Below are 57,671 nucleotides of genomic sequence, written 5' to 3' on the forward strand. Positions count from 1 at the left end.
TAACCTGCGTGAGTATGAGGCTGGCTGGGACAAGTACAAGATTGAGTATACACCTACGCTTGTTTATTACGAAAAAGGCGTGGAAAAGGAACGTATGGTAGGTGGATTGAAGGAAAGTCCTTCAGACAACGGATACACACTCGACGATTTCAAAGCCTTCTTTGAGAAATATAAAAAGAACGTGACCTCTTAGACAAATGTCCTCACACCTGACAATGATAAAGCAGCCCGATCTCTATAAAACGGATCGGGCTGCTCGTTTATTATGCGCTACAACATCAAGGCGCATCCTTCGTTTCCACTGTAGCTGAGCGTAAGCTCCCAGCGGCCTGTCTTCGCCTAATCGAAGCTTCCAGCGCCTGCTGACGCTGCTCATGCTTTTCCCCACGCCGAGGACCTCTCTGCTGAGGGATGTTGACTGGAACGGACGATGATGCCTTCTCCACGGCCTGACGCAGTCCGGGCTCGACAATTTCAATCGTCAAATCCCGATAAACCGGCGGTTGACGTTGAAGCTCTTCCGAACCTTCCATAACAGCTTCAGCAAGCTGCCGAGCGCAAGCGCGCGCCTCATCTATCAGCTTCGCCATATTAATGCCCAGCGCGTGCGAAGCAGCATGCTCCAGCCTATGTACCGCACTGTCCAGCATCATGTATCCACCACGATAGTTACCATTGCGAAAATGATACAGTCCTACAGCAATTTGCAGTAAACCTTTATATACAGGGTCTCGGTCCAGCTTAAGCCACAGCTCTTCCAGTACCTCATGACATTCAAAGTAATCCCGATCCCGATTGAAGTATACCAAATAAGTTACGTACAACGGTTCATAGGAAGGGTTCACCATTTAAAACTCATCCCTGTCTTCTTCCTTAGTTGAAGCTTCCAGCATCTCCTTGACCTCATCATGCAGCTGCTTGATTCCTTCCATGTCGTGCCGCTCCCACAGTTCATTAAATCTGCGCTGCGCCTCAATCGTTTCACTAATTTTATGGTAGAAATAAAGACGGTGCATGCCTGTTAGGACTTTGGATACGATATTGGCTTCATCCTCGAACTTCTTCTGCGCTTCCAATATTTCAAGACGGATGGAAGACATTTCATTATCCAACACAAAGGCTGCCTCAGCCGCCTTTTTCAACCGGGCCCGCATATCATCCGGCAAGCTCTCACGATACTTATAGCTAAGAGAATGCTCTATGGTTGCCCAAAAATTCATAGCCAACGTACGGATTTGAATTTCGGCCAGCACAATTTTCAACCCCACTGCTGTCTGAACCGGGTACTCCACAATCATATGAAAGCTGCGATAGCCGCTATCTTTATAATTGGTGATATAGTCCTTTTCATACAATACCGTCAAATCCTTACGTCTTCGAATATATTCGGCTACCCGCCGAATATCCTCTACGAATTGACACATGATACGAATGCCGGCAATATCCTCGATCCCCGTCTCCAGCTGATCAGGTGAAACCTGCAATCTCTTCGCCTTATCGAGGATGCTGGATATTTTTTTTACCCGTCCAGTTACGAATTCGATAGGAGCGTATTCCTCGCGCTTTTTCAGCTCCGCACGCATTGTTTTGAACTTGACCTTAAGTTCCTCCACCGCCTGATCGTATGGCAGCAAAAATGTTCCCCAGTCTCTTCCGTCCATCCCCGTACCTCCTGTCTCTTCCGACAACACTTTTTTATCTATGAGCTGCACCAACAGCCTCAGTAATGTGTCTAAAGCCGTCCTTTCGAAGCAGCTCACGCAGACCGGCATGTATAGCCCGGTTTACTTCCGGCCCTTCGTAAATCAATGCTGTATAAATTTCAATCAGGCTAGCGCCTGCTTTAATTTTGTCATAGGCATCACGACTGGTAAAAATACCGCCTGATCCAATAATAGGCAGCTTCCCTTCCGTCTGGCGGTATACCCGTCCAATGACCTCTGTGGAACGGTCACGTAGCGGCTTACCACTCAATCCTCCGGTTTCACTTGCATTTCGATGCGTCAGACCCGTCCTGGATATCGTCGTGTTCGTCGCAATAATGCCATCCACTCCGCTGGCTGCAATCGCATCCGTCATATATTCCAATTCCTCGTCCGATACATCCGGTGCAATTTTGACCAGTACAGACTTGGCTTTACCATACTTTGTCGCCTGAACTCCCATCTCTGCCCGAACCGCTTCCAGTAACGACTTCAGTTCACTGCCATGCTGGAGTTTTCGTAAATCCGGGGTATTGGGCGAACTAATGTTTACTACAAAGAAGTCCGCATACGGATACAGTGCGGAAATACACTTTTCATAGTCCTTATGGGCATCCTCATTTGGCGTGACTTTATTTTTACCGATATTAACAGCAATCGGCACAGGTCGATGTTTAAGGGTAGCCAAACGCTGGGCCATGCTCTCAGCACCCAGATTGTTAAAGCCCATCCGATTGACTAATGCCTCATCGGGAGGCAGTCGAAACAACCGGGGCTGATCATTGCCGGGCTGTCCGACAGGTGTCACCGTGCCTACTTCCATAAAACCAAAACCGATGGAAGAAAAACCGACAACCGCTTCAGCATTTTTATCCAGTCCCGCAGCCAGTCCAATCGGGTTGGGAAAATGAATACCAAACAGATCAACGGCAAGATCTTCCGTTTCCTTGACTCCATACATCCCTCGCAACGTCGCTGCTCCACCGGGAAGTGAGCCCGCATGCTTTAAGCCGTCAATGACTACATGATGGGCCCTCTCTGGACTCATTTTGAAAAAAACAGGTTTCGCAATCCTTCGATACAACACGATTCATCCACTCCGTTCTATGCCCTTGCACAATCCTAAAAAAACATCTCTACAAAATAGTTTAGCTTTTTCCATACCAAAAAGAAAGTAATTTGCGAGGTCCAATATCAGAACAATTCAGTTGTCATGGAGATGTCATTGAAAATGTATAATCAAACCATTTACAATGGACATAGTAAGACAGGATCTTAGCCCGCAAGAAAAGAGGGATTGCTGATATGAAGACCAAGCGCAAACCGCCCAGTCTGCAAAAGAAAAAGGATGAGGTGAACAAGAAAGCGATTGTTTGGACCGCCGTCAGCTTTGTTCTACTCATCATTGTGATTGTTCTGGTCATTGTTTTAGCACAAGCAGGAACTCGTTAAACAACAAGTAGCAGTGGCATCAAAATGTTAATTTAGCCAGTGATAGGTTTTGTGGGGATTCGTCTGGTCGTGCTGCGGCTCACTCGTAAATCGGGAACCAGGTACAAGCACTTGATCAGGCAGTCCCCCGTTACCAATAACCACCTCCGTACCTGAAGGTACGAGTGCAAACAATTCCTCCACGTCTTCCTTCCCCATGCGGACACAACCCAGCGACTCATTTTTGCCGATACTGTCTGGTTCGTTCGTACCATGGATAGCATAATTTGTTGCAGACAGTTGCATACCACGACTGCCAAACTCACCGTTGGATTTGCCGTTCGGATTTACGACTTTATCGGTAATCACAAATTTCCCTTCCGGTGTTCTTTCTCCGCCCAAACCGATGGGATAATTGCGAATAAGTATATTGCCGCTCACCAATGCTAGCCTGTGTTTGGATTTGTCTACCACAATTCGTAGCGGTTGCCCCAGAAAAGGCCGTCCGTGCAATGACGATGCCAGCAGTAGACTGCTTTCAGCCGCTGAGCCAGCGTTCTGATCTCCTGCCTTCCCTGTTCCCTGTGCTGGAGAAGCAAGTAAATTGCGCATAGGTGTAAAAGCCTTCTTCATCCCGTCTGTCGTACCGTACATCGTGTTATTGGGAAAATCTCGGGTCAGTTCCTCAAGACTCTGGGGAAGACGTTGATGCTGCGAGCGATAAGCACGCATGGCGCTATTCAGCACAGCCAGCTCTTCCTGTCCGGCAGCCCATTTTAGACCTTTTATGCGGAGATTCTCACTGTCCGACGGCTTGCAAGCACATGCAGCGGCGTCGTAAGACTGAATAGCTAATCCGCCGTTTCCCTTGTTCTGTACACTAAGTAACGGCTTCATGCCTTCTCTCCAGATCAGCCATGCCCCACTCTGCTCCATGCCCAGCACTGTGGTCTTGGACGGCATTTGACTCGTCTTTGCCAACATATCCGTAAGCGCTGTTCCAGCCCCACTTCCTTGCCTGGCTTGAGCTGTAAACACATCACCAGCATAAGTCTCACCGTTTTGTGCCCTCTTCTTTGGATCTGCAGTAGCCACTTTCGCAACTTCGACATGATCAATCGCTGCATGCTCAGTTCCGGATGGAACGGATGCGCTCTCAGGTGAAGTGCTCGGTGAATTGGCTGAAGGGACCCAGATGAGCAGAAGTACCATTAAGGCAGTTAAAAGATGACGTGTTCGAGCGGTTCTCCGCTCCTTCTCCTTGGACATCTGAACCAGTTTATCCTGATATTCCATCCATACGTCTGCCGGAATCTGTTTATGCTCAAAGGCTTCGAACACTTCTCCTGCACGATTGAAGCAATAATTTGCTTTGCCCTCCTGACCGTTGCTTTCATACTCCTTACCGAGTAAATACCAGGCCATTTTATTATCAGGGTGCTTTTTGACATACGATTTAAGATGAGGCGAATGGTCCATCGGATCCTCCTGATCGTGTAATCTTGCATGCTTACTATTATGTATATCGGTCACAATGGGCCTGATGGACAGCACATAAAAAAAACAGCACCGTCAGCATGCTTTCACCGTTATACGGTGAAGGGTACTGTCGGTGCTATGCCTGTCCAAAAAACTTACACTTAACCTTCTTTATTGAACGGTTCGTCTGCAACTTTGATGGAATCTGTAGGGCAACCGTCACAAGCATCCTGCATATCATCAAACAGGTCTTCTGAGATCGCCTTGATGCCTTGGTTTGCATCCCCTTCAAAGATCACTTCAGCCAAACCTTCATCATCATAATCATAGATGTCTGGTGCTGTAGCGCCGCAGGCTCCGCAAGCAATGCATGTATCTTTTTCTACCCAAGTGTATTTAGCCATAACTTTTCTCTTCCTCCTATACAATCGAACAAACCAGCTTTTGCATTCTATTCACATATTAATACAAACCCAAAATTATTACAAATTATTTTCCTTTATCCTTCATGCAAAAAACGCTTATAACGTGTGTTACTGATACTGACCATCATTCTCCCCTAAGTTCACTCTGGAGTAGGTAGATTGTCTTTTTGCAGCGAAGTTCCGCGCAGCTTGGAATTACGAAGAAGTACTGAAGGATCATCTCCCAGCATCCCCGCAGTCAAAATTGCATTTTCACCAAACTTATCCCGCAGCGCATCCATCGTTTTCAGTAAACTTTCTTTTTTAGGCTGGTCTTGGTATTCAAATAGATCTAATTGAACTGCCGCTTCCTCCTTTGGAATGAGCTGTTGCAGCGTAATCCCCAACAAACGCACTGGCTTATCCTCTCCCCAATGGCGACGATACAATGCACAAGCTTCCTTATATATGTCTTCTGCACTTTCCGTAGGCGTACTCCTGACTTGAGAACGCGTAAAGGTCTTCATATCCGGGGTCCGAATCGTCAGTTGGATACCTCCTGCCAGCATCCCTTGTCGTCGAAGCCGCCGAGCTACCTGATCACTAATGTTAAGCAGTACCCTTTGGGCTTCTTCCAACTTTACTACATCCATAGGCAGAGTGGTTGTGTGACCGATGGATTTGTTCGGCTCCCGTTCAGTGCTGACTTGAGAATGGTTAATTCCGTTTGCCGCCAATTTTAACCAAGAACCAGTTACCCCAAATATGCTAACCAGCATGTGTTCATCTGCCTTAGCCAGTTGACCAATGGTGCGAATGTTCATTTGTAGAAGCTTATCTGCTGTTTTGCGGCCCACACCAAACAATTGCCCACATGGAAGGTTCCACAAAATGTTGGGTACATCACGCAAACGTAGAACAGATATCCCGCGTGGCTTTTTCAGATCAGAGGCCATTTTGGCTAGCAGTTTGTTGGGTGCTACCCCAATTGAGCAAGGCAAGCCTAGCTCTTCTTCTACTCTACGCTGAATCTCCTCGGCAATATCCAAAGGTGTTCCAAACTGCTTGGAACCGGAAATATCTAGATAACACTCATCAATTGAAGTTGCTTCCAGCATAGGCGTATACGAGTAAGCAATACTCATAAATGCTTTGGAATAACGACGGTATAAATGAAAATCAGGCTGTATTACGATGAGCTGCGGACAAATTCGTCGAGCCTGCTGAACAACCATCCCTGTTGAAATGCCCAATCGTCGTGCTTCATAAGAGCAAGTTACAATTACACCTTTGCGCAGCTCACTGCTGCCTGCCACTGCGGTAGGCAATCCTTTATATTTTTCCGGCTCCTCCGCTGCATGAACGGAACAATAAAATGCGTTCATATCCACATGCAGAATAACTCGTCCACCAACCGGATAATAAGCACTGACATCTTTCATGCTCAACCCTTCTTTTTAACTGTAAATTCACTTGTTAGCCCAAGAATATGTCCTTTGATTTTATACTTAAAGTACCCTTGCATACTATTTCTATTTTACATAAAAAATATAGGTTTTGCGTTCAAAAATGATAATTATATATTACATTTGAAGTCATTAGTTGTTATAATCGACTATCATACGAACACGACAAACTAACGCTTTCCTGTTTTTAAGCGTTAAACAATTAAATTAATTTGCTTAAAAAAGCAGAGCATTACCAATCTGAGCAATCCGCGAAGGAGGAGTCCCTCATGTCCACCGCTATTTCTATCTTTGACACAACGCTGCGAGATGGCACTCAAGGAGAAGGAATTAGCTTGTCTGCTGATGACAAATTGAAAATCGCCAAAAAACTCGATGATCTCGGTGTTCACTATATTGAAGGCGGGATTCCCGGGAGCAACAGCAAGGATATTGAATTTTTCAAACGGGTACAAGAACTAGGCCTTCAGGCAAAGATTGTCGCCTTCGGCAGCACGCGCCGCAAAGATAGCATCGCAGCGCAGGATGTCAATCTGCAACGGATTCTGGAATCCGGCGCTCAGGCCGCTACTCTGGTCGGTAAATCATGGGATTTTCATGTGCACACTGCTTTACAGACAACACTGGAGGAAAATCTGTCTATGATTTACGACTCCATCGCCTTTTTAAAGCAAGGGGGCATGGAAGTTATTTTTGATGCCGAGCATTTTTTTGACGGATATAAAAACAACCCCGAGTATGCACTCGCCGTTATGAAAAAAGCTGAGGAAGCAGGCGCGGATTGGCTCGTGATGTGTGATACCAACGGCGGTACCCTTCCGCATGAAATACATGAAATTGTCACTACACTGCAAAGCCAGCTAACGAAGTCACAGTTGGGCATTCATACACACAATGATTGCGAATTAGCAGTAGCCAACTCACTCAGTGCAATTCAAGCAGGCGCAAGACAGGTCCAAGGTACCATCAACGGCTACGGTGAACGGTGCGGTAATGCCAACCTATGCTCTGTCATTCCGAACTTGCAGCTTAAGCTGGGCTACGACTGTCTAGATCCCGAGAAGCTAAAACAACTCCACAATACAGCTCGCTTTGTGAGTGAAGTCGCCAACGTCAATCTGTCTGTCAACCAGCCTTATGTTGGCAATGCTGCTTTTGCCCATAAGGGGGGCATTCACGTGTCAGCTATTCTGCGCGACTCACGAACTTATGAGCACATCGCTCCTGAACTTGTGGGGAACAAGCAGCGGGTCTTGGTCTCCGAACTGGCCGGACAAAGCAACGTTGTATCCAAGGCGCAAGAACTGGGCATCACCCTTGATCCGTCCAGTGATGAGGCACGTGGCGTCATTAGTCGTATCAAGGAACTTGAGCATCAGGGCTATCAGTTTGAAGGCGCGGATGCTTCGCTGGAATTGCTTATTCGTGAAGCCGGCGGTGAAGTGAAGGAAATGTTCTCATTTGAATCCTTTAAGGTGCTGGTGGAAAAAACAGCGGGGCGATCGGTCGTCTCCGAGGCATTCTTAAAGCTGAATGTTGCAGGGACAAGTGTCTATACCGCAGCTGAAGGAAATGGTCCTGTCAACGCACTTGATAATGCACTCCGCAAGGCTCTTTCTCAGTATTTCCCAGCCTTGCGAGACATGCATTTGGCTGACTACAAGGTGCGTGTGCTCGACGAAAAAGACGCCACTGCCGCCAAGGTACGCGTGCTCATTGAGTCCAAAAACTACGAGGACGTCTGGAGTAACGTAGGCGTATCCGAAAATGTTATTGAAGCTAGCTGGGAAGCTCTCTTGGACAGCTTCCGTTACGCATTGCTGGAAGCGCCAACTCCAAAAAATGAACAAACAGAGCTTACTCATCACGGATTAGTTAACCACTAATCAACTACTACAATGAGACAATAAGGTGACATTGGAGGTCTATATCAGCCCCCAAAGTCACCTTATTTTTTTGAAAGTGCTTCTATTTTACACTCCAACTCTCGTTCACTGAGCATGCCGATTATAATTTCTCGTACCCGTCCATGGTCATCAATCGTTACATGAGTCGGAAAAGCCACTCCTCCAAATTGTTCAAACAACGCTCCTTGTTCATCCAGTAATATGGGAAATCGGAGGGCTAAAGAACGGGAAAACTTCTGCACATCCTCCAATCGATCATAGCGAGTTACATTGATGCCATACACATCTACATCATGTTTGTATTTACTATACAATTCATTCAGCATGGGGGCTTCTAATCGGCACGGATCGCACCATGAAGCCCAAAAACTAATGATCATCGCTTTATTCCGCGGAGCCCCTACATCGTAGGACTTGCCGTTTAACCCCTTTAAAATCATAGAAGGAAGCTGTTGCCCAGGTTTGATTCTTTTTATTACCTCTGCTGCTGCTGATTCAGCCCCTACATTCTTCTCAACATCAAGCTCTTTCTCACCTTTATATTTTTCTTCCAGTGGTGCATTTTCCACAGGCAGGCTTGCTGAATAAACTGTGTTTGCAATAATCCCCCATGAAGACCCAACCATAACCAGCACAATTATCGCTCTGATGAAAAGAAATCTTTTCACAGTCTTATCACCTGTCTTTCATCTAAATGATCTTCATCCTTCCCATAGGATGCCCCTACGATTCCCACCTCTAACCTTCTAAATCTGAACAGGACACAAAAAAAACAGCAAACCCACGAAAATCGCGAACTTGCCGTTATGATGTGGTGTCAGATACTATACCTTGTACTGAATCAGGCATGACTCAAATGCGCGTAGACATCTGCCAAATTGGTCACATTACGCTTCAGCATTTCCTGAACATACGCCACCCAAAGCTTAGCCGTCATCTTCGCATCCTCTAACGCATGATGCCGCCCTTCAATCGGAATGGATTGATAGGCCAGCAATTCATCCAAACTATAGGTTTGATGTTGCTGTGGCTCCAGCCATTTGGCGAGCATCATTGTGTCTAGTACACGGTGAGTTAACTGAACTTTAGATGTTTTCCATAACGCAGCATTTAAAAAGGCCTTATCATGAGCGCTAGCATGCGCTACAAGCACCCGCCCACCTACAAAGGACATAAAGTCATGTAGTCCATTCATAAGCGGCGGAGCTCCATCCGTCATTTCCCGGGTAATCCCAGTTAGCCGAGTAATCTGTTCAGGAATCTCGGTCCGCGGATTGACAAGCGTATAAAACTGCTCTTTTTCCATAATCACATCCCCGACTACCCGAATCGCTCCGAACGATAAAATCTCATCTCCATGCTGTGCCGAAAATCCCGTTGTCTCCAGATCAAAAACTACCGTCTCCAAACGCTCCAGTGGGGTACGCAATACTTCAGAACGCCGTTGTTCCCGCGTTAAGGACCGAATAAACGCCATCTGCTGAGCCGTAGGAGCCCCCATTACAGATGCGATTGCCGACGGCACTCCTCCTCTGCGGAGGGCACTCCAGAAGCCACCTCCCTGCGCTGGTTCCTTCATGACCTTCTCCCTTCCATAAATCGCAACTGCCTTTGCAACGCACGATGCAGCCGTCGTACTGTTGAAAGAGCCTCGCGCAGCTCATGCCAGCCTTTACCTTGCTTCAACGGCTTGACAGCCAGATAGCCATTACTGATCAGCAACCCGTCCTTCTCCCTCGCCGGAGTAGCCATTCGAAGCTGAAGTGCGATCCGAAAGGCTCGCTCGCAAGCATCGAGTAAAGGCAACGGTGCCGCTTCAAGTGATGCGAGACGCCTGAGTCTTTTTAGGGTGGAAGTTTCCTCTACACCATGTTGCAATGCCAAAAAACGGACGGCGTTCACCAATGGAATGTATAACCCGTATTTCACATCAAAATCGCCTGCATGCTCACCGAACCGCTCGGTAACGATCTGACCTAAAATATTAAGTGTCGCTTTATGCCTTACCGTGTTCCTAAGTACCGCTGAAGGTAGGTCGGGTTGTTTACGGAACAACTTATAAAAGCTTTGCTTCCATTCCACAGACAATTGCTCGTCGCCTGCGATATGTCTCATGTCAGACGAGATAATGAGATATCGAATCGGCTCCCAGGCAAAATCTTCCGACCATTTTGATAGCTGTTCTTGCCATCCAGTCAATGTATGGCGCCACAATGGCTCTGAGCACATCACTTTCCCCTCGCATTTGGGATATCCCAAATGCTCTAGCATTGCAGAGAGTCTGCGACCAAACTCGCTAAAATACAATTCTTTATCAGCAGACACAAGGTCACTGATAATCATACCGTTATCCTGGTCACTCCACAGCGTCGATTCCGAGCGCCCCATGCTACCGAAGGCTATAAATGCGTAAGGGACGGGAGGAGGGCCGAAGCCATCCTCAACCATCCCTTTTTCGCACATTTGTACCGCTCTGGCCGCGATGCGGTCATGCATTTCATTCGCCGTTCGTAACCAGTCTGATAACGGAGCGGAGGCTTGGGAAGCCAGCAGCCATTTCTGGGAATCGACCCTGGCCTGCCTTAACGAGTCAGGTGTGTCTGCATGATCAATCGCTTCGGCGGAACTCATCCAAGGGGCCATATTTTGCAGTTCCATACTTCCATCTCCTCCGCTCATCCATACTGGCTCTTTATATTTTACATATTAGCTGACAACTCCAGAACGCTTTTCAGCTTCGGTAACTAACTTCATTTGCTCTGGATAGCCGTACGTACCGTGTTCACTGATATCGAGTCCCATCGTTTCTTCCTCTTCCGTAACGCGAATACCCATAATTGCTTTCATCGCACCCAGAATAATGAAGGAAATGACGAATACGAATGCCAAAGTACCAATCAGTCCAAGCAGCTGTACTCCTAATTGTGTAAAACCACCACCATAGAACAGACCCGCTTGACCTACACCTGTTATTTTTGCAAGCTCAGGAGTAGCGAAAAACCCTGTGGATACCGCGCCCCACATCCCCGCAACACCATGTACGGAGAAAGCATATACCGGGTCATCTACTCTCGCACGCTCAAACCATTGCGCTGTGAAGAAAGTGACGATCCCTGCAACTGCGCCAATAACCAATGCCGCCCAAGGTGCTACAAAGGCACAAGAACCCGTAATGGCAACCAAGGCTGCCAGCACACCGTTTAGCATAGCAGGAATATCTGCTTTTCCGTATACCATCCAAGATACGAGCAAAGCGAAAACTCCGCCTGCCGCAGCAGCAATATTTGTAGTCAGGGCTACATATCCAAAGAATCCGTCATTCATAGCAGAAACAGCACTACCTGGGTTAAATCCAAACCAGCCAAACCAGAGAATAATAACACCCAGGATAGAGTACACCTGATTATGACCAGGGATAATGTTCGGCTTGCCATCTTTATTAAACTTGCCCAGACGCGGTTTGAGCAGCAGCGTAGCGACGAGTGCCGCCGTAGCACCTGTCAGATGGACCACTGTTGAACCAGCGTAATCTTGCATTCCCAACTTGCCAAGCCAGCCGCCGCCCCATACCCAGTGAGCTACAACTGGATAGATCACGATGGAGAACAAAATACCGAAAATAATGTATACACTTAATTTTGCACGCTCTGCCATCCCTCCGCATGCGATCGAAAGCGAAACCGCAGCAAAAGCAAAGTGAAACAAAAACATAATCGTAATCGGAACATCCAAACCTGAAAGAGTATCAAACGATGCAGCAGCATCTGTCCCACTCATGAAGAAACCCGTCAGTCCCATAAATCCGTTACCGCCGTCATTGCCAAAACCGAATCCAAATCCGAGGGCCCAGAAGGACAAAGCCGCAACACCCGTCGTGAGAATCGTTTTACCAGCGACATGACCCGCGTTCTTCATTCGTGTCGAGCCTGCCTCTAGCAATGCAAATCCCGCTTGCATGAAAAATACAAGTATAAATGCCAAGAACGTAAATGCCGTGTTTAGCCCAGCTTGAAGTTGAATATTTGTCGGCCCGTCAGCAGCGAACGCACCTACCGGAAAAGCTAGAACCGTCAGCATGGCCAATAATACAACTAACCACTTTTTTCTCATGGAGACCACTCCTCGAATGTTAAGTTTCTTTACATTTCGTGAAATTCTTATTGTCATTATAATCAGAATACATGAAAGTTGACAAGATTTTTTTTATTATGTTAAAAAAATGAGCTTACAAACCTGACATGTCACATTTACTAACCATAAAGGTAGCTTGTTTGAGCCCGACAAAAGCATAACGTTTGACTGTATGGTTGAGGATCATGTAAAATATCCTTTATAAACACTCGGTTTAAAATGCTAATATTGAAGGTTGAACGAAGAGCGCGAGGTGAAGACAGATGGGGATATGAAGCTATATCGAATTGGCGAGCTAGCCAAAGCGGCTGGTGTCAGCGAACGAACGATTGATTATTACACTAAACTCGGTTTGATCACACCTGAAGAACGATCATTGAAAAATTATCGCCTTTATAATGGTGAAACGTTAAACAGGCTTGAACGTATTAACCAAATGAAACAAGAGAAGTATAGCCTTGAGGAAATCAGACAGACTCTGATTAAATGGAACTCGGTTGCAGGAGAAGAGCACGTCACTGACAAACTAACGAGTCTAGAAATGCATATGCAGCGTCTAGAACGTGAAGTCAATGAACTACAGCCTCTTCTCGGACAGCTCAAGCCCGTCCAAGCTCGCAAGCTGCTTACTGGTCTGTTGCCACAAAGCGCTGCTTGTATTGAGGCTTTGAAGTATCTGTTGGAGCATAGTTCTATGATGTAGATACCCAGGCTAGTAGTATGAACAATAATGGAGGGTTGCTTTATGATGGGTATGTATATATTGATTATTCTTGCGTTCGGATTATCCTTATGGGCGCAATTTCGTGTAAAAGGTACGTTTAACAAATGGTCTGATGTCCCCAATGAAAATGGGCTGACTGGTTACGATGCAGCTCGGCACATGCTGGATCGTAATGGCTTACATGATGTACCTATTGAGCCAGTACCCGGCGCGCTATCTGACCATTATGATCCGATACAACGAGTGGTGCGCTTGTCCGAGCCTGTTTATTATGAAAAATCCATTTCTGCGGTTGCTGTGGCTTGCCATGAAGTCGGTCATGCCATCCAACATAAAGAGCATTATCCTATGCTGGCACTTCGCCACCGGATCTTTCCAATCGTAAACTTTGCTTCCGGGATTGCACCGTTTCTGCTGATTGCTGGTTTCTTATTTAGCTTTACGAACCTGATCGGTTTGGGTATTATCTTCTTCTCGGCTACTGTTGCTTTTCAATTAATCACATTGCCAGTTGAGTTTAATGCTTCTAATCGCGCACGGGAAATTATGGTTTCTGAAGGATTTATCCTTAATGATGAAGAACGTGGTGTAGCCAAAGTTTTGAATGCTGCTGCATTGACGTATGTGGCCGCAGCTCTCGTTTCCTTGCTGGAACTGATCCGCCTAATTGGCATCTTTAATAGCCGGGATTAATCACTTGTATTGCAAAAAAAGGTTGTTCCTCCACCAGGGACTGACCCCCGTTTGTGAGACAGGGATCAAAACACCTTCCAAGTTTAAGCAGCCAGTTGTCGGAAATGAACCGGCGACTGGTTGTTTAGTTTTGTTTGAATGCGAATTGAGTTATAGTAAAGGATGTACTCTCGAACGGTCTGCTCGACGATTGCCGTCGTCGTACAGGTTAAACCTTCGAGGTAGAACGTTTCAGACTTTAGTGTGGAATGAAACGATTCGATGGGGGCATTATCAGCAGGCGTTCCCTTACGGGACATGCTCATGGTAATGCCTTTTCCTTTTACCGCTTCCTGGTAGGCCAAGGATGTGTAGACGCTGCCTTGATCGCTATGAAGTATTGCACCTGGTAGAGATGGCAACTGACCAAGGGTATCGAGCACAAATGCGGTGTCCTGCTTGTCAGCTATACTGTATGCCACAATCTCTCCGTTAAACAAGTCTAAAATACTCGACAGATACAACATTCTTCCTCCAAATGGCAAATACGTAATGTCCGTTACAAGTTTTTGCATAGGCGTATCTGCTTCAAACTGTCGCTTTAGTAGATGCTCCGCGATATGAATGGGTTGCCCAGTAGGTTTCCGTTTCTTCGCTTTGACACGACATTGCAGCCCTTCACGCTGCATAATCCGTTGCACGCGTTTGTGGTTTACCGTATACTCCCTCCGAAGCAAGGCGGTGATTTTCCGGTATCCATAACGATATTTATGCTGGATACAGAGTTCACGGATTTTCTCTACCAAGTGATCCTCAAGTTTGCTCGCATACTCCGCCTTCCAGCGATAGTACGTGGCGCGAGAGATTCCTATCCATGCACAAGCTTGCTTCACACTCACTTCCCCTCGGATCGACTCTATCCACTCCATTACGATCTTTGACGATACCTCCTCTCCAGTACCCTGTACTTTTTTAGCAACTCTAGTTGTTGTCTCAAAAACCTGTTCTCAGCCTGGACCTTCTCCAATTCCGAAGTGTATTCGGGCCCTTTGCCGTAGCTGTATTGTTTACCTACAGGCTGCTCTAAACGGTTCTGCTCGCCATTACGGTACCATCTCATCCAAGTTTCCACTTGTGTCTTGTTTCGTATGTTTAATTGCTCCATGATTTCTTTGACCGGTATACCAGCCATTCTCATTTCAATCGCCTTCATTTTAACCTCTAATGGATAACTGACTCTTGTTGCCAACGAAAAAACACCTCCAAGGTTGTCTCCATATCTTACGACATGGTTGCATTCTCTTGAAGGTGTTTTGATTTGTCTCACGTTAAGGGGTCAGTCCCACCAAGACGGTTGAGGAACAACCTTTTTTATTGATCTTAAACCAATACACTATACTTAATTGTCTCAATCTGCTTTTGCCGTTTTGTTCGAAGTAGCAGCGTTACCATGAAGGCCAAAATATTGCAATAAAAAACTTCGGAACGATTTAGCAACCAATGGAAGTTTGTCATCTCTACGATGAATCAAGCCAATCGTTCGCGTCACCTCTGGGTCAACAATCGATACCCTTGCAGGTTGAAGCGGGTTAGTCTGAAACAGCGCCATTTCAGGCAGAAGACTAACCCCCATACCCGCAGCTACTAAACCGCGAATCGTATCTGTCTCTTCACCTTCAAAAGCAATATCCGGCGTAAATCCAGCCTCCAGGCAGGCCTGCCAGACAATCGGACGTAACGAATATCCATCCCTGAACAAGATGAATTTTTCACCTTTAAGCTGGCTTAATGTGATGTGTTCAGCTGAAGCCAAAGGGTGATTAGGTGGGAGAACCGCAAATAACTCCTCGGTTAACACCACATCCCCCTCGACATGGTCATGTCGATCTGGAAAAGGAGATACAAAAGCCAAATCCACCTCACCCGCTAACACATCACGAATTAAACTTGGGTACATTCCTTGTTTAAATCTGAATTTAACATTGGGATACCGCTTACGGAATTCAGCCACCACTGTAGGAATAAGATGAATCCCCAAACTGTGCGGAAAACCGATACGGATTTCGCCCCCCTCAGGGTCCAAAAACTCATGCACTTCCAAAACAGCCCGCTCCAGATCTTTTATGATCGTTTCCACCCGTTTGCAAAATAGCTGTCCCACTGGCGTAAGTTGCAGATTGCGACCCTTTTGCATAAAAAGATTAACTCCCAGCTCCTCTTCAAGCTGGTGAATTTGCCGACTTACCGCAGATTGCGCCACATGCAACTCCTCAGCTGCCTGAGTGACATGTTCTTTTTGCGCTACTTTCATGAAGTATTGCAACTGTCGTAATTCCACTCCGATATTCGCTCCAATCTGTTTTTCAACATACGAAAGAAGATGTTCATCGAACATCATCCTCTTTCTTACCCAGATAACTTACGATAAAGCTGTCTTTAGTGACGTTTGCGTTGACCAGTCAATCTAATCAATAATCCATACATGAAGAACCCACTGAGCAAGCCCCCAAAGTGAGCGGTCCAGTTAATGTTCGCTACAGCAAAAGAAAACAGAATACCAAACCCAAGCAGCGTGTACAGCGTTTTGCGCGAAGCATCATCCATCAAGGAACGTTGGAACAAGGCAACGTACAGAAACGCCCCATAGATCCCATAAATCGCTCCTGAGGCTCCTACAGAGACTGTCGTTTCTGCCACCATGTTGTAATGCGCAATGGACAGTATGTTCCCTACAACACCCGTGACCAGATACAACAACACATATCTTAAGGACCCGAGCAAACGCTCCAGCGGAGGAGCGAATACAAGTATTGCAAAGGAATTAAACAAAAGATGATCAAACCCTGCATGTAAAAACATAGCTGACACATACCGCCACAGCTGGTCAGTGAATGGCGCCTCATTAATCAAAGCCCCATACCGGATCAGCGTCAAACTATTTTCTGATCCACCTTGCACGGTCAGTACAATAAACATCACAATATTGATAAGCAAAATCAGACAGGTTACCGGGTAAAACCGCAAATAACTTTTCCAGTTCTCATAACGTAAAAAAATCAAGGCAATCCTTCCTTCATGGGGTGTCTCCACCTTATTCAAATTGGACAATGTCTTTTATAAAAGATTATAATAGATTTCGGCAACGATAACCAATGCCAAAAACCAAAGGAGGCTATTACATATGGCACAAGAACGTACAGGAGTTGCTACTTTTAAAGGCAATCCTTTGACTCTCATAGGTCCTGAACTGAAAATTGGAGATCAGGCGCCTGATTTCAAATTACAGAAAGACTTATTGGAAGCAGCTACGCTTCAAGACTTTGCAGGTAAAGTCAAACTGATTAGCGTTGTCCCTTCTCTAGATACAGGCGTGTGTGACGCACAGACTCGACGTTTCAACCAGGAAGCAGATTCCTTGGGGGACCAAGTTGTGGTCCTGACGGTTAGCGTGGATCTGCCTTTCGCCCAAGCTCGTTGGTGCGGTGCGGCTGGTATCGATCGCGTATTGACACTGTCCGACTATAAGGATCATTCCTTTGGTGAAGCTTATGGTGTATTCATTAAGGAATTCCATTTGGATCATAGAGCTATTTTTGTCATTGATCAAAATGACAAAATCGCTTACGTAGAATACTTGAGCGAGATGGCCGAGCATCCTGACTATGACCAGGCGATCGCAGCCGTAAAAAAACTCGTCTAAATCAAGATCGAATATTAAAAAAGCGAGTGAAGGATGGCCTTCCTCGCTTTTTTGATGTTTGTCTACCACATCACTACTCCCATACAACCTGCTATTACTGTACAACCTTATAAGCGGACAGCTTCTTGTCGATCATAGCGAACAGTTGCAAAATAATGCGGTAATTCGCACCCAAGTCTCCTAACGATCCGCGTGAAGCAGAATAAATATCCACCGCACTTCGAACTGGCGAGACAGATAAAATTGAAACGGTAATGTCGACGGTTCTGCCGAACGCCGTTCGCTTCTCCAACGTAATCTCACCTACGGATGATACCTCATGGAGTACCTTGTAGCCAGGAATCTTTTTCATGATAGATGATACTTCTTCCCAAGCCTTGTCTCTCGATAAGTTATAATAGCGTGTCTTCATTTGGGGGTCCTTGACCCGGTCGCTTGTACCTTCTTGGCTGCGCACAATCCCTACCAGAGTCCTCTTCAACGACAAGACATTTCCTCCTTCACGATAATCGCTACCTAATCATACGACACATCGGCTTCCTCTGCTGCAAGCGCTTTATAAAATACGATAAACAACCGAAAATGAGTCCGATCATGCCTTTGGTATGCGACCTTAGTACCTCATGTCTTAGTTTAACATTGTTGCATACAAAAAACACCCTGTTTCTGCATAAGCAGTACCAGAGTGTGTTCATTACATTATGGAGTACCCGCCGATGCCGTCCGACCAAAGCGTCTTCTGAACCTGCTTTAGCAGGTGGGTGACCGCAGAATAAACTTTTGAAGTCCCCTTGTCAGCAATTGACAGGGCTTTTCAGCTATTCATTCGTATAGATCTCCCTAGACATTGTCATTGGTTCAAAACAACAAATGACCGTAACGTGCATCGCAGGATGTGACCTTATTATAGCGCTTCTCACTCAAAAAGTAAATGCTAGGAGAAATATGTTTTATTTTTAGAGGTTATCACTTTTTTTGTCTTCCATGCTTGCCTTTTCCTCGTCTTTCTGTTTCATCTTCTCCATTTGATCCTGCATTTTGAGGAAGGTTCCGTAAAAATTAAAAAAAGCGAACCAGGCAACTACACTGCCGATGAAAAATAAGAAAAGCACGGGATATTTAACTCCAATGTATATAACAACGGCGCTGCCGAGCATGGTGGAAAATACACGGAATGGTCGAATCAGCGTCAATAAAACTGCATTCTTAATAATTTGTCCGGTAGACATATGATAGTGAACTACCATCGAAAAGAAGTTAAACATAGACACAAGCAAAATAATAATGAGGATCAGCATGATGACGCCCACGATTTGCAAGTTGCTGAGCTGTGTCATATATACAGTGTAATCCACATACATAACGACAAACAATAGCGTGTAAAAGATACCCCCAATCAGACTCTGCTTATAGTTCTCTTTATATCCTTTAAAGAAGGTACGAAACACGCCTGTATCGGTATCGCCCATCACCCATTTGCGAACCACTGCGAACAAAGCCGATGTTGCTGGAAATAAAGTAAGCGGTGCCAAAATCGCCATCGCCCAGTTCATTTGTAACGATTCATTCGCCAGATTCTGATTCATAACAAGTAATTTCAGTATGAGGCAGAATACAAAAGGCGATGAACATAACACCCACAACAAATTGCTAGCCGCCAGCCGGGTAATCCACTCGGTTAGGCGGTAAATCCCCCCATAGCTCCTTTAAATTCCAATGTTAGTCTCTCCCTCCGCAAGCCTTGGCAGTTCCAAGACTTATGTTGCTATGCCTGTTAATTCCGGCTCTTGACTATATCATACCGTATTTCAGCCCAAAAGCGCCAGTGAAATCCATACGTGGTCCATTAAAGCTGATCCCATAAATTTCATACATACTGATCAAAAAAAGCCGAAGCTAACATTAGCTTCGACTTTTTATTCATTTATTTCTTATTATTCAGAAGAGGAATCTTCACGTCTTGCAGGACGGCGAGTTTCGCCATTGCTGCTCGGGCGTGGTTTGCGATCTCCACTATAGCGGCTTCCGGAATCACGGTTGTAGCCACCGCCTTCTTTGCCACGGTTGTAACCACCGTAGCCACCTTTACTGCCGCTACCGCCACGGTTGGAATTATACCCACCGTTGCTGCGTCCACTATAGTTGGAAGGCTTGCGTCCGCCAGAACGCACGTCAGGTTTACGACGTTTTGCACGGATCGGATCTTCTGGAGTCAACTCAATAGATGCCTCTCTCTTCTCACCAGTCATCAGCTTCAGAGCTGCGGAGAGGAGTTGAACAGAGTCATATTGCTCCAGCATTTGAATAGCCAAACCTTTGTACTCGTTCAGCTCGCCTTTTTCTACAACTTCTAGAAGACGTTCTGCTATGATACGTTGTTTGCCTTCCAGAGCTTCTGCCAACGTTGGAAGAGGCTTACGTGGAATGCGGTGACGAGTTACACGTTCAATGAAGTGCAAATGGTCAATTTCACGAGGCGTTACGAATGACCAAGCTTCCCCTTCTTTACCTGCACGTCCAGTACGTCCGATACGGTGAACATAGCTCTCCGGATCTTGCGGGAGGTCAAAGTTCACAACGTGAGTTACGCCGGAAACGTCCAAACCACGGGCAGCAACGTCAGTCGCTACGAGCACGTCAATACTTCCGTCACGGAATTTACGCATAACAGCATCACGCTGATTTTGAGACAAGTCACCATGCAAACCATCTGCGGAATAACCACGTTTTTGCAGAGCTTCAGCCAGCTCGTCTACCCGGCGCTTAGTGCGACCGAATACGATAGCAAGTTCTGGGGATTCCATATCGATCAAACGGCTTAATGCTTCGAATTTTTGACGCTCAGGAACTTCAATATAGGCCTGATCAATCAGCGGAGCGCTAACTTGTTTAGGAATAACGGATACATGCTCAGGATCTTTAAGGAATTGCTCAGCCAATCTTTTAATGTTAGGAGGCATTGTAGCCGAGAACAGCATCGTTTGACGCTCGTCCGGAACCTGCTTCAGAATGGACTGAATATCTTCCATGAAGCCCATATCCAGCATTTCATCTGCTTCATCCAAAACAACGGTGTTTACGTCTTCTAGCTTAATGGTTTTACGATTAATGTGATCGAGCAAACGTCCTGGTGTACCAATAATAATTTGAGGTTTCTTTTTCAAAGCGCGAATCTGGCGTACGATATCTTGTCCACCATAGATCGGCAAAGTGCGAAGACCTTTAAAGCGGGAGAGTTTTTCGATTTCTTCAGCCACTTGAATAGCAAGCTCACGTGTTGGAGCCATAATCAGGGCTCTGATTTTTTCATCGTTTTTAGAAATTTTATTGATCATCGGAATACCAAACGCAGCAGTTTTACCAGTACCTGTTTGGGCTTGACCAATCATGTCTTTCCCTTGCAATGCAATCGGGATGGATTTGGATTGAATAGGTGTTGCTTCTTCGAACCCCAGCTCCGTAATCGCCTGAATTACCTTCGGTTCAAGATCAAATTCTGCAAATGTCGTCAAATTTATTCAAACTCCTTCATAATGGTGGATGTGGTGGACAATCCACAATGTTGTCTGTATTCTTAAGTAGCGATATTATTGTATAAGTTTTCCCCAATACAGTGATAGTTTATTTAACTCTATAACTGCATCTTTTTGTAATGAATTCGGGGAACCCTATCCGATACATCTTAAACGAATTTACCCTTTTTAAAACAGTTTAAATTTTAAGTGTTTCTCTGGACATAGGTCCCTACTCAAGAATATCCACATCGCATTATAGCACAGAACAATTCATGAATACCAGTAAGTTGCTTTCTGTATAATTAAAATGAGGTGAAAAAAAGTTGTTAAAAAAAGTGTTAAACTGCTTAACTGTTATTCTTGGAGCCGCTGCCATAGCATGCGGTTTTAATCTGTTTCTCGTCCCACATCACTTGCTGAGCGGGGGAGTAGCCGGACTTTCCATGCTAATTGGCTATTTCACAAAATTCGATATCAGCACCATGTATTTTATCATCAATATCCCGATGCTTATTGCAGGCTGGTTTATTTTAGGCAAACGTTTTATTAGTCTGAGCATTCTGTCGGTTATCGTTACCACGTGGATTTTGGCTTGGGTACCTGTACATTCTGTTGTGTCTGATCCCCTGCTGGCCTCTGTCTTTGGAGGGGTCATGGTAGGCATTGGAGCGGGAATTTCTTTTCGGGTAGGAGGGTCTACAGGCGGTTTTGACATTATCGGTTCTATCGTTACCACTTATCGGGACTTCCCCGTCGGAACTGTACTTGTGGGCATGAATGGACTAGTCATTCTGGCAGCAGGATATTTGAACGATGACTGGAATATTGCACTCGCTTCCATGTTATCCATTTTTGTGACTGGTAAAGTGTTGGATCAAATCTATGTAAGTCATACGAAGATCACCGTTTACATCATTACAGAGCACACTGACAAGCTACTCAGCCGAATGTTAACAACGCCACGAGGTGTCAGCAAAATAAAAATTGAAGGTGCATTTTCACATACTGAAAAGGACATGCTGATGACTGTTACGACACGCTACGAGCTTGTTGAATTAAAACGTATCATTAAGGAAGTAGACCCTTCTGCTTTTGTCAATATTGTGGAAACGGTTGGAGTAATGGGTTCATTTCGCCGAAGATAAGCACAAACCCAAGTGTCAAAATGAAGCTTTTGTGGTACACTATATGTGCGCTGTTCCCATAGTATATAAAGACCAGCTTTACCTGCTATTTCACAGGCACTTTGCTTTTCCGAATCGTATTGAATGATTCTTTTGGAATGATTCCGAGCAGGAAAGGGTGATTTTTGTGGAAATGGAAACGGTAAAACTGTCCGACATTGTCTTAAGATGGTACCCGGAAATGCTCCCTTCTCTCAAAAAGAATGAGCTAAACTCGATGATTGTGCTTCGAGACGGGTTGTCCATACTCAAGCCAACGGATGCGCTTGAAATTATTCAGTACAGTATTTGTGAGCACCAAGACAATAACTATCTTCAATAAATCTTTTTTGCCAAATGCCGCTTCTTCCGGTTGTATCCACAACCGTGAAGAGAGCGGCATTATTTATGCCTATTTACGGATTCATCGAGCGATAGTTAGGTTAATCATGTAAGACTATGCCTGATGATGCCAGTATTGGTTACAAGCGTGTTGTTTTTTCTATCCATAACTTTACGTATAATCAGGTAAGCGCCATACATAAGGGAGAGAGTTAGGAAATGAATATGATTTGGGCAATTATGCTATTCGCAATGGGAATAGGCGGAAATGGGGACTCGTCAGCCAACGCTCCAAATGTAAAAGATACGGTGGCAACGACAATCAGCAGCGCCATGATCCAGGCACAACACAGTAATTTAAAGGTAGATGCCTCCAATCCGCCGGTTAAAATTGACCCACAGCCGACCACGCCAGCGATTAAAGGCATCTATGTCACAGCCTATAGCGCAGGCGGTTCACGTATGACCCAGCTACTCGAATTGCTGGACAAGACAGAGCTCAATTCCATGGTTATCGATATTAAGGACGATGCAGGTTACATCACGTATCCAACGACCAACCCCGAGCTTCTGAAATTGGGCAAGCCACAAAAATTCATTAAGGATATTTTCGGCTTGATGGACCGTTTGAAAAAACATAATGTTTATCCGATTGCTCGTATTGTTGTATTTAAAGATACGGTACTGGCCAACAAAAATCCTGAGATGTCCTTCCGCAATGCTGACGGCTCTGTTTGGAAAAACGGCAAAGGAGATGGGTTCGTCAATCCCTATAATAAAGAAGTATGGGATTATAATATCGCCATTGCCAAGGAAGCAGCAAAACTCGGTTTTAAGGAAATCCAATTTGACTATGTACGTTTCCCTGAGGGCTTTGAAAAAAGAGCAGACAAACTGAAATATACCAAATCAGACCAATCCCGCTCGGATACGGTCGCTGAATTCGTACAATATGCCCGCAAAGAACTTGCTCCACTAGGTGTGAGGGTATCGGTAGATATTTTCGGATATGCCGCATCCGTTCCTGCTGCCGAGGGAATCGGACAGGATTTCACTAAAATCTCTGAAAATGTGGATGTCATTTCACCGATGGTTTATCCAAGTCACTACACAACAGGCTGGTTCGGTGTAAAGGACCCCGATAAAAACCCCTACCAAACGATCAAAGGCTCCATGGCCGATACACACAAAAAACTCAATCCTACAGGCAAGCTAAAGCCAATTATTCGCCCTTGGATTCAGGATTTTACCGCAAGTTGGTTAGGAAGCGGACATTATGCCAAATATGGGAAAACACAAGTCGAGGACCAAATTCGCGCGCTTAAGGACATGAAGGTGGACGAATATTTACTCTGGAATGCCACTAACCGTTATACAAGCGGAGTAACTTATAAATAATTATTTCTCTGGACTTCTTTTTGTATAAGAATTTTAGAACTTATATCAAATATATCGAAGACTGCCCCGTTGTTTGACGAACGGATGCAGTCTTTTTTATTGCTGTTCAATTGTTGTAGTATCCCTTACAATAAAATTTACATGTTATGATATATACAAATAATAAACCCAAGTAAATGAGGAAAACAAAAATGCAATTGACTCTAACAATGGGTCAGAAATGGAAGCAGCTTTTTTACATTTTGCTTCCTATTCTGATTACCCAGCTTGCACTATCTGCCATGACTTTTTTTGATACTAATATGTCGGGGCACTTTTCCCCTGCTGATCTGGCTGGAGTAGCTATCGGAGTAAGCCTGTGGGTTCCTGTACAAACAGGCCTTAATGGGATACTTATGGCTATTACCCCTATTGTATCGCAATTGCTAGGAGCACAGCGTAAAGATAAGGTCTCCTACTATGTCATTCAGGCTCTTTGGCTATCTCTCGCCCTATCCATCGTCGTCTTGATAGCCGGGATCATTTTGGTAAAGCCTATATTAAACAGTATGAATCTGGAATTGAGAGTTCATAATGTGGCTCTGTACTACCTTTGTGCGATGGCCTTCGGTGTTGTTCCTCTATTTGCCTATACCGTGCTTCGCAGCTTTATGGATGCATTGGGACAAACCCGTTTTACGATGTTAATCACACTCATGTCATTGCCCATCAATGTTTTATTGAACTATCTACTTATTTATGGTAACTGGGGTTTTCCACGTTTGGGGGGTGTAGGCTCCGGGGTAGCAACAGCTACTACCTACTGGATTATTATGCTGGTCGCTGGTATTACTGCTCATCGGGGAAAAATATTTGCCGAATACCGAATCTTTAGCAAAATATACGGGATTGCGGCTAGTGCTCTGAAAGAGCTTATCAAGATCGGGGTACCTATTGGATTTGCTATATTTTTTGAGACTGCCGTCTTTTCAGCTGTCACGCTCTTCATGAGCAGCTATAACACGGCTACCATAGCCGCTCATCAGGCTGCCATGAACTTTGCATCTACGCTGTATATGATTCCACTCAGTATTTGCATGGCACTTACGATTCTGGTCGGCTATGAAACAGGAGCTGCCCGTCCACGAGATGCCAAAACTTATAGTGTAATGGGCATTAGCAGCGCAGTAGGTCTATCATTGATTACAGCTATTGTACTGCTCATCTGGGGTGAACAGGTCGCTCGGCTTTACTCTACCGACCTGCAGGTCATTCAATTAGCCCAGCATTTTTTAATCTATGCGATTTTCTTTCAGATCTCTGATGCTGTCGCTACACCAACACAAGGTGCACTACGTGGGTATAAAGATGTCAATCCGGCGTTTTTACTCACCTTCCTGTCCTATTGGGTTATTGGGCTTCCTGTAGGGTATATACTCGCACGCTGGACCACATGGGGGCCTTACGGCTATTGGATTGGCTTGATAACAGGCCTGGCCGTAGGTGCTATTTTACTTCTCTGGCGTTTGGTAAGAGTGCAGCATCGTTTTGCACAACAAAAACAACACGCAGAGACTAATTAGTCTTTGCGTGTCTCGATGACATATGCTGTACCAGCAGTTATTCGTTTTTTCTCTACGATAGCCACTTCCTTTAGCTCGGGGGGATATAAAAAGTGCCTCTCCACATGTTGATCCATTTCCTCAAATGCCTGTTCTTCATTCTCAGCAGCAAGAATGACGGTCAGAGCTCCTTCCGAGCTGTCCACTTCCATTTTGAATAAATACATGTATGATTACCTCCTGGCCCTATTCAATGCTAAAAAAATAGCGGATGACTCAGGTCATCCGCATAATTTTAATTTTTCCCCATGTCAGAACCGATCTACTAAAGGTAAAGGTTCTTATTATTGGGACAAACGCAGAGCCAACTCATAAAGCTCCATGTTGAAATCTTTTTTGGTATTTACAACCTTGTCAATATCTGTAGCTACCAGCTTACCATCGATCGTTCCGCAAGCTTTGTCAGATACACCCTCAATCAATTGACGAACAGCAAAGTCACCCAAACGGCTTGCGAGGTTACGGTCAAACGCAGTTGGTGTACCTCCACGTTGAATGTGTCCAAGCACTGTAACACGAGGCTCATAATCCGGACAATTTTCTTGGATTACTTTTGCTACTGTTTCGCCTTTGCCTACACCCTCAGCAACGATAATGATACTGTGGCGTTTACCATGTTTGAAGTTTTGTTTCATCCGATCGGATACTTCATTCAGATCAAATTCCACCTCAGGTACCAAGATCGTTTCTGCACCGGAAGCCAGACCTGCATGGAGAGCAATATCGCCACAATGACGTCCCATAACTTCCACAATGGAAGAACGTTCATGGGAAGACATCGTATCACGCAGCTTGTTGATTGCGTCCACTACAATACTAACCGCCGTATCAAAACCAATAGTGTAGTCTGTGAAGGAAATATCATTGTCAATCGTTCCTGGAAGACACATGGTTTTAATGCCTTGCTTGGTCAGCTTGTTAGCTCCTTGGTAAGAACCGTCGCCACCAATTACGACTACGCCGTCAATTCCACGATTACGCAAAATTTCAGCGCCACGTTTCTGGCCTTCTTCAGTCGTAAATTCCAGGCATCTTGCAGATTGAAGTACAGTACCCCCACGTTGGATAATATCTCCGACGCTTCTCAGGTCCATTGGAAAAATATCGTCGTTCAAAAGACCTTGATATCCGCGTTGGATCCCGAATACTTCGAGTCCGAAATACAATCCGCTACGCACAACGGCGCGAACTGCCGCGTTCATCCCTTGTGAATCTCCACCACTTGTTAATACTGCAATTTTCTTAACTGCTGTCATGATTTATGACCTCCTCAAAATAATCATATAAGCCTTCTTATCCATCGACTGTTTAATAAGAAAAACAAACGCATGAGCGGACTATTTTTCATTAAACGTCTCGAAACAGCGCGAACATCCTGCTGCTCACTAACTTTAGGGTCGGATAAATATAAAGCCAGCAATCCCTCGATAATCATCCGGTGAAAGGAGCTGGCAGGGACATCTGCAATATCAGCCCGCGCCCGATTCACAACGTAGGCGATCCGGTCCAGCATCATGTCGGCATCTTCATAATAATTGCAAAAGTTAAGATCTCCGCCCTTCCGGTCTTCGTCTTGATCGATTAGATAATCCAGCAAAATATGAAGACTGCACACATGTGGAAAATACGATGCATGTATTGAGGCAGCCCCCGCATCTGTGAGATGCCGGTCGCTGGCAGCAAGAAACAGCATAAAGACCCCCAGGGTTGAGCCAGTAGCCGCAGCAAACTCGTTCCAGCGCAGCTCGGGTGTACGGTCCTTATGAATCGACCACCAGTCCAAAAGCGCTTGTTCCCGCAGCTCGGGTTTAATATGCTTGTATACTTGCAAATCCGTGTATAATCGCGCCAAATCCTGAACGTAAGGCATTGCCGCCTCATAGCCCGGAAGCCTGCTTACACAAGACTGACAGGTTGTCACCAGCCCGGTCAAATAACCGCCATCCTCCTGCTCACGACGCAACTCATAATAATTCACTGGCCTAGCCGCCGGATTAACCGCATCCAGCATAGACTGATGCAGCAACCTAAAATCATCCGGGTCCATCGACGTACTGCGATCACACAGGTTGTCCAGATAATCGCTAATCGTCTGGTACGCCACAATCAACGGAATTAGCGTCTGCCGGTCAGACATATTGGCTGCAGCATAAACCGCTCCCCCCACGCAGTGAAACGTCTTCTCTGCTATGCTCGCAAGCGCCTGGCTTCTCAGCTCAGGGTCCGGAATCTGTTCGGCCTTGCTCTTCCAGTTACTCAATTCTTGTTTCGTTTCAGGGAGAATGTGCTTGTACATTCGGCTCATTAGACCTATGGGGCCTCTCGGTACTTGATAACGTCCTTGCTCAACATAACTCAAATGACGGTGCCTCCACATTGTTGTCTACGTAATTATACCTATCCAAACCATATTCATTATAATATGATCGACCTTTTAGCACAAATGAACAACCTCACTTTTTTCTTTCATTTTCAAGAAAAATGAGTTCTTCTCACAAAAACGCTTTGTACCTGTGCTACTGAATCAATCAAAAATAGGAGTTTAACAAGATTCACCCTTATAAGACTTTAATCGCAAATAGTAGAAATGTCCTACCTAGCCCTTGTCCTCTGCCAACTTCATGCCTTGGTTGCCCTCTCCCATGCTAGCCTGCTTCCATTTCCCGAAAAGGTAGTAGAAAATAACTGCAACGGCGGAGATCGTAAAACCAACAGGAAAGCTCCACCATACAGCATCTAGACCATACTTATCGACAAATGCATAGGCCAAAGGTATACGAATGCCCCATAATGAAATAATGGTAATTAAAAGCGGTACCATTACAGAGCCTGTAGATCGAACAACGCCTGTAATGACATTGGTAATACCGAATATAACAAAAGACCACAACGTGATCAGATTAATCTGCATACCCAGTTCCAATGCCCCTCCCGTAGAAGGGAGAAACATCAGCAAGGCTTGACGGTTAAACACGTAAATGAGTACCACAGCCCCACCAGTCAATACAAAATTATATACAATCCCAATCCAGGTTGTCCTGCGTACTCGATCCCAGCGTCCGGCTCCGATATTTTGAGCGGCGAAGGAAGATACAGCTGCACCTAATGCCATGGCCGGCATCTGCACATAGCTGGACAAATTGTTAGCTGCTGTATAGGCTGCCGCTGCGACTGTCCCGTAACCGTTGATCAGATTCATTAAAGCAATCGCACTGGTAGAGACAGCAATCATTTGCAGTCCCATCGGAACTCCCTTACGAATAAGAGTCCAAATAATCTTCCAATCAAATCGAAGTAAGTGAAGCTCTGAAGATGTAATGCGCAGAAAATATTTTACACGATATAGGTAAATGAGAATCAACACAAAGCTGATCCCTTGAGCAATCAGGGTAGCTGCGGCAGAGCCTCCGATGCCCATAGCAGGAATCGGTCCCCATCCGAATATGAGTAGTGGGTTAAGTAATACATCCAGTACGACGGAAACGAGCAGAAAATAAAATGGTGTTTTGGAATCTCCAGCCCCTCTCATTACGGTCATGATGTAGTTATAGCCGTACAAAAAGGGCATACCCGCGAAAATAATGCGTGTATAGGTGATCGCCATATCGACTGATTCGGCAGGCGTATTGAGCACATGAAGAATCCAAGGTGAGCCCAAAAAACCAATAATACCTATAGCAAAAGCGAGCACCAGGAAAAAGACAGCGCTTGTACCTACTACACGCTTCGTTTCCGCTATGTCACCCGCTCCGATATTTTGTCCGATCAGAATAGTGGCCGCCATAGTGACCCCAAAAATCGAACTGATCAGAAAGAACATTATAATATTTCCGTTCGAAGCGGCAGTCAACGCAGCTTCTCCCAGAAACTTCCCAACCCAGATTGAATTAATCGTTCCATTCAAGGATTGCAGAATATTTCCGAACAGCATCGGCAAAGAGAACATAAACAGTGTTTTGGCAATGGGGCCTTCAATCAGGGAAGGATTACAATTAGCCTCTGCTGCACTCATTTTCTCAACTCCTTTCAACTTACAATAACTCATATTTAGTTTTATTACGTATAATACCCTATTCCAGCTCAATCTTCTCATTTCACAAACGTTTTTACGCAAAAAAGCGCAGCTCCTTAAATGTAAGGAACTGCGCTCTCAATTCATCGTTTAACCGTAATATATAAGACATCCGTAAAAACGGAACATTTCTTACAATTCAGTTACACTTACAGTTTGATTACGTTAGCTGCTTGTGGTCCACGGTTGCCTTCAGTAATTTCGAATTCAACCTCTTGACCTTCTTCCAAAGTTTTAAAACCGTCGCCTTGGATTGCGGAGAAGTGTACAAATACATCCTCGCCACCCTCAACTTGAATGAAGCCATAACCTTTTTCTGCGTTAAACCATTTAACTGTACCTTTCAAGTGAACAACCTCCTAAAAATACCGCCATCTATGGCGAATATCCATATTATACTTCATGCTTTTTCACATTGCAATTGGTGTTTTTCCGGGTTTTACGGTCTGGAATGATTTGCTTTTGCGGCGGAAACTGCGGTATCATGAACCAAAACATCTATAAAATCGGAGACATGCATATGATGAAAAAACACGAAATATACAAAAAAGACAAGTGGAATATGATGACTGTCGAGGTGCAGGGCCGTTACATCGTTTTGCGGGAAATATCTGATGATTGGGGCGAGGAAGCCCACACGTTTTTGAGCCGTCCTGCGCTTATGCATTGGGCTGAAAATCGTTTTCCCAAGCAATCCTTTCAAGATAATGAGGAAGAGTGGCAGCGGATCATGAACGCTTTCAAACAGGTGTAGCCTATTCATGGTGTCCAACAGCTATCTCATCTTCATTATTCTGGCCTTCACGCTGGGCGGAGTGCTGATCATGAAGCGTGAAACGATACCGGCTCCTCTCAAAAAGTGGATGGCCCTCACTGCCGTAATCATGATTTGCCTTGCCTTTTATCTTATTGTATACAGCTTATTAAATATAGGTTCCAACCCACAGTAAGGAAAATTATACTTTCAGGGGCAAAAGGTCATACTATGGTATAACAAGCCATGGTATAAGGAGGATATGCCGTTACATGCATCCTGTAAAACCTCTTGCCCTGCTGCTTACAGTAAGCGTGGCGGTTTCTTCGTTTTGGCATCCGCCCCTTACCGCCGCAGCTCTATCCCACATTACGTTCGATCAGAGGAGGCTCTCCATGAGTGAAATTGTAAAACGCGCTGATGCACCAGTGGAAAATACATGGAAACTGGAAGACCTGTTCCCCAACCGCAAGGCATGGGATCAAGAATACGAAGAAGTCAAACAATTGGCCAAAAAGGCTGCTCAATTTCAGGGCAAGCTCAATTCAGCCGAAGCGATTGGCAACTGCTTCAAACTCGAAGATGAGCTGTCGCTCAAAACTGAGCGTGTATATGTGTATGCCCATCTTCATCATGATGAAGATACGGCTGAACCTACATATCAAGGTCTTTCGCAAAAAGCTAAAAAGCTAGGCGTTGAAGTCAGCGAGTCCCTATCATTCGTCACACCTGAAATTTTGGCGCTGCCAGATTCTCAGCTTGATGCCTTCATTGAAGATCCGAAGCTTTCGGATTATAAGTTCACACTTCAAGAAATGAAGCGGGAAAAAGCACATGTTTTGGGCAAAACAGAAGAAGCGCTGCTCGCTCAGGTTGGCAATCTGGCTCAAGCCCCGCAAACGATTTTTGGGATGCTCAATAACGCGGATCTGAAGTTTCCGAAAATCAAGGATGAGCATGGCAAAGAGGTCGAGCTGACTCATGGCAGCTACATTCAATTTCTCGAAAGTCCACACCGCGAAGTACGTGAACGTGCTTTTAAAGCGGTATATGACACATATGCCAAAAATAAAAATACGATTGCTTCTACATTGAGTGCCAATGTGAACAAAAATATTTTTTATTCTCGTGTTCGCAAATACCCTTCCGTACTGGAAATGTCACTATACGGCGACAATATTCCGAAGGAAGTGTATACGAATCTTATTGATACGATTCATGAAAGCTTGCCCCTGCTTCACCGTTATATCAAGCTGCGTAAAAAGCTGCTAGGTGTGGATGAGCTACATATGTATGATTTATTTGCTCCGCTTGTGGACGAATATAAGATGGATATTACGTATGAGGACGCCAAAAAGCAAACCAAAGAAGGCCTTAAGCCTCTGGGCGAGGACTATCTGGCTTCATTGCAAAAAGGCTATGATGAGCGCTGGATTGATGTGTATGAAAATGAAAATAAACGTACAGGCGCCTATAGCTGGGGAGCTTATGGCACCCACCCTTATGTGCTTCTGAACCATAAAGATAACCTGAACAGCATGTTCACGCTTGCACATGAAATGGGGCATGCGCTGCATTCGTACTATTCAGACAACGCATTGAAGTACCGAGATGCACAGTATACTATTTTCCTGGCTGAAGTGGCTTCCACTACTAATGAAGCCTTGCTGATGGATTACTTGCTGAACAAATCTACCGATCCAAAAGAGAAAATGTACCTCCTCACCTATTATGCGGACCAATTCCGTACAACGGTATTCCGTCAAACGATGTTTGCGGAATTCGAGAAGATTGTACATGAGCGTGCTGAACAGGGAGAATCCCTTACACCGCAGCTTTTGTCGGAGATTTACTATGATCTGAATGTGAAATATCACGGACCTGGCATGAAGGTAGACAAAGACATAGAAATAGAATGGGCACGAATCCCTCATTTTTATAACAGCTTTTATGTCTACAAATATGCTACCGGCTTCTCGGCAGCAACCAGTTTTTCGAAACAGATTCTGGAAGAAGGCCAGCCAGCCGTTGACCGTTACTTAGGCTTCCTAAAGAGCGGTGGCAGTGATTATTCAATCAATATTTTGAAGAAAGCTGGCGTTGACATGTCCTCACCGCAGCCGATTCGCGAAGCAATGAGCGTATTTGAGGAAGTCATTACGGAAATGGAAAAACTAACTGAAGGAAAGTAAAACCGTGCACACTTAGAATCCCGCATTAAAAAGATGCACGGATAAATCCCTTGTCCATGGCGGACAAGGGATTTTATAATGTAACGGAAGGAGGTGGCATTTTGAAAACACAATGGTCTTTAATCGCAGCACTTGTTATAGCTTTGTTAACAGCTGTTTTTGCTGTTATTAATGTCAATTCGGTTCAAGTGAACCTTCTGTTTAGTAGGGTTAGCATCCCTTTGATTCTACTTATTCTCGGTTGCACTCTTTTAGGTGGACTTATTGTCGGTTCTTTCGGTATCTTCCGCCAATATAGGCTTCAGAGAGAGATTAAACGTCTGACTAATCAGCTTCATACACTACAAGAAGAGCACACATCGGCAGTCGAAGCATATGCGAATGTGTCCAGTGACACGACTGGTTCTTCCAGCACGGTGTCTACATCCGACCCAGGTATAGAGCAATCGTCCTCTAACCCTGATCGGTTGTCCAAATGAGGAGGAGCAACAAATGACAATTCAATTAAATGAAAACTATATCATGAGCCTTTTAAATCAGCTTTTGAACACGCCTAGCCCCAGTGGATATACACATCATGTAATGGAGCTGATTCGTAAGGAAGCCGAAAAACTAGGGATACCCCTCGAATGGAATGCAAAAGGCGGTGCTATCCTGACTCTGGAAGGTCAAGCAACGGACCGTACAGTGGCGCTTAGCGCGCATGTGGATACATTGGGCGCAATGGTACGTTCGATTACAGCACAAGGTACCCTACGCCTGACATCTGTGGGCGGCTTCATGATGAACAGCATTGAGAACGAATACTGCCTTATTCATACCAGAAGCGGACAAACCTATACGGGCACTATTCTATCCAGCCACCCATCCGTGCACGTTTATGATGATGCACGAAGCTTTGAGCGTAAGGAGAGCCATATGGAGGTACGGGTTGACGAGCTTGTCGAGTCGAAAGAAGACATGCTTCAGCTCGGTATCTCGGTGGGCGATTTTATTTCGTTCGATGCGCGCCCAGTCGTAACTCCCAGTGGCTTTATCAAGTCGCGGCACTTGGATGATAAAGCCAGCGTAGCGGCACTGTTTGGTTTATTAGAATCATCTGTACATGGAGGCTGGAAGCCTCGACATACTGTTAAATTGCTCATTTCCAACTATGAAGAAGTGGGGCATGGAGCGGCTTACATACCCGAAGGAATCAGTGAGATGATTGCTGTCGACATGGGCTGCATAGGTGAAGATCTAAGCTGCAAGGAAACGGACGTTTCCATCTGTGCCAAAGACTCCTCAGGTCCTTACGACTACAACATGACAACCCGTCTGATTGAGCTGGCTAAGGAACTGAATATTCCGTATGCGGTAGATATTTATCCACACTATGGCTCAGACGCTTCGGCTGCGCTTAAAGCAGGCAATAACATTCGTGCTGCACTGATCGGACCTGGCGTACACGCCTCTCACGCAATGGAACGCACGCATAAGCAGGCCGTAGTGAACACTGCCCGTCTGCTCGCGGCTTATGTAACAGCTTAACCATTTTATGCTGCATGGAAAACAGGTGCACATACTTCTATTTCTACAAAAAAGCAAGCCTCCATCTAAATGGAGACTTGCTTTTGTATTTTTTAAGATTTACTTTGTTCAATTTGCTCGGCTAGCTCATTCAAATAGGTCCAGCGTTCCATTTGGTACTCTAGATGCTGTTCGGCCTTCGCTTGCTCAGCCATGAGCTCCTGCAATCGTGCCGAATCGCTGAAAGATTCCTCCATCTGTCGCTGAATATCGGCCAATTTCTGTTCGGCTTGTTCAATCAGCTCTTCAATCTGCTCATATTCCCGCTGTTCCTTAAAGGTAAATTTAAGCTTGGGTTTACTTGTCCCCTTGACTGAATCGGAAGAACCAGCAGACTTAGGCGTAGAAGAACGATTCGAGGAAGCTGTACCCGTCGAGTCAGACGTATTCGCAGAAGATTGAGCATTTTTACTGATCCATTCTGCATACTCGCTATAGTCGCCTACATGTACACGTACTTGCCCATTCCCTTCGAAAGCCAGTATTTTGTCCACGGTCCGATCCAGGAAATAGCGATCATGAGAAACGATAAAAACTACGCCCGGGAACTCATCCAGATAGTCTTCCAAAACGGAAAGAGTCTGAATATCAAGATCATTTGTCGGTTCATCCAACAGTAGTACATTCGGTGCGGACATAAGGACACGTAGCAGATACAAGCGACGTTTTTCGCCCCCAGATAAACGAGAAATAACCGTCCATTGCGCGCTTGGTGCAAACAGAAACCGTTCCAGCATCTGCGCAGCTGTAATCGTCGAACCGTCTGCCGTACGAATCACTTCGGCTTCTTCCTTAATATATTCAATGACACGCAAGGATTCGTCCATTTCCTGATGTTCTTGAGTAAAATAACCAAGCTTCACAGTCGGTCCCAGTACAACACTGCCGGAATCTGGTTCTACACGCTGAGCAATCATTTGGAGCAGAGTGGATTTTCCACTACCGTTAGGTCCCAGGATGCCCACACGATCACCAGGAACCGCAATGTAACTCAAATCCTGAATCAGCTTGCGGGAATCTACCGATTTGGACAGCTCCTCGATCTCCAGAATCTTTTTACCCAGGCGTGTGGAGGCGACGGACATATCTACAGATCCAGAACGAGCTTCCGGTTGCTGATCCCTGAGCTCCTCATATCGGTCAATACGCGCTTTCTGCTTGGTCGAACGTGCCTTTGCTCCTCGGCGAATCCAGGCCAGCTCATTACGCAGCAGGTTCTTCCTTTTTTGTTCCGATGACGCTTCCCGCTCCTCGCGTTCTGCCTTCAGCTCCAGAAAACGGGTATAGTTAGCCTCATAACGGAAAAGGCGACCATGATCCAGCTCTAACATGACATTAGCAACTCTATCCAGAAAATAGCGATCATGCGTGATCATTAATAACGCACCGCGTCTTTTTTGCAAATATTGCTCCAACCATGCAACGGAATCATTATCAATATGGTTGGTAGGCTCGTCCAGAATGAGCAGCTCACAGGGTTGGATCAAAGCCGCAGCCAAAGCAACCCGTTTACGCTGACCACCGGAGAGAACGCCCATTCGAGACTCAAACTGGGTGATCCCCAGTCGGGTAAGTATATTTTTGGCCTCGCTCTCCAGCTGCCATGCTTGGAACGTATCCATTTGTTGGCTTGCTCGCAGCAGGCGGTTTTGGAGCTCCTCGCTACCCGGATTCAACTCCAGTAACTCCATGGTTTCCGTATATTCACGCACTGCTTTCATTTCAGGCTGATTGCCATGAAAAATATGCTGGAGTACCTTCATTTCAGGATCAAACTCCGGATTTTGTGCCAGATACTGAATTCGCACATCGTTGTTCACTGCAATATTACCCTCATCTGGCGGCTCTAAGCCGGAAATTACACGTAAAAACGTTGATTTTCCAGTGCCATTTACACCAATAACCCCTATTTTGTCACGCTCATCCATACCAAAGGAAACATCCTCGAACAACATTTTCTCGCCGTAGCTTTTTGTTATATGTTCAACGGTCATAATATTCATTACAGATTCCCTACTCTTCCCCAATTTTGTGATGCATCTTGTCTATTTTAACACAGACACAGCCAATGATTAAAAAAAACCGTTAGCTGAACAATGCCAGTACGGTTTTCAAAGACAACATGTCAGGATTTTTGTACTCCGGCTTCACAGCCATGCATAAATAAATTAGCTGCCAATGCAGCCGTCTGATCCACGTCACATTCACGGAAATCTTGATTCAACAAAATATCCATTTTTAGGCGTTCCATCATACCAATGAATGCCTTCGCATGAAATTCGGGCTGCAATACACCCTCTGACGCCAGTTTATTTTTGACCAGATCGGTATAGTCCTGAATAAATCCCCGCATAAACTCTATGAGATCGGGATCACTATTTGGAGTCATAAAAAATAATTTAGTATGCTGCTTGCGTTTGTAATAATAGTGGAGATGCAAACTCGCCATTCGCAGCAATCCCTCTCCCAAAGTACGATTGACTAATGCGTCTTGCATTTCGGCTAGGTATTGTTCGCAATCTCTACGTGTGACTGCTATAAATAGCTGCTCTTTACTTTTAAAGTACAAGTATACCGTGCCTTTAGCAACACCTGCTTGTCCTGCAATTTCGGAAATTTTGCTTTCATAAAAGCCTTTGGTGCCGAAGACAGTGTAAGCAGCGTTCAAAATAGCTTCATATTTATCTCCGTGCATTTCACCCATCTTTGCACCTCCTGAAACCATGATTGAAGCACGCAGTTATTCCCTAGAGCGATCTCCAGCCCCGTGTTCAGAGTATAAAGAAAATGCCTGCAAGCGCGACCAATCCTCCGAAAATAGAGCTAATACTATTCACCCGATCATTGCTCATCCAATGCCAACCTCGTATATAAACTGTCGTTTGTCCACAATGTGTGTCTACTTCTACTTCCCGCTTGCAAACTGGGCAGGAGCGCATCAATTGCACCGTAGCACCAAGATAAGAATCAGCAAAAGCTCCGGCACTGCCGGATATCCCCCCAATCAGTGCCCACAGCCATAACGGCAATTCCGGCATTCCTACGGTGTGTCCAAAGCCCCATGCTCCAATACCGATCAGTATGCCACCAGCCAAGGCCGCAGCCGTTCCTAATACAGATACTCCTCCTGAGGTTCCGGGTGCCAGCACCTTCCCGGTAAGCACCGAACGAGGCGGCTTACGACTCAGGCTTCCAAATTCTGTTGCCCACGTATCGGAGGTGACCGTAGCCATAACACCGACAAATGCCAGTTGCCAGGCAACATGAGGCCATATCGCATAACCTAGGCATAGCAGCATGCCTAATCCCCCATTAGCCCATACTTGCCCTGCATCCCGATTGCCTGTTTTGGCATACGATTTTTCGAGCTCAGCCTTGCGTTCCTTTTTGAACCTCGACAATAGGGTGGACGTGATAAAGAATAAGAGCAATGTACCAAACCAAAACAGGTTGCCCGCCCCATAATACACAGTTCCCATCAGTACAGCCGCAGCAAAGCCGGATAAGGTTAAAGATTTTTTATAAAATGCAGCCCCCGCTACCACAGCAGCGGAAAGCAATCCGATGATCCAGTCCATGATATACCCCCGCATTTGAGATGAATCTCTGTTTTTCGCTTGTAGTTCTGTATATCATTGTACAATGCTGTACGCTTATATAAAAGCCGTGCTCCATGCTTTCGCACAGGACACGGCCTTCACAAGACTTTTTTAAGTATCTTTATTATTGCCACTGTAGATTTAGCCGATGGTGAAGCTTCCCTGACGCTCACTCCCCCAGTAAAGCTCAAAGTGGTCCCCGCTCGTTGTAGGCCCTACACCCGCCGGAGTGCCAGTAAAAATAATATCTCCCTTACCTAGTCCATATTGAGTCGCTATATATTCAACGATGTGCTGGATGGAAAAGATCATGTCCTTGACATGCCCACGCTGCACCTCTTGTCCATTTTTGAATAAGGAAAAATCCTGCTGCTCCAGCACGTCCAAGCTCTCCAAAGGCAAGAACGGTGTCACAGGTGCAGACGATTTAAAGCCTTTGGCAGCAGTCCACGGGTGGCCTTTTTTCTTGAGCGTACTTTGTACATCACGCAGGGTAAAATCAATGCCAAATGCAAAAGCGTTCAGACACACATCTGCGGTCATGCCTGGTTCGTAGTTACGGCCTACAGCGACAACCAGTTCAGTCTCAAAATGAATATCTCCCTTACCTTGAGGAAGCTCCAGCGTAGCACCATCCAGCGGCACAACCGCATGAGACGGCTTCAAGAAAATCATCGGCTCTGTGGGAACCTCATTCCCCAGTTCCTCCGCATGCAACTTATAATTGCGTCCGACACAATAAACATTACGAATTTCTACGTTCATTACGATCCGTCACCCTTCCGCGTATGTAGTCCAATTGATTAACGAATAAGTTTACGTATATAGTGCCACATCCGGGACTTAGAAAGCAAAAAAACCTGCTCCCAGCGATCCGGCCAATTAGTGCAAATCATCAATTCAGGATGTAATGAGGACAATCTCCGCATGATACGCCGGTCATCCACCGTCCACGCCATGACCGTAATACCCCTTCCGATCAGATCTTTCAAGAGCTTTCGGTCTATCCGTGGATAGCCAATAGATAAAAAAGAACATTGCAGATTTTCTAATTGCTTTGCCAAATCGTCTGGACGGGCATCGATAATCAGTCCAGTACGGATTTCGGGTGCCAGTTCTTTTGCTCGGCACAATGCCGCACGCTCAAAAGAGGTCAAGACCACCTCAGCCTCCATCCCCCTCATTATAATTTCACGTAGGACGGCTTTCTCTAGTCCGGGATACATATCACCAGCAGTTTTGAGCTCAATATTGAGCGATACACGCCCCTGGCACAAGTCAAGCACTTGGGCGAGGGAAGGAATAGGTTCCCTGTGATATTGTGCATTTTTCCAGCTACCTGCATCGAGTCGTTGCAATTGTTTCCAGTCTGCATCCTTTACTCGTCCCGTACCGTTTGTCGTCCGCTCCAGCGTAAAATCATGAAAGACCACAGGAACACCGTCCTTTGACAGCTGTACATCCAGTTCAATCCAGTGCACAAAAGGCTGTTCCAGCGCAAGCTTAAAAGCTGCCATCGTGTTCTCGGGAGCAATTCCCGAGAAACCGCGGTGAGCCACGCACAAATGATCCATCTCGTTATGACCTCCATTCACAAAGGAGTCGTTCATACAATCGTTCCGTCCATGTCCATATTAATAATTTCTTTCTTACTGCTATTGAGCGCTTACCGTACCATCTACACCTATCGAGACATTACTTGGTGACAGTGCAGTTACTTTCTGCAAAATTTTGCTGGCCTCCACATCTTTCAATGGGATCGGTTGACCCAGCTCCGCCCGGTAAGGGGTCAGCTTCATCTTACAGTCCCCGTTTCGGGTACAGGTGGCCTGAAATATCGCTGTATCCCAAGTGGCTGGCACCGTTGATTTAGAAAAAATAAAATTGCCTGTGCTGTATGCAATCCATTTGCCTTTATATTGCTCCATCCCTTGCAGCACATGAGGATGCCCGCCAATGACCAGATCGGCCCCAGCATCAATAAAAGCGTGAGATAACTCCGTTTGATGAGGTTCAAGTATAGTTGCCCGCTCCTTGCCCCAATGGGCAACTACAATCACCAAATCAGCCTGATTTCGTGCCTCACGAATAGACTTTACGATAGCGGTCGAATCATAAGCCCCTGCTACACCGGGCTGTTTGGCACTCGCATTCCAGTTGGCTTCAGGCATGACACGTGTAGCCCCCAACAACGCAATTTTAATCCCGTTACGTTCAAAATAATGCGGTGCATACGCTTCTTTAGCATTGCGTCCAGCTCCAGCATGGGCTATACCCTTTTCATCCAAATATTTCAGGGTATCCAGTAATCCGCTTGTCCCCTGATCCAAAATATGATTGTTGGCCAAATTTACAGCATCGACCCCTGCCACTGCCATTGCAGTTAGCGCCTTGGGCGAAGATTTATACACATACGTTTTATTTAACGCACCGACGCCATTAGTAGTCACCGGTGTTTCCAGATTGGCAATCGTCAGATCGTCTTTATGGAACAAGCTTCCGAGATATTGGTATGGATAATCAAATCCGTTCTGCTCCAACCGCTGCTCAACTTTACCAGAGAACTGCACATCCCCTATGAAGTGAAGGATAACTGCTGGAGAATTCCCATCGTCCGTGTTTGATTTTATGACATCCTTCGTTCCCCTCTTCTCGGTGGGTGCATCATCGTTGTTTACATCCTTATTTGGCGAATCCTCCTGTGCTTGCCCGTCTTTCTCCGAAGATGATTTTGCTCCTGAAGAGCTGCCTTCGGAGGCATTGGTGTCGGGCGTTGTTACGGGACGACTACTTGTGTCTGGAACAGTAGCGTCCTTCGTTTCATTAACATCTTCACTTCCTGAGGGAGTAGAATTCTCATCATTAGCAGACCCCGTTTGGATGTTCTTTTCAGTTTGCGAATACTTGGCGTTTTCCGCAAGAGAACCACTACTATCGTGTTCAAATATGTAATAATAACCGAAAAGTCCTACAATCATGAACAGCAAGACCAGATTCGTAATGATCCATGCCTTTCCTATTTTTGGTTTTCTTGCTCTCTTTCGACCTTCATTTCTCTGTGACCTGGGAGGGTACATTCTTCACTCCTTCTATGCTATTCCATATACATGCATTCCTTATTAGCTGGCGACTTTTACACCTTCTCCATTATATATCAAATTTCTATATAAATAGAACCCCTCGCCTGGATCGCGAAGGGTTCATTATCGAACATTTATACCTGGACCTTGACGGCTTCCCGTTGTGCTGTGTGGACAGCCTTGGAGGCCCATTCCTTAGCCTGACGGATGCAGTCCGGCAAACCGATTGCATCATAGCCAGCGCCTAAAACGTACACCCCTGGCATCGCACTGCGTAGCTCTTCCCGCAGATTAGCTATAGCTTGTGGGTGCCCTACCGGGTATTGCGGCATGGAATTACGAAGACGTGTAATTTCCGTGAACAGCGGAGTTGCTGTAACTCCCATCATCTCTTTCAAATCCTTACGTACCACCGCAATCAGCTCATTATCCGGTAAGTCTACTGTTTCTTCAGCTCCTGCTCGCCCTACATAACAACGCAACAGCACCTTATCATCCGGGCTGGTATGTAGCCACTTGGCGGACGTCCAAGTACAAGCTGTGACACTACGTCCTTCTTTGCGAGGAACCAGAAAACCGGAGCCGTCAAAGACGTTCTCAATATCTGTTTTATCAAAGGCCATGACCACGTTCGCTACGGAGACGTAATTAACAGCTTCCAGTGCAGACACATTTACATGATCTCGCAATAGCGGCGCAGCAGCAAAATTGGGAGTCGTTACAAAAATATCATCTGCCTCCAGCGTCTCTCCATTGTCCAACATAACGCAATAGGGACTTCCTTTAGTTTCCGTTGTCTTTGTGAATTCTGTAACAGCAATTCCGGTGCGTAAATCACAGTCGTACAAATCATTCAGCAACGCATGCACCAAACTTTGCAAGCCTTGACGGAAGGTCAAAAAGGCGCTTTTTTTCGTACCCGTATGTGTTTCAGCTGGTTTTCGACCTGTCCTCATCCCGTGAATAAGGCTTCCGTATTGCTGCTCCACCTCTGCAAACTGTGGAAAAGTTGCCTGCAAACTTAGCGTCTTCATGTTGGCAGCATAGATTCCCGCCAGCAGTGGCTCGGTTACATTCTCTAGCACTTCTTTGCCCAGTCGGCGTTCAATAAAATCACCCAGCGCCTCATCTCCCGGTTCACGTCGAGGCGGAATGACAAAATCCATCATAGCCCGCATTTTTCCACCTAAAGAGATCAAGCCACTGCGTAAAAATGGTTTTAGCTCTGTTGGAATGCCCAGCACCAGCCCAGGAGGCATCGGATGAAGCTGACCTTCATGCAAAATATATGTCTTTTTAGCTTCAGGGTTCGTGCTTACCAGCTCATGATCCAGCTCCAACTCTTTTGCCAGATCTATCATGGCCGTTTTACGGGCCAGAAAGGAATCTGGCCCCTTTTCTATGACAAAACCATCTTTATGCAATGTTTCAATTTTTCCGCCTAGCGCGGAAGCTTTCTCCACCAGCGTAATTCGAGGTGTGTAGCCAGCTTCTTTGTACATTTTTCGTGTATAAAAAGCAGTGCTAAGCCCGGTCAAGCCTCCACCTACAATTACAATATTACGTAACTTTTGCTCCATTATGTCCTCATCCCTTTTTCCATTGGTCTATGATGACATCACTAAGCGTCTCCATATACAGTGGGTCACTGTTGAGTGAATCAATACGCTGAAAACGCATATCCAATTCTTTCGCCAAAGCCTGTGCTTCAATATCCAGGTCGTATAACACCTCTAAGTGATCAGAAACAAAGCCAACTGGCGCAGCCAGCACATACTCCACTTGCGCTTCCTTAAGACTGTGCATGGTATCCAAAATATCTGGTCCCAGCCACGGTTCAGCTGTACGGCCGGCACTTTGCCACGTAAACTGCCAGTTGGTAATTCCCGCCTTATCCGCAACAGCCTGCGAAGTAGCCATTAACTGCTCCACATATGGATCACCCATAGCCAAAATCCGCTCAGGCAAGCTATGCGCACTGAACAGAACACGAACCTCGTCCCGCTTGGCTCCCGCTTCTTCAAAAAGCGCCAGTTTTGCGTTCACACGCTCAGTCAGCGTCTTGATCAGCTTGGGATGAAGATAATAGCTCTCCACAAACGATATGGCCAGATCCAGTTCCTGTGCCTTAGCCTGTGCACGCTTGATATAAGAGCCTACACTCATAACGGAATAATGCGGAGCCAGCACGACACCCACCGCCGTACGAATGCCATCTTGCACCATCGCTTCGATACCGTCCTCAATAAACGGCTTGGCGTGTTTGAGCCCCTGATAACAGACAAATTCTATGTCCGGGTTGCGATTTTCCTGATTTAAGGTTTCCTGCAAGTTGTGGACCTGTCGATCTGTATTCTGACGCAACGGAAACACGCCACCCACAATGGCTTCGTAGCGATCTTTTAATTCTTTTAACTGCTCCGGCGAGGGAGCATGACCACGGCGAATATGTGTATAATACGCTTCAACCTGGTCCAGACTCTCCGGCGTCCCGTAGGACATGACCAGTACACCCACTTTGGTTTTCATTAGCAGATCCCTCTTATCTTTTCTAGTTGTGTTCACTTTTTGACAAAACAGAGCGAGAATACTCATGTACATAATCGGTAAGCTCTCTTAGCTTATCTAGCGAGGCTTCAGGAAATAAGCCGTGACCGAGATTGAAAATATAGCCCGGCTCCAGAAGGCCTTCATCTACAATTTTTTTTGCATACTGCTTAATCACATTCATCGGCGCAGTAAGCACATAAGGGTCCAAATTGCCCTGCACTCCAAAACTGTTACCCAAGCGACGACGGCCTTCAGGTATACTTACCCGCCAGTCCAGTCCAATCACATCGGCTTTTACCCCGCTCAAATGCGGAAGCAATTCACCAGAGCTTACGCCCGGAAAATAAATTTTAGGCACATTCAGATCAGATAACTCATGGAAAATACGTACAATGGTCGGCAATACAAAAGTTTGAAAATCATAAGGCGAGAGTGCACCTACCCAGCTATCAAACAATTGAAAAGCCTTACCACCGTTAGCGATATGGGCCCGCACGTATGTAATAACCATATCCCCTAGCTTATCCATCAAACGATGCCATAGTTCAGGCTCTCCATACATCATCGCTTTGGTGCGAATATATCCCTTGGAGGGTCTTCCTTCTATTAAATAGCTGGCAATAGTAAAAGGCGCCCCAGCAAACGTGATCAATGGCACGTTCAACTCACGGTCTAAAATACGGATGGTTTCCAAAATATGACCCAAATCGCGTTCTACATCAATCGGACGCAAGTTGTCTACGTCTGCAGCTGTACGGAGCGGATTATCAATAACCGGGCCAATATTTTTGACAATATCAAAATCAACCCCTAGCGAGGCTACCGGATTCATAATATCAGAATATAAAATTGCAGCGTCCACCCCAAGCTTGCGCACGGGCATCAACGTTACTTCTGCGGCCAACTCGGGCTGGCGGCAAATTTCAAGCAGCGTGTATTTTTCCTTAATTTTGCGATACTCAGGGTCATACCTTCCGGCCTGCCGCATGTACCATACGGGAATATGATCCACAGCTTGCTTGCGGCAAGCGCGGATAAAAGTATCATTGTAGGTCATGACTTCAGCCTCCAGTTCGAATCATAAATACTATATTTTATTATGCCCTTTTTCAAGAGTCGTAACAACCGCCGCTCTCAAACAAACCATGACAAACCCATGACATTTGGATAAAGTTTCAATGAAGTGTGCTATACTAGAGAAATGGCTTTTTTAAAGCTCCGGGAAAGTTATGCATGAATAAGTACCTTTACAACAGGATGAGAATGGCAGAAAGGAAGTGAAAGCACATTGAAAACGTGGGAGACGTGGAAAATCAATCTCATTGTGCTTTGGTTCGGTCAGTTTCTGGTCAATGCGGGAATTACAATGATTACTCCGTTCCTTGCCCTATATTTGGCTCAAGACCTCCATGTGAAGGGCGAGCACGATATAGGACTGTGGGCAGGAGTTATTTTTGCAGCTAACTTTTTGACCTCGTTTATATTTCAGCCATTATGGGGTAAGCTGGCCGACCGATATGGACGTAAAGTCATGCTGCTTCGCTCAGGCTTCGGCATGGCCCTGGTCATCGGATGTATGGGTTTGGTCACCCACCCATGGCAGCTGCTAGCGCTTCGCCTGCTAAACGGTACAATTTCGGGTTTCAACCCGGCTTCTATTTCCCTAGTGTCGGGTACCACTCCCAAAGAGCGAACCGGCTTTGCTATGGGAATTATGCAGTCCGGTCAAATGGCTGGCACAATTCTCGGCCCTTTGCTAGGCGGATTTTTGGCTGACTGGGTCGGGTTCAGACCGATCTTTTACATTACAGGAGCTCTTATTTTCCTAGCCTCTCTAATGGCAATGTTTTTGGTTAAAGAAAATTTCAGCAAAGCGGAGGCCGCACGAATTCCACAAATTTCGGTTCTTGCCGGATTAAAGGAGCTAAGCCATACGCCCCAGCTTCCGGCTTTGTTCACCGTGACGTTCTTACTCCAATTTGCCATGATCAGTACAGTTTCTCTACTACCTTTGTATGTGCAAAAGCTATATGGCTCGGCAGAAGGAATTGCACTGGTTGCCGGGTTCGTTACCGCTATTACAGGCGTATCCAATATGGTAGCCGCACCGCTCCTTGGACGATTAAGTGACAAAATAGGAGCACACAAGATCTTGACCATTGCACTACTCGGAACGGCGATTATGCTCATTCCGCAAGCTTTTGTCAATGAAGTATGGCAGCTTGTCATTATCCGTTTTTTCATGGGTGTGTTTATGGGCGGTCTGCTACCAAGCGTAAATGCGCTGATTCGCACCTATACACCGGAAGGAATGGAAAGCCGCTCTTTCGGATTCAATACCAGTTCGCTGGCGCTCGGGAATATGCTGGGTGCGGTCATTGGCGGAGTGCTTTCCGGATTTATCGGCATCGAAGGACTGTTCATCATGTCTGGTGTGCTGCTGATTGTCAATATAATCTGGGTACGTATGAAGCTTTTTGATCATAAGGCTACGCCCCATTTCAGGTAAGACAACCTTCGGGTAGGACAGCCTGCCTTAACAGACAAGAACCTCCGCTCCACGCTGTGGATAAGGAGGTTCTTTTTGGTATAGCTACATTCAAGGGACGCCCGTTACTTCACTCGTGCCAACGCCAAACCATCATAAGCCGGCAAAAGCGTACTGACTAGCCGTGGATCCGTTGCTATCGTTTCGTTAAAACGTCTCACGGCCTGTACGGCAGGTCCGTTCTTATCTGTGTTCAGTGTCCGTCCCCGAAGAAAACAGTTATCTCCGGCTATTATAGCGCCTGGATTGGCCAGTGCAATCGCATACTCCAAATACACTGGGTAATTTTCCTTATCCGCATCAATGAAAAAAAAGTCAAAAGTCTTTCCTTCTTCCTGAAGCTTCTTCAGGCTGTCCACTGCGGGTCCGATACGATATTCGACACGATCACCGTAGCCATTGTTTTTCATATGTTGATGAGCCAGCGCAGCGTACGCTTCTTTCAGCTCCAGGGACACGATGCGACCTTTCTCTCCCAGCCCACGGGCCAGGCATAATCCACTGTATCCTCCTAATGCTCCGATCTCCAGTACCTGCTGTGCACCAGAGACTTCAACGAGAAAGGTCAACAGCTTTCCATAGGGATGAGCAACCGATACCTCCGGCATCCCTTCTTTAACAATAGCCTCCCTAATGCTGCGCAGCGCTTCATCCTCCTGTACCAGCTGGTCTACATATTGTTCAGGTGTCATATTGGGTGTGATTTCCACGTTTCATCTCTCCTTCTTGCTTTATCATAACGCAGGTTGGACGCGGTGTCCTTCGTAAATTATTTGCCTTAACGATTTGTCTCTTCGAGTACAATGACCTATACTATAGGGATTGAACCAAGCTTACATGATTATGAGACGGAGTGAATACGTTTAATGACTCAACTGCAACTAATTGCAACTGCACCGATGGGACTGGAAGCCGTTGTGGCCCGAGAACTCAGAGAACTGGGGTACACGGATCTGACCGTCGAGAATGGCCGCGTCGTTTTTTCCGGAGATTATAAGGATATATGCCGATGCAACCTGTGGCTTCGCACATCTGACCGCGTTCTTATTAAAATGGGCGAATTTGCTGCAACTACCTTCGACGAGCTGTTTGAGGGTACCAAAGCATTGCCTTGGCAGGATTGGATTCCTGTAGATGGTGAATTTCCCGTAGAGGGACGTTCACACAAATCACAGCTTAGTAGCGTACCAGCCAGTCAAGGAATCGTCAAGAAGGCGATTGTAGAAAAGCTCAAGGAAACCTACCATACAGACTGGTTTTCTGAAGATGGTCCTCGTTACGTCATTGAGGTCATTCTATTGAATGACCGTGCGCTGATAACGCTGGACACAACTGGTCCAGGACTGCACAAACGAGGCTACCGCAAGCTTGTTACAGAGGCGCCTCTCAAAGAAACAATGGCTTCCGCTCTTATTCAGCTTAGTCGCTGGAGCCCGGATCGACCATTCTATGACCCATGCTGCGGTTCCGGTACTTTATTGGTCGAAGCTGCTATGCAAGCCTGGAACATTGCTCCAGGCCTGAGACGTACCTTTAACTCGGAAGACTGGCCTGTCATTGGCAGAGAATTATGGAATCAGGCTCGCGACGAGGCGATGGATCTGACTCGTGATGACATTCCTTTTGAGATTGCAGGTAGCGATATCGACCCTAGCGCTATACAAGTTGCTGAAGCAGCTGTAAAGGCAGCAGGCTTTGCTAAAGACATCTCACTAAAGGTGCTGCCTGCCAGCAAGGTTAGACTTGAGGGCCAGTATGGTGTGATGATTACAAATCCACCTTACGGCGAAAGACTGAGCGAGCAAGCCGAGGTGGAAAAGCTGATCCGTACACTTGCACGCACGGCAGCCGAAATGAAGACTTGGTCCTTCTTTGCCATCAGCTCCACCAAGCAATTTGAGCATTATTGGGGCCGCAAAGCCGATAAGCGCCGTAAGCTGTTTAACGGCCGAATTGAATGCCAATACTATCAGTATCTGGGTCCTCTGCCTCCGCGCCGCAAAGATACTTCACCGTTGCAGTCCTAAATGTTCGAGCTATAGGCCAGGAAACGAACCCTTTGTTCGTTATCCTGGCCTCATTTGTGCTGTATTTTCTTTACTTAATCATTGAAATGCGCAGGATGAGCGCTATAATAATTAAAGGCATTTCGGTTTTAACATTACGTTAATGTGTAGTTTATACTAGCCGAACATTTCTGCCGGAGGGGGTAAAGTGTTGGTTATTCGCACGACCAGTGCAAGACGCACTGGTAACATGTTCAGCAGACTGCTGCTGTCTCAATATTTCGGTTTAGTTCTGTTTTTTTTACTTATGATTGGCAAGCTTGTTCTGATTCACTATAACCTGCATGCCCAAAATATTGACATGAATCCGCTGGATTATGTCATTGCTATCGGTTCCCTGTTGCTTGTAAGCTTTTGGACCTTGTGGCTGCCACGTCGCGGACGTTTGATTGCTCTTGTGGTGCTCGATATATTGCTCACCGCGCTCATTTATTCCGACATGGTTTATTATCGGTATTTCCAGGATTTCATTACGATTCCCGTTTTGCTTCAAGCTGGACAAGTTGATTCTCTGGGTGGAAGTATCGCATCTCTTATGTACTGGTGGGATATTTTCTTTTTTGCAGACTGGATTTTATTCATTCCGTATGTCATATTCGTAGCTTCCTTACGGCGTCGGTTTACAACGAATGATCATTACTTAGAAGCATCACGAAACTCTTTCACTAAAAGATTTCTGCTTCGCTTCTCCAAGGGGGCATTGGCTTTCCTGATTGGCTATGTTTTGACATTTGGACCGATCAAAATATATACCTCCACTTGGGCAACCGGCATATTTGTCGGCAACTGGTGGTCAATGGCCTTGTACAACGTAACCGGATTGATCGGATTTCATGGATATGATATCTACCGCTACGGTCAGGATCATCTTGGGCCCCAGCCTACATTGGCTCAGGTGGAATCTGATAAGGATAAGGAATGGTTCAATCAACACCAGAAGTTACTTCAGGTAAAAAATGACCTATACGGCAAGTATAAGGGCAAAAATGTGATGGTCATCCAAGCTGAAGCTTTCATGAACTTTTTTATCGGCAAACAGATCAACGGTCAAGCAATTACGCCTAACTTTGACAAACTGACGAAGGAAAGCATGTATTTTAATAATTATTTCCATCAAACTGCGCAGGGTCGTACTTCGGACGCGGACTTCTCTACCCACGCTTCGCTGCATCCGCTCCCTACGGGTTCTGTATTTATCCGTTATGCGGACCATAAATTCGATACGTTGCCTTCCATCTTGAAGGATACAGGTTATAGTCCTAATGCGTTTCACGTGTACGACAGCAGCTTCTGGAACCGTTACACGATGTATAAGGCGATGAACTACGACAAGTTCTACAGTAAAAAGGATTTTAAAATAGATGAGCCTCTGGGCTGGTCCCTGGGAGACAAATCCTTTTTTAGACAAACGCTCAACGATCTCACAACCGAAGTTAAGCAACCGTTCTACGCCTATATGGTCGGTATTTCGAGTCATCATCCGTACAACCTGTCACCTGACGCTGTAGATTTGGATGTTGGCGAGTTTGAAGGTACGATGTTCGGAGACTACCTAAAATCCGTCCATTATGTGGATGAGGCTTTGGGTGAATTGGTAGATCAGATGAAGAAAGACGGATTGTGGGATAATACGATCCTGATGTTCTACGGGGATCACGACAATTCCATTAAAGACAAAGCACTGTATGAAAAGTTTTTAGGCAAGCCTCTTACAGATCTGGACATGCAGAAAATCATGAATCAGGTGCCATTACTTGTGCATCTTCCTGACGGAAGCCAGGCAGGCACGTATACAGAACCGGCAGGACAGCTGGATCTAACGCCTTCCGTAATGCATCTACTTGGGATTTCTACAAAACCATATCATTTTATGGGTAACGATCTGTTTAGTGGAAAACCTCGTATGGTTGTGCTGCGTACTGGCGCTTTCACGGATGGACGAGTGTACTACATTCCATCTGAGGACGGTACATTCTCCAAGGGAACCTGTTACAATCTGAGTACAGGTCAACCTACAGATGTGAATGGCTGCGGACCAAGCTATACTGAGGCTCTCAATCGATTAAAGATATCCGATCAGGTCATCACATACGATCTTATTCGCGAATGGGAGACTGAAGCAAAGAAGTAACAAGGGTATCGATTGCATAACTACCTGATATATAACAAAAATCCCGATCCATCGCTTGTTAGGGCTGTGGATCGGGATTTTTGTGTTGACAGTCATTTGACTGCGCTTGTTACCATTAACAAATACTCAGGAACGCAACGTTTTTTTAGCCTGATCAAGACGTTGTACCTCTTCACCAAGCATTTCCTCAGCAACTTCTACTGCATCGTCACCAAGGCTATCCTTTGCCTGCTGTATAGCATGCTCCGCATGAGTGCGAGATTGCTCCGCTTGCTCAATCAGCTGTTCAGCCGGATGTGACAATGCCTGAGACACGGCATTGTGGAGCTTGTCCACCGAGTTTTGTGTTTGAGCTTCGACACTGTGATTGTCGAGATTGGAATCATATTGGGCCATGAGTCACTCCTCCTTCTGGGCATGGTCTACATTCATTAGCATGGATCAGAAGGAGGGGAACTATTCAAAAGGTGCCAACGATGCGCACTCGAACTATTTTATAAAGCGTGCAGCCTTCTCTAATACTTCATCCTCTGTGGCCGCACTCACATAACGTCCGTTCACATACACAAACGCCCGTTTTCCACAAGGACCGCAATACGACTTGCAACCGATTTTGATCTCCGCATCGGGTGCCATCTTTTTCAACTTAGGCAAGATCGTTTTTAAGCGGATATGATTGCACTCATCACATACGCGAATATCATTAGCCATCTGTCATCCCTCCGAGCTCCGGCTTAGTGGTCGCCGTGATTACCTTGGGAAGGGTTAGTAATAACAAATCCTTCTTCGGGGAAGTACAAGTAATCAATTTTTACACCATCCAGCAACGGCTGACCGCTTTCCAAAATCACATCGATGCCTTTATCTGTAGATACAACAGTATCTGTTTCCTTAGGCGTGTCCAAATCGAGCCCGTAATGAGCATGATCTCCATGAGCATGAGTAATTACAACGCGCAAGCTCTTCCCTTGGTTCTCTTCCTTATCCAGTTCAAGCTTCAATACTTTAGCTGCATTACGAGTAATTTTGCAGTTCATTAAACTTCATCTCCTTCATATTCATTAAATGAAATGTGGTTCAATGGATACATATCCACACCACACAACCTAGCGGATAAAATCAACAATTCCAATAATTAGCCCTCTCCTTGATAAAAAGAAGTTGTGCAGCATAGCACAAGGCAATATTCCTATTGTAAAGAAAATCGTAAAAAATCGCAATCACGAAAATCATAAGCTTACATCTAACGGACACGTACGTGCTGTTTTTCAAGCATATCGGGATATTTTCGTTCAGCACGGGTGACGAACCAATTCATAAGCAATAACGTCACACCAATATCGTCGATGGGCATAAATGGCATGACATCAGGTAGTATCCAATAGAGCAATACAGGCACCGCAAAAAGTAATTTTTCACCCAATGGAATCCTCGAAGAGGTAATCAATCGGGGGATACGACGAAATACATGTAACCACTGACGGAGAGATAGTAGTCTTTTCCACTTCATAGGTTGTTCACTCCATTTCCAATGCTCCTAAGTATATATACCCTATTGAAGGGACATGTAAAGAGGAACACTTGTAAAAAACGTGCTCCTCCTAATACGCGCAGATGAATCAATACGTTTCAGCAGGTCCGATCTGTTACCATGACAGCACAGTCGCCATTAACATGCCTACTTCTGCTGCAATATCATCATAATCCCGCATAGGTAGCGGATTTACGCCTAGACCGACTTCAACGGTAAATCCCGGTTTACCAAACCGTTGTATAAACCAATCCTTATACCCGGCATCGCTTCCCCCCAGCTTTACCGCCCGATACCCTGTTGCAGCAGCCAGCTGTAATGCCCAATCTCGGCTCTCCTTAGGCTCCAGATCCCGGTAATTCCAATAGATTTCCTGTCCTTGGCTGTGTATGGATAATACCATGTCGAACTGTTCGCGCTCCGTTAGATCCGCAAGGGCCTTGGACTCTGGCTCAGACAAAGGTGCAGGTCCTGCGTAATCTCGTCGAGACGGACCTGTTTTACCGCGTCTGCGCACCTCTTCCTCCCAATACGCCGGAAACTGATCGTTGAGGTCGACACCGCGAATATTGGCCTTCCAGCCGCGGTAATCAGCACGTCCTTCATTCCACTTTCTGAGTTCATGATACAGCGGATGAGTGGGGAGTATACCCTGTTGCACCAGTTCTACTCCATCCGGATTGACCATCGGTACCACCCATAAGGATGTATGTTCCATTAATTTCATCGGAGAGCCCGCATACACCCAATGAGAATTCCCAGCAAGTTCTCCAGACCCATTAATCCCTTGTGCATATTGTTCTATAAAACGCATCAAACAAGGCGTCGTCAGCCATTCGTTTGCATGTACAGAAGCGTTGGCATGAATTTTCCTCGTTCCCTGCCCAATCCGTATATAAGGGATATCCTTCCCCATGACACTGGTGCCAATGCTGCCAACTTCAATAAACGGATATTTGTGGGCCAATGCCTCTAGGTCTTCCTTTAAATCTTCATAACTGTACTCTCCACGTAACCGTACAATCTGATCCTGATGGTCATCAGGAATAATAATTATCTTTCCTTCCACAAAATCATGCTCCGCAAGCCTCGAATTAGCGAGCCGCAGCTCATCAAGCTCTACACCGAACTGTTTGGCAATCTGTCTTGCATTCTCCCCAGGCTGAATAACGTATTTACGATCCGTAGACGGACGAATATATAGCAATTGACCACAAATCAGATAGGGTTGCGTGGCGGCCCACGGATTATCTGCGATCAAAGTATCCGCGGATAGTTTAAAAGCCGAGGCGACCCGGTGCAATGTATCTCCTTTTTGAACGATATATTCCCTCATCTTACTACGCCCCTTCCATCTGCCTTACTGCATGTTATGCAGACGCTGCGTGTCTTGATGTAGCGAAAAGCAAAACAACCAACTTCTTTTGTCCAATGACAAAAAAGTTGGTTGTCTCGTTAATCCAGATGGGTGACTTGCCAGACAACAGGCGTTTGCCGAATCTGCTCCCCAAGCCACTGTGCGGCAATGCGCTGGAACAACTCTGGATCGCCGGAACAAAAAAGCTGATGCACCGGCGTTTCGTCCCTGGCCTCTAACTTGCCCTTGTTATACAAAATGGTACTCGTCTCTCGTGCAGTTTCATCTGCCGAGCTAATAAGCTTCACCGCAGGACCCATGACTTCCTGAATCGTTTCCCTCAAAAAAGGATAATGCGTACACCCAAGAATCAGACAATCAATCGGATACGTTTGAATAGGTCTCAATGATTCCTCCACAACCTGCGATGTTGTCTCGGAGCGGAACAACCCTTGTTCCACCAAAGGCACAAGTGCAGGGCAAGCGTGGCTCACCACGTCTACATAGGGAGACAACTGCTTGAGCGCAGTTGTATATGCTCCGCTTCGAATCGTACCGACAGTTCCGATCACCCCGACATACCCGGTAGCGGTCGCACTGATCGCAGCACGAGCCCCAGGGTGGATAACTCCGATCACCGGAATGGATACCTTTTGGCTTATATACTCCAATGCCGCAGCCGTTGCTGTGTTACAAGCAATAATAATGACTTTCGGATTAAACTGAATCAGAAAATCAACCATTTGCTCTGTAAATTTTTTAACCTCTTCCGATGGTCGGGGACCATACGGGGTGCGCGCAGTGTCTCCAAAATAAATGATTTTTTCCCGCGGAAGCTGACGCATGACTTCTTTAACAACCGTCAAACCTCCTACACCGGAATCCAATATTGCAATCGCTTGCTGCACGTACACACCGCTTCCTTTTTTGTGTAAATATGAGTTGTTTCATCTCGGAAATCTTTCTGCTGCTACATAACTTATGTCGTATTAGCGTAAAAGGTACCCCAAAAGATTACCCTAAAACGAGGAAGCGATCAACAAAAAGGCTTCACCCCAACGGGAGAAGCCACAAACTCAAGCTATAGCCAGTTGTTTCACCTACGATATACAGACAGTTACAAAGCATCTTCTTCCGTATTCTCTTGAACAGGCACGGATGAAATGCCAACCTTTGAAGCAATATCACTCTTTTTACGCCATTGACCTAATTCATGAATGACGGCTGAAGCTGTCTCCTTAATTTTGTCAGTATACTCGATGGAAGTATCTGAAATTTTCCCCGCAAGCTCCTGTCCCTTATCACTCACGTGACGTGCCTGGTCTGTAATATCCTGACGCAGCTCGCGACCTGACTTAGGAGCAAATAACAACGCAGCAACCGAACCAGCAATGCTGCCTACCAACGCGCCACGGATAAAGCTTTTGCAGTTCTCTTTCATATTCATCTCTCCCTTATGCCCGGGCGAATGCCCATCTGTTAATGCATTATAAGCATGGAGAGCCTGTCATGATACAGAGAACAAGCCAGAAAATTTCTACTTATTTTTGGAGCGGATACGATACAAGCAGCAACGACCTCCATCCGCCAAACAATCCTCACGGACAACCTCGGCATCAAGCAGCTCCTCAAACATTTGCTGTTCGCATTCACAAGCCTTGCGGTAACGATTGGCGATCTGAGAGATCGGACAATTGTATTCCATAATAGAGTAACTGCCATCCTCTTCCTCACGCCACTCTGCCATATAGCCTGAAGCGTTCTGGATGCCCGAAAGCTTTTCCACACGTGAAGCTAGTGTAGACTGACTCTCTATGTGAGGGGCGTAGCGCTTCATCATTTTACGTTTTCTACCATCAAATAACGAGTGAACAGCTTCCATTCCCTGCTCTTCATCCAGCTCCTCTAACAGTTCCAGTAATAGGTGATCATAATTACGAGGAAATTGCTCGCTTCCCTGATCGCTCAGGCTGTACAAAAACGTTGGGCGTCCCATCGCCTGTCTCAGGATCGTAGCCACAATCAGGCCATCCTGCTCCATTAATTTGAGATGCCTGCGCACCCCCATTTCGGTAATGCCCAATTGAGCTGCCAAGCTTCCGACGCCCACAGGCCCCTGGGTTTTCAACAGTGTCAAGATCATGCGCCTAGTGGGCATTTCGGGTACGATATACTTATCCGTCACTTTTGCCTTTACACTCCCTCGGGCTGAGGACCCAATTCCTTATTTAAATAATCGTGCACGTTAGATACAAAAAGCTCCAGCAACCCAGGCAGCTTAGGTGTAAGTGGGTGAAGGCTTGTCCTGTCCCAATGGAAATACTCCTGTACTAAGGGTTTACGTAAGGCTACCAGCTTTAATAGTGAATGAAATACGGTATCCTCCAATACACCTTCCTCATGAATGATACCGATAATGTCCTCATAGCTACTGGCGTCACGCATAATAAAACCGTCGATGATATAGCTTCCTACGTCCGTTACCGTCTCAATGGCCAGATGAAGGCAGCGCTCCTGCACTAGCCCCTGCAACAGATCGCCGTTCCAGGCGGCGGATGTCTGGCGAAGTCCGGCGACAATGTCGGGAACAGCCCCTAGTCGAAGCTCAATTTGTTCCCGGTTGACATAATACAAAGTTCTGCACCTCCAGTAACCGCTTTAGATTTCATAATCAACTGCGATAGATACATCCTTCACTTCATTCATGTGTACAATAATTTCCTGATGCACAGGGTGTACCTGATACGTTTGCAAGTCTTCCAATGTTTCAACCACAGCGGTAAGAGAAATATCATAAGAGCGTTCCGAACGAATCACATCCGTACCTACTTCGAGTGACAGCAGCTCTTTGATCTTGCCATTCATGCTGCGCAAAATAGATGCCGTATGTTCAATGCTTTCAGGGGAGCGATCTTTCAATTTGAACAAAACAATATGTTTAATCATGCGTATAGGCTCCTTATCTTAAAAATGTTCTCTTGAAAATTTTATCATAACGCCCCACATACGGAAAGAAACTTTGTGATCTTAGCGATCTTTTCCACCATTTTTACCATCAGACTCCTTGTCCTTTAATAGGGCAAAAAAATTCTTAAGCTTCGGTGGAAGCGGCAGACCCATTCGTGAACAGTTTTCCGTAATTGAGATCAATTCGTTGGATAAATAAAAATACGTTGCCGCCCCTTTCATGATTTCCGTACCCATCAGGAGATCCACATGATGCGCCAAAGAAATCACCATGAGCATTAAAGCCTTTCTCGCCAACCCCCAAAAGCCAGCTTTACTGCTTAAACCTTGCCCAGTCTTCACGGCGGCGGCGACTCCAGTTACATAATCAACAGCCATGGCAACCGTGAATAGCACCATAAGCTGATTCCAGCCGCCAAAGGCAAACGTAATAATCGCTCCTGCGGTGGCACAAATCATACTAAACATACTCGGATTAATATTCATACCTGCTCCTCCTCTCGGGGCGGTTATTGTAATATATGCAGCGACGTGGTCACCCGTAAAGTCATATGACCTGTACGTAGATATGAATTCATAGATTCATATAAAACGAGCTGCAAAATAAAAAAACAGGCTACCCTCTATCAAAAAATTGATGTAGGGTAGCCTGCTTTCCTTTTAAGTTTATTCTATTAACGGTGATCATTCCAAAAATTAAGTGGAGTCAGGTTATCATTCAACGGCTCGAACGAATATCCTTCTTTCTGCAAGGCCGCCATGATTTGTGGAAGCACCTTGATCGTAGAAGGCTTATCATGCATAAGAACGACTGGTGTTCTGCCTTGCTTTTTCAGTCTCTTAATATCACTGAGGACCGTCTGTACAAAATGCTGCGGATTTTTAGTATAACGCCAATCATTGGAATCTATATTCCAGTCCCAAATATGATAACCTGCACCCGTCAGTTGATCACGGTATGCTTTCTTCAAATACGGTTTGCTGCCATAAGGTGTACGAATCAAAGAAGTGCGTTTTCCTGTGGCCTTAAATAAAATCTCATTATCCTGATTCATCTCTGCCAGTGCTGCTGCCGGGGATGCATAGATCTTTTTCACCTGATGCGTCATCCCATGTAGGCCCAAACCATGCCCTGCGTCTACCATTCTCTTCATCACTGCGCTATGTTGGCGAATTTCAGGTCCCAGCATGAAAAACGTAGCCTTGGCATTATATTTGTCCAGAATATCCAGCAGCTGCGACGTATGCGCTGTAGGACCATCATCGAAGCTCAAATAAATGGTGCGGCTGGAAGGCTTGGCATTTCCCGTATTGCCTGTATTGCTGGCTTTGTCTGGCTTGACAGCTGCGTACTGTTTAATTTCTGCCGCGAATGTATTCAAGAACTGAGCATCAGACAAACTAGCATTTGCATTCTGAATTCGATACAAATTACTCGTAGGAATCGTAATAGTGAAGCCGAACGCATCGGTCAAAGTACGAATTGGCACCATCGTACGTCCTCCCCGCTCAAACACATCACCTTTGTTCAAATCCAGCGTAAAGCTGCGATTATGTCCAGTCAGTACCAATGTATTTCCATTGGCAGAAGTAGAAATGCCCATCTTTTGCCCCAATGT

60 protein-coding genes, 1 other RNA gene and 1 pseudogene (2 of these 62 only partly in view) are annotated in these 57,671 nt (G+C 45.8%); 18 read left to right on the forward strand and 44 right to left on the reverse strand.

The genetic code is table 11. From position 1 onward, the window contains the following. A protein-coding gene (locus BN1546_RS02450; protein ID WP_013370512.1) for a thioredoxin family protein crosses the window boundary here: on the forward strand, positions 1–193 show its 3' portion. It extends 335 nt beyond the left edge of the window; the window shows 193 of its 528 coding nt (coding positions 336–528); its start codon lies off the left edge, out of view; the stop codon is at positions 191–193. Positions 194–278: 85 nt separating this feature from the next. Here the strand turns inward: BN1546_RS02450 and BN1546_RS02455 are convergent, their stop codons facing one another. Genes BN1546_RS02455 through BN1546_RS02465 form a run of 3 tightly spaced genes read right to left on the reverse strand, consistent with a single transcriptional unit; the run spans position 279 to position 2,790 of the window. Then, a complete protein-coding gene (locus BN1546_RS02455; RefSeq protein WP_090735692.1) occupies positions 279–848 on the reverse strand; it encodes a DUF309 domain-containing protein in 570 nt (189 codons plus the stop codon). Next, positions 849–1,661, reverse strand: coding sequence for a GTP diphosphokinase (locus BN1546_RS02460; RefSeq protein ID WP_013370510.1), 813 nt, complete (start codon positions 1,659–1,661; stop codon positions 849–851). A gap of 34 nt (positions 1,662–1,695) precedes the next feature. Further along, complete coding sequence (locus tag BN1546_RS02465; RefSeq protein ID WP_013370509.1) at positions 1,696–2,790, reverse strand: quinone-dependent dihydroorotate dehydrogenase; 1,095 nt, start codon at positions 2,788–2,790, stop codon at positions 1,696–1,698. A gap of 218 nt (positions 2,791–3,008) precedes the next feature. Between BN1546_RS02465 and BN1546_RS27205 the strand changes: the two genes are divergently transcribed. Beyond that, complete coding sequence (locus BN1546_RS27205) at positions 3,009–3,155, forward strand: hypothetical protein (protein ID WP_013370508.1); 147 nt, start codon at positions 3,009–3,011, stop codon at positions 3,153–3,155. Between the two features lie 27 nt (positions 3,156–3,182). Here the strand turns inward: BN1546_RS27205 and BN1546_RS02470 are convergent, their stop codons facing one another. The 3 genes from BN1546_RS02470 to BN1546_RS02480 all read right to left on the reverse strand — a co-directional run bounded on the left by BN1546_RS02470 (position 3,183) and on the right by BN1546_RS02480 (position 6,459). Next, the gene (locus BN1546_RS02470) at positions 3,183–4,613 is read right to left on the reverse strand and encodes a L,D-transpeptidase (RefSeq protein WP_058711308.1); all 1,431 of its coding nucleotides are present in this window, start codon (positions 4,611–4,613) and stop codon (positions 3,183–3,185) included. A 161-nt stretch (positions 4,614–4,774) separates the two neighbouring features. Then, the gene (locus tag BN1546_RS02475; RefSeq protein WP_013309730.1) at positions 4,775–5,017 is read right to left on the reverse strand and encodes a ferredoxin; all 243 of its coding nucleotides are present in this window, start codon (positions 5,015–5,017) and stop codon (positions 4,775–4,777) included. 161 nt (positions 5,018–5,178) lie between these two features. Further along, positions 5,179–6,459 carry a DNA polymerase IV gene (locus BN1546_RS02480; protein WP_019686913.1) on the reverse strand — a complete coding sequence of 427 codons (1,281 nt, stop codon included), beginning with the start codon at positions 6,457–6,459 and terminating at the stop codon, positions 5,179–5,181. 293 nt (positions 6,460–6,752) lie between these two features. Between BN1546_RS02480 and cimA the strand changes: the two genes are divergently transcribed. After that, positions 6,753–8,369, forward strand: coding sequence for a citramalate synthase (gene cimA / locus BN1546_RS02485; RefSeq protein WP_090735695.1), 1,617 nt, complete (start codon positions 6,753–6,755; stop codon positions 8,367–8,369). Positions 8,370–8,431: 62 nt separating this feature from the next. On the opposite strand, the gene BN1546_RS02490 is transcribed toward cimA, so the two are convergent. From BN1546_RS02490 to BN1546_RS02505, 4 genes are all read right to left on the reverse strand, one after another. Beyond that, positions 8,432–9,058 (reverse strand): TlpA family protein disulfide reductase, encoded by a 627-nt coding sequence (locus BN1546_RS02490; RefSeq protein WP_090735804.1) that lies wholly within the window; start codon positions 9,056–9,058, stop codon positions 8,432–8,434. 173 nt (positions 9,059–9,231) lie between these two features. Beyond that, complete coding sequence (locus tag BN1546_RS02495) at positions 9,232–9,969, reverse strand: exonuclease domain-containing protein (RefSeq protein ID WP_019686911.1); 738 nt, start codon at positions 9,967–9,969, stop codon at positions 9,232–9,234. Beyond that, positions 9,966–11,048, reverse strand: a complete 1,083-nt coding sequence (locus tag BN1546_RS02500; RefSeq protein ID WP_090735807.1) for a DUF294 nucleotidyltransferase-like domain-containing protein — start codon at positions 11,046–11,048, stop codon at positions 9,966–9,968. Before BN1546_RS02500 ends, BN1546_RS02495 begins: the two co-directional genes overlap by 4 nt. Before the next feature lie 48 nt (positions 11,049–11,096). Beyond that, on the reverse strand, positions 11,097–12,500 hold the full coding sequence (locus tag BN1546_RS02505; protein ID WP_025676966.1) for an ammonium transporter: 1,404 nt from the start codon (positions 12,498–12,500) through the stop codon (positions 11,097–11,099). Positions 12,501–12,792: 292 nt separating this feature from the next. Here BN1546_RS02505 and BN1546_RS02515 point away from each other — a divergent pair, with 292 nt between their 5' ends. Together BN1546_RS02515 and BN1546_RS02520 are read left to right on the forward strand one after the other, a co-directional pair. Beyond that, positions 12,793–13,224 (forward strand): MerR family transcriptional regulator, encoded by a 432-nt coding sequence (locus BN1546_RS02515; RefSeq protein WP_043886097.1) that lies wholly within the window; start codon positions 12,793–12,795, stop codon positions 13,222–13,224. 42 nt (positions 13,225–13,266) lie between these two features. Then, positions 13,267–13,938 (forward strand): zinc metallopeptidase, encoded by a 672-nt coding sequence (locus BN1546_RS02520; RefSeq protein ID WP_090735809.1) that lies wholly within the window; start codon positions 13,267–13,269, stop codon positions 13,936–13,938. 83 nt (positions 13,939–14,021) lie between these two features. On the opposite strand, the gene BN1546_RS02525 is transcribed toward BN1546_RS02520, so the two are convergent. From BN1546_RS02525 to BN1546_RS02535, 3 genes are all read right to left on the reverse strand, one after another. Continuing rightward, positions 14,022–15,166 (reverse strand): IS3 family transposase gene (locus BN1546_RS02525; RefSeq protein ID WP_090735812.1). Its coding sequence is split into 2 segments (ribosomal slippage): positions 14,022–14,893 and positions 14,893–15,166, totalling 1,146 coding nucleotides; the frame shifts between segments, so codons are not numbered across the junction. A gap of 159 nt (positions 15,167–15,325) precedes the next feature. Continuing rightward, entirely contained in the window at positions 15,326–16,255 is a 930-nt protein-coding gene (locus BN1546_RS02530) for a LysR family transcriptional regulator (RefSeq protein ID WP_058710359.1), read from the reverse strand. Between the two features lie 98 nt (positions 16,256–16,353). Continuing rightward, on the reverse strand, positions 16,354–16,977 hold the full coding sequence (locus BN1546_RS02535) for a rhomboid family intramembrane serine protease (protein ID WP_013370496.1): 624 nt from the start codon (positions 16,975–16,977) through the stop codon (positions 16,354–16,356). 121 nt (positions 16,978–17,098) lie between these two features. Between BN1546_RS02535 and tpx the strand changes: the two genes are divergently transcribed. Next, a complete protein-coding gene (tpx, locus tag BN1546_RS02540) occupies positions 17,099–17,617 on the forward strand; it encodes a thiol peroxidase (protein WP_013370495.1) in 519 nt (172 codons plus the stop codon). Between the two features lie 94 nt (positions 17,618–17,711). Here tpx and BN1546_RS02545 read toward each other — a convergent pair whose 3' ends face one another. The 4 genes and pseudogenes from BN1546_RS02545 to BN1546_RS02560 form a co-directional block, all read right to left on the reverse strand. Beyond that, the gene (locus tag BN1546_RS02545; RefSeq protein WP_013370494.1) at positions 17,712–18,104 is read right to left on the reverse strand and encodes a DUF1499 domain-containing protein; all 393 of its coding nucleotides are present in this window, start codon (positions 18,102–18,104) and stop codon (positions 17,712–17,714) included. Between the two features lie 216 nt (positions 18,105–18,320). Continuing rightward, positions 18,321–18,515: non-coding RNA, 6S RNA (gene ssrS, locus BN1546_RS02550), on the reverse strand. Positions 18,516–18,573: 58 nt separating this feature from the next. After that, positions 18,574–19,334: pseudogene (locus BN1546_RS02555) on the reverse strand (YesL family protein). Between the two features lie 217 nt (positions 19,335–19,551). Beyond that, positions 19,552–21,129: a degradosome RNA helicase CshA gene (locus BN1546_RS02560; RefSeq protein ID WP_013370492.1), complete on the reverse strand. Its 1,578-nt coding sequence runs from the start codon at positions 21,127–21,129 to the stop codon at positions 19,552–19,554. A gap of 326 nt (positions 21,130–21,455) precedes the next feature. Here BN1546_RS02560 and BN1546_RS02565 point away from each other — a divergent pair, with 326 nt between their 5' ends. The 4 genes from BN1546_RS02565 to BN1546_RS02580 all read left to right on the forward strand — a co-directional run bounded on the left by BN1546_RS02565 (position 21,456) and on the right by BN1546_RS02580 (position 25,597). Then, positions 21,456–22,277: a YitT family protein gene (locus BN1546_RS02565; RefSeq protein ID WP_013370491.1), complete on the forward strand. Its 822-nt coding sequence runs from the start codon at positions 21,456–21,458 to the stop codon at positions 22,275–22,277. Positions 22,278–22,449: 172 nt separating this feature from the next. Further along, positions 22,450–22,638, forward strand: a complete 189-nt coding sequence (locus tag BN1546_RS02570; RefSeq protein WP_014599634.1) for a hypothetical protein — start codon at positions 22,450–22,452, stop codon at positions 22,636–22,638. 218 nt (positions 22,639–22,856) lie between these two features. Beyond that, entirely contained in the window at positions 22,857–24,035 is a 1,179-nt protein-coding gene (locus BN1546_RS02575) for a putative glycoside hydrolase (protein ID WP_058829399.1), read from the forward strand. Positions 24,036–24,226: 191 nt separating this feature from the next. Next, positions 24,227–25,597, forward strand: coding sequence for an MATE family efflux transporter (locus BN1546_RS02580; RefSeq protein ID WP_013370488.1), 1,371 nt, complete (start codon positions 24,227–24,229; stop codon positions 25,595–25,597). On the opposite strand, the gene BN1546_RS02585 is transcribed toward BN1546_RS02580, so the two are convergent. From BN1546_RS02585 to BN1546_RS02605, 5 genes are all read right to left on the reverse strand, one after another. Next, positions 25,594–25,803, reverse strand: a complete 210-nt coding sequence (locus tag BN1546_RS02585) for a DUF3906 family protein (protein ID WP_040101660.1) — start codon at positions 25,801–25,803, stop codon at positions 25,594–25,596. The genes BN1546_RS02580 and BN1546_RS02585 overlap by 4 nt on opposite strands. Positions 25,804–25,920: 117 nt before the next feature. Next, positions 25,921–26,892: a 6-phosphofructokinase gene (pfkA, locus tag BN1546_RS02590; protein ID WP_013370486.1), complete on the reverse strand. Its 972-nt coding sequence runs from the start codon at positions 26,890–26,892 to the stop codon at positions 25,921–25,923. Between the two features lie 23 nt (positions 26,893–26,915). Continuing rightward, positions 26,916–27,995 (reverse strand): tetraprenyl-beta-curcumene synthase family protein, encoded by a 1,080-nt coding sequence (locus tag BN1546_RS02595; protein WP_014599633.1) that lies wholly within the window; start codon positions 27,993–27,995, stop codon positions 26,916–26,918. A gap of 237 nt (positions 27,996–28,232) precedes the next feature. Next, the gene (locus BN1546_RS02600; protein WP_058829398.1) at positions 28,233–29,648 is read right to left on the reverse strand and encodes an MATE family efflux transporter; all 1,416 of its coding nucleotides are present in this window, start codon (positions 29,646–29,648) and stop codon (positions 28,233–28,235) included. 209 nt (positions 29,649–29,857) lie between these two features. Further along, positions 29,858–30,055 (reverse strand): cold shock domain-containing protein, encoded by a 198-nt coding sequence (locus tag BN1546_RS02605; protein WP_013370483.1) that lies wholly within the window; start codon positions 30,053–30,055, stop codon positions 29,858–29,860. A gap of 173 nt (positions 30,056–30,228) precedes the next feature. Between BN1546_RS02605 and BN1546_RS02610 the strand changes: the two genes are divergently transcribed. The 5 genes from BN1546_RS02610 (at position 30,229) to BN1546_RS02630 (ending at position 34,184) form a co-directional block, all read left to right on the forward strand. After that, a complete protein-coding gene (locus BN1546_RS02610) occupies positions 30,229–30,462 on the forward strand; it encodes a hypothetical protein (RefSeq protein WP_014599632.1) in 234 nt (77 codons plus the stop codon). 7 nt (positions 30,463–30,469) lie between these two features. Further along, a complete protein-coding gene (locus tag BN1546_RS02615; RefSeq protein ID WP_013370481.1) occupies positions 30,470–30,658 on the forward strand; it encodes a hypothetical protein in 189 nt (62 codons plus the stop codon). Positions 30,659–30,857: 199 nt separating this feature from the next. Continuing rightward, positions 30,858–32,654 (forward strand): oligoendopeptidase F, encoded by a 1,797-nt coding sequence (gene pepF / locus BN1546_RS02620; RefSeq protein WP_058829397.1) that lies wholly within the window; start codon positions 30,858–30,860, stop codon positions 32,652–32,654. Positions 32,655–32,710: 56 nt separating this feature from the next. Then, on the forward strand, positions 32,711–33,133 hold the full coding sequence (locus BN1546_RS02625) for a LapA family protein (RefSeq protein ID WP_013370479.1): 423 nt from the start codon (positions 32,711–32,713) through the stop codon (positions 33,131–33,133). A 13-nt stretch (positions 33,134–33,146) separates the two neighbouring features. Next, positions 33,147–34,184 carry a M42 family metallopeptidase gene (locus tag BN1546_RS02630; protein ID WP_058829396.1) on the forward strand — a complete coding sequence of 346 codons (1,038 nt, stop codon included), beginning with the start codon at positions 33,147–33,149 and terminating at the stop codon, positions 34,182–34,184. A 92-nt stretch (positions 34,185–34,276) separates the two neighbouring features. On the opposite strand, the gene BN1546_RS02635 is transcribed toward BN1546_RS02630, so the two are convergent. The 9 genes from BN1546_RS02635 to hemE all read right to left on the reverse strand — a co-directional run bounded on the left by BN1546_RS02635 (position 34,277) and on the right by hemE (position 44,509). Further along, on the reverse strand, positions 34,277–36,226 hold the full coding sequence (locus tag BN1546_RS02635; protein ID WP_090735814.1) for an ABC-F family ATP-binding cassette domain-containing protein: 1,950 nt from the start codon (positions 36,224–36,226) through the stop codon (positions 34,277–34,279). Positions 36,227–36,348: 122 nt separating this feature from the next. Next, positions 36,349–36,927: a TetR/AcrR family transcriptional regulator gene (locus BN1546_RS02640; RefSeq protein ID WP_090735817.1), complete on the reverse strand. Its 579-nt coding sequence runs from the start codon at positions 36,925–36,927 to the stop codon at positions 36,349–36,351. Positions 36,928–36,994: 67 nt separating this feature from the next. After that, on the reverse strand, positions 36,995–37,801 hold the full coding sequence (locus BN1546_RS02645; protein WP_058829393.1) for a DUF92 domain-containing protein: 807 nt from the start codon (positions 37,799–37,801) through the stop codon (positions 36,995–36,997). Between the two features lie 162 nt (positions 37,802–37,963). Continuing rightward, positions 37,964–38,587 (reverse strand): fumarylacetoacetate hydrolase family protein, encoded by a 624-nt coding sequence (locus BN1546_RS02650; protein WP_040101665.1) that lies wholly within the window; start codon positions 38,585–38,587, stop codon positions 37,964–37,966. Positions 38,588–38,625: 38 nt separating this feature from the next. After that, on the reverse strand, positions 38,626–39,396 hold the full coding sequence (locus BN1546_RS02655; protein WP_040101666.1) for a glycerophosphodiester phosphodiesterase: 771 nt from the start codon (positions 39,394–39,396) through the stop codon (positions 38,626–38,628). Positions 39,397–39,477: 81 nt separating this feature from the next. Further along, complete coding sequence (locus BN1546_RS02660) at positions 39,478–40,899, reverse strand: CapA family protein (protein ID WP_058829392.1); 1,422 nt, start codon at positions 40,897–40,899, stop codon at positions 39,478–39,480. Positions 40,900–41,036: 137 nt separating this feature from the next. Next, positions 41,037–42,482, reverse strand: a complete 1,446-nt coding sequence (hemY, locus tag BN1546_RS02665; protein ID WP_058829391.1) for a protoporphyrinogen oxidase — start codon at positions 42,480–42,482, stop codon at positions 41,037–41,039. Positions 42,483–42,489: 7 nt separating this feature from the next. Further along, entirely contained in the window at positions 42,490–43,431 is a 942-nt protein-coding gene (gene hemH, locus BN1546_RS02670) for a ferrochelatase (RefSeq protein ID WP_058829390.1), read from the reverse strand. Positions 43,432–43,453: 22 nt separating this feature from the next. Further along, entirely contained in the window at positions 43,454–44,509 is a 1,056-nt protein-coding gene (hemE, locus tag BN1546_RS02675; protein ID WP_058829389.1) for a uroporphyrinogen decarboxylase, read from the reverse strand. 231 nt (positions 44,510–44,740) lie between these two features. Between hemE and BN1546_RS02680 the strand changes: the two genes are divergently transcribed. After that, positions 44,741–45,961, forward strand: coding sequence for an MFS transporter (locus tag BN1546_RS02680; RefSeq protein ID WP_058829388.1), 1,221 nt, complete (start codon positions 44,741–44,743; stop codon positions 45,959–45,961). Positions 45,962–46,065: 104 nt separating this feature from the next. Here BN1546_RS02680 and BN1546_RS02685 read toward each other — a convergent pair whose 3' ends face one another. Further along, positions 46,066–46,710, reverse strand: coding sequence for an O-methyltransferase (locus BN1546_RS02685; protein ID WP_081317838.1), 645 nt, complete (start codon positions 46,708–46,710; stop codon positions 46,066–46,068). 156 nt (positions 46,711–46,866) lie between these two features. On the opposite strand from BN1546_RS02685, the gene BN1546_RS02690 reads away from it, so the two are divergent. Further along, positions 46,867–48,027: a THUMP domain-containing class I SAM-dependent RNA methyltransferase gene (locus tag BN1546_RS02690; protein ID WP_058829387.1), complete on the forward strand. Its 1,161-nt coding sequence runs from the start codon at positions 46,867–46,869 to the stop codon at positions 48,025–48,027. Positions 48,028–48,214: 187 nt separating this feature from the next. Continuing rightward, positions 48,215–50,197 (forward strand): LTA synthase family protein, encoded by a 1,983-nt coding sequence (locus BN1546_RS02695; RefSeq protein WP_090735820.1) that lies wholly within the window; start codon positions 48,215–48,217, stop codon positions 50,195–50,197. 126 nt (positions 50,198–50,323) lie between these two features. On the opposite strand, the gene BN1546_RS02700 is transcribed toward BN1546_RS02695, so the two are convergent. The 12 genes from BN1546_RS02700 to BN1546_RS02755 form a co-directional block, all read right to left on the reverse strand. After that, on the reverse strand, positions 50,324–50,593 hold the full coding sequence (locus BN1546_RS02700) for a hypothetical protein (protein WP_013370464.1): 270 nt from the start codon (positions 50,591–50,593) through the stop codon (positions 50,324–50,326). A 93-nt stretch (positions 50,594–50,686) separates the two neighbouring features. Further along, a complete protein-coding gene (locus tag BN1546_RS02705) occupies positions 50,687–50,908 on the reverse strand; it encodes a YuzB family protein (protein WP_013370463.1) in 222 nt (73 codons plus the stop codon). Positions 50,909–50,931: 23 nt separating this feature from the next. Beyond that, on the reverse strand, positions 50,932–51,234 hold the full coding sequence (locus tag BN1546_RS02710) for an iron-sulfur cluster assembly accessory protein (protein ID WP_013370462.1): 303 nt from the start codon (positions 51,232–51,234) through the stop codon (positions 50,932–50,934). Between the two features lie 206 nt (positions 51,235–51,440). After that, positions 51,441–51,707 (reverse strand): hypothetical protein, encoded by a 267-nt coding sequence (locus tag BN1546_RS02715; protein ID WP_090735823.1) that lies wholly within the window; start codon positions 51,705–51,707, stop codon positions 51,441–51,443. Positions 51,708–51,843: 136 nt separating this feature from the next. After that, on the reverse strand, positions 51,844–53,064 hold the full coding sequence (locus BN1546_RS02720) for a M14 family metallopeptidase (protein ID WP_090735826.1): 1,221 nt from the start codon (positions 53,062–53,064) through the stop codon (positions 51,844–51,846). Between the two features lie 119 nt (positions 53,065–53,183). After that, entirely contained in the window at positions 53,184–53,993 is an 810-nt protein-coding gene (gene racE / locus BN1546_RS02725) for a glutamate racemase (RefSeq protein WP_090735829.1), read from the reverse strand. Between the two features lie 209 nt (positions 53,994–54,202). Then, positions 54,203–54,526, reverse strand: coding sequence for a YtxH domain-containing protein (locus BN1546_RS02730; RefSeq protein ID WP_058829383.1), 324 nt, complete (start codon positions 54,524–54,526; stop codon positions 54,203–54,205). Between the two features lie 96 nt (positions 54,527–54,622). Further along, a complete protein-coding gene (locus BN1546_RS02735) occupies positions 54,623–55,270 on the reverse strand; it encodes a helix-turn-helix transcriptional regulator (RefSeq protein WP_090735832.1) in 648 nt (215 codons plus the stop codon). An 8-nt stretch (positions 55,271–55,278) separates the two neighbouring features. Next, entirely contained in the window at positions 55,279–55,719 is a 441-nt protein-coding gene (locus BN1546_RS02740) for a DUF86 domain-containing protein (protein WP_090735835.1), read from the reverse strand. 24 nt (positions 55,720–55,743) lie between these two features. Continuing rightward, positions 55,744–56,031: a Dabb family protein gene (locus BN1546_RS02745; protein ID WP_013309679.1), complete on the reverse strand. Its 288-nt coding sequence runs from the start codon at positions 56,029–56,031 to the stop codon at positions 55,744–55,746. A gap of 81 nt (positions 56,032–56,112) precedes the next feature. Then, complete coding sequence (locus BN1546_RS02750; RefSeq protein WP_013370454.1) at positions 56,113–56,538, reverse strand: phage holin family protein; 426 nt, start codon at positions 56,536–56,538, stop codon at positions 56,113–56,115. Between the two features lie 188 nt (positions 56,539–56,726). Next, positions 56,727–57,671 carry the 3' portion of a polysaccharide deacetylase family protein gene (locus BN1546_RS02755; protein WP_090735838.1) on the reverse strand. It continues 192 nt past the right edge of the window, so 945 of the gene's 1,137 nt are visible here — the last part of the coding sequence; the start codon falls outside the window, past its right edge; the stop codon is at positions 56,727–56,729.

Source organism: Paenibacillus sp. Mc5Re-14, assembly GCF_001049835.1.
Taxonomy (GTDB): domain Bacteria; phylum Bacillota; class Bacilli; order Paenibacillales; family Paenibacillaceae; genus Paenibacillus; species Paenibacillus polymyxa_C.

Bases quoted from the DNA above. Each gene is read 5' to 3' on its own strand.
- BN1546_RS02455 (WP_090735692.1), bottom strand. From the start codon at position 848: ATGGTGAACCCTTCCTATGAACCGTTGTACGTAACTTATTTGGTATAC.
- BN1546_RS02460 (WP_013370510.1), bottom strand. From the start codon at position 1,661: ATGGACGGAAGAGACTGGGGAACATTTTTGCTGCCATACGATCAGGCG.
- BN1546_RS27205 (WP_013370508.1), top strand. From the start codon at position 3,009: ATGAAGACCAAGCGCAAACCGCCCAGTCTGCAAAAGAAAAAGGATGAG.
- BN1546_RS02470 (WP_058711308.1), bottom strand. From the start codon at position 4,613: ATGGACCATTCGCCTCATCTTAAATCGTATGTCAAAAAGCACCCTGAT.
- BN1546_RS02475 (WP_013309730.1), bottom strand. From the start codon at position 5,017: ATGGCTAAATACACTTGGGTAGAAAAAGATACATGCATTGCTTGCGGA.
- BN1546_RS02480 (WP_019686913.1), bottom strand. From the start codon at position 6,459: ATGAAAGATGTCAGTGCTTATTATCCGGTTGGTGGACGAGTTATTCTG.
- cimA (WP_090735695.1), top strand. From the start codon at position 6,753: ATGTCCACCGCTATTTCTATCTTTGACACAACGCTGCGAGATGGCACT.
- BN1546_RS02495 (WP_019686911.1), bottom strand. From the start codon at position 9,969: ATGAAGGAACCAGCGCAGGGAGGTGGCTTCTGGAGTGCCCTCCGCAGA.
- BN1546_RS02500 (WP_090735807.1), bottom strand. From the start codon at position 11,048: ATGGAACTGCAAAATATGGCCCCTTGGATGAGTTCCGCCGAAGCGATT.
- BN1546_RS02505 (WP_025676966.1), bottom strand. From the start codon at position 12,500: ATGAGAAAAAAGTGGTTAGTTGTATTATTGGCCATGCTGACGGTTCTA.
- BN1546_RS02515 (WP_043886097.1), top strand. From the start codon at position 12,793: ATGAAGCTATATCGAATTGGCGAGCTAGCCAAAGCGGCTGGTGTCAGC.
- BN1546_RS02520 (WP_090735809.1), top strand. From the start codon at position 13,267: ATGATGGGTATGTATATATTGATTATTCTTGCGTTCGGATTATCCTTA.
- tpx (WP_013370495.1), top strand. From the start codon at position 17,099: ATGGCACAAGAACGTACAGGAGTTGCTACTTTTAAAGGCAATCCTTTG.
- BN1546_RS02570 (WP_014599634.1), top strand. From the start codon at position 22,450: ATGGAAACGGTAAAACTGTCCGACATTGTCTTAAGATGGTACCCGGAA.
- BN1546_RS02575 (WP_058829399.1), top strand. From the start codon at position 22,857: ATGAATATGATTTGGGCAATTATGCTATTCGCAATGGGAATAGGCGGA.
- BN1546_RS02580 (WP_013370488.1), top strand. From the start codon at position 24,227: ATGCAATTGACTCTAACAATGGGTCAGAAATGGAAGCAGCTTTTTTAC.
- BN1546_RS02585 (WP_040101660.1), bottom strand. From the start codon at position 25,803: ATGTATTTATTCAAAATGGAAGTGGACAGCTCGGAAGGAGCTCTGACC.
- pfkA (WP_013370486.1), bottom strand. From the start codon at position 26,892: ATGACAGCAGTTAAGAAAATTGCAGTATTAACAAGTGGTGGAGATTCA.
- BN1546_RS02600 (WP_058829398.1), bottom strand. From the start codon at position 29,648: ATGAGTGCAGCAGAGGCTAATTGTAATCCTTCCCTGATTGAAGGCCCC.
- BN1546_RS02610 (WP_014599632.1), top strand. From the start codon at position 30,229: ATGATGAAAAAACACGAAATATACAAAAAAGACAAGTGGAATATGATG.
- BN1546_RS02615 (WP_013370481.1), top strand. From the start codon at position 30,470: ATGGTGTCCAACAGCTATCTCATCTTCATTATTCTGGCCTTCACGCTG.
- pepF (WP_058829397.1), top strand. From the start codon at position 30,858: ATGAGTGAAATTGTAAAACGCGCTGATGCACCAGTGGAAAATACATGG.
- BN1546_RS02625 (WP_013370479.1), top strand. From the start codon at position 32,711: ATGGCGGACAAGGGATTTTATAATGTAACGGAAGGAGGTGGCATTTTG.
- BN1546_RS02630 (WP_058829396.1), top strand. From the start codon at position 33,147: ATGACAATTCAATTAAATGAAAACTATATCATGAGCCTTTTAAATCAG.
- BN1546_RS02635 (WP_090735814.1), bottom strand. From the start codon at position 36,226: ATGAATATTATGACCGTTGAACATATAACAAAAAGCTACGGCGAGAAA.
- BN1546_RS02640 (WP_090735817.1), bottom strand. From the start codon at position 36,927: ATGGGTGAAATGCACGGAGATAAATATGAAGCTATTTTGAACGCTGCT.
- BN1546_RS02645 (WP_058829393.1), bottom strand. From the start codon at position 37,801: ATGGACTGGATCATCGGATTGCTTTCCGCTGCTGTGGTAGCGGGGGCT.
- BN1546_RS02650 (WP_040101665.1), bottom strand. From the start codon at position 38,587: ATGAACGTAGAAATTCGTAATGTTTATTGTGTCGGACGCAATTATAAG.
- BN1546_RS02655 (WP_040101666.1), bottom strand. From the start codon at position 39,396: ATGGATCATTTGTGCGTGGCTCACCGCGGTTTCTCGGGAATTGCTCCC.
- BN1546_RS02660 (WP_058829392.1), bottom strand. From the start codon at position 40,899: ATGTACCCTCCCAGGTCACAGAGAAATGAAGGTCGAAAGAGAGCAAGA.
- hemY (WP_058829391.1), bottom strand. From the start codon at position 42,482: ATGGAGCAAAAGTTACGTAATATTGTAATTGTAGGTGGAGGCTTGACC.
- hemH (WP_058829390.1), bottom strand. From the start codon at position 43,431: ATGAAAACCAAAGTGGGTGTACTGGTCATGTCCTACGGGACGCCGGAG.
- hemE (WP_058829389.1), bottom strand. From the start codon at position 44,509: ATGACCTACAATGATACTTTTATCCGCGCTTGCCGCAAGCAAGCTGTG.
- BN1546_RS02690 (WP_058829387.1), top strand. From the start codon at position 46,867: ATGACTCAACTGCAACTAATTGCAACTGCACCGATGGGACTGGAAGCC.
- BN1546_RS02700 (WP_013370464.1), bottom strand. From the start codon at position 50,593: ATGGCCCAATATGATTCCAATCTCGACAATCACAGTGTCGAAGCTCAA.
- BN1546_RS02705 (WP_013370463.1), bottom strand. From the start codon at position 50,908: ATGGCTAATGATATTCGCGTATGTGATGAGTGCAATCATATCCGCTTA.
- BN1546_RS02710 (WP_013370462.1), bottom strand. From the start codon at position 51,234: ATGAACTGCAAAATTACTCGTAATGCAGCTAAAGTATTGAAGCTTGAA.
- BN1546_RS02715 (WP_090735823.1), bottom strand. From the start codon at position 51,707: ATGAAGTGGAAAAGACTACTATCTCTCCGTCAGTGGTTACATGTATTT.
- BN1546_RS02720 (WP_090735826.1), bottom strand. From the start codon at position 53,064: ATGAGGGAATATATCGTTCAAAAAGGAGATACATTGCACCGGGTCGCC.
- BN1546_RS02730 (WP_058829383.1), bottom strand. From the start codon at position 54,526: ATGAAAGAGAACTGCAAAAGCTTTATCCGTGGCGCGTTGGTAGGCAGC.
- BN1546_RS02745 (WP_013309679.1), bottom strand. From the start codon at position 56,031: ATGATTAAACATATTGTTTTGTTCAAATTGAAAGATCGCTCCCCTGAA.
- BN1546_RS02750 (WP_013370454.1), bottom strand. From the start codon at position 56,538: ATGAATATTAATCCGAGTATGTTTAGTATGATTTGTGCCACCGCAGGA.